General features: G+C 39.1%; 47 protein-coding genes and 2 tRNA genes (2 of these 49 only partly in view). 13 read left to right on the top strand and 36 right to left on the bottom strand.

Features of this window, described 5'->3' with window-relative positions; all coding sequences use genetic code 11:
- Both G564_RS0101310 and G564_RS0101305 read left to right on the top strand, forming a co-directional pair.
- Positions 1-2,156, top strand: the 3' portion of a protein-coding gene (locus G564_RS0101310) for a putative LPS assembly protein LptD (protein ID WP_029036060.1). 544 nt of this gene lie to the left of the window's left edge; the window shows 2,156 of its 2,700 coding nt (coding positions 545-2,700); the start codon falls outside the window, past its left edge; the stop codon is at positions 2,154-2,156.
- Positions 2,157-2,166: 10 nt separating this feature from the next.
- The gene (locus tag G564_RS0101305; protein ID WP_029036059.1) at positions 2,167-2,550 is read left to right on the top strand and encodes a Rid family detoxifying hydrolase; all 384 of its coding nucleotides are present in this window, start codon (positions 2,167-2,169) and stop codon (positions 2,548-2,550) included.
- A gap of 518 nt (positions 2,551-3,068) precedes the next feature.
- Here G564_RS0101305 and G564_RS0101290 read toward each other — a convergent pair.
- The gene (locus G564_RS0101290; protein ID WP_245583643.1) at positions 3,069-7,448 is read right to left on the bottom strand and encodes a translocation/assembly module TamB domain-containing protein; all 4,380 of its coding nucleotides are present in this window, start codon (positions 7,446-7,448) and stop codon (positions 3,069-3,071) included.
- A gap of 126 nt (positions 7,449-7,574) precedes the next feature.
- Here G564_RS0101290 and tsaD point away from each other — a divergent pair, with 126 nt between their 5' ends.
- The 6 genes from tsaD to G564_RS0101260 are packed head-to-tail and all read left to right on the top strand — an operon-like array spanning position 7,575 to position 12,780.
- Positions 7,575-8,597, top strand: coding sequence for a tRNA (adenosine(37)-N6)-threonylcarbamoyltransferase complex transferase subunit TsaD (tsaD, locus tag G564_RS0101285; RefSeq protein ID WP_029036057.1), 1,023 nt, complete (start codon positions 7,575-7,577; stop codon positions 8,595-8,597).
- 3 nt (positions 8,598-8,600) lie between these two features.
- A complete protein-coding gene (locus tag G564_RS0101280; RefSeq protein WP_029036056.1) occupies positions 8,601-9,314 on the top strand; it encodes a 16S rRNA (uracil(1498)-N(3))-methyltransferase in 714 nt (237 codons plus the stop codon).
- Between the two features lie 25 nt (positions 9,315-9,339).
- Positions 9,340-9,984 (top strand): DUF4159 domain-containing protein, encoded by a 645-nt coding sequence (locus G564_RS0101275; RefSeq protein ID WP_029036055.1) that lies wholly within the window; start codon positions 9,340-9,342, stop codon positions 9,982-9,984.
- Positions 9,984-10,496 (top strand): TrmH family RNA methyltransferase, encoded by a 513-nt coding sequence (locus G564_RS0101270; protein ID WP_029036054.1) that lies wholly within the window; start codon positions 9,984-9,986, stop codon positions 10,494-10,496. Before G564_RS0101275 ends, G564_RS0101270 begins: the two co-directional genes overlap by 1 nt.
- Positions 10,497-10,515: 19 nt before the next feature.
- A complete protein-coding gene (locus tag G564_RS0101265; RefSeq protein ID WP_029036053.1) occupies positions 10,516-11,604 on the top strand; it encodes an AI-2E family transporter in 1,089 nt (362 codons plus the stop codon).
- A complete protein-coding gene (locus tag G564_RS0101260) occupies positions 11,605-12,780 on the top strand; it encodes a THUMP-like domain-containing protein (RefSeq protein WP_029036052.1) in 1,176 nt (391 codons plus the stop codon).
- A 9-nt stretch (positions 12,781-12,789) separates the two neighbouring features.
- Here G564_RS0101260 and G564_RS18280 read toward each other — a convergent pair whose 3' ends face one another.
- From G564_RS18280 to G564_RS0101240, 3 genes are all read right to left on the bottom strand, one after another.
- A complete protein-coding gene (locus G564_RS18280; protein ID WP_084625559.1) occupies positions 12,790-13,614 on the bottom strand; it encodes a glycosyltransferase family 2 protein in 825 nt (274 codons plus the stop codon).
- 668 nt (positions 13,615-14,282) lie between these two features.
- A tRNA-Pro gene (locus G564_RS0101245) sits at positions 14,283-14,357 on the bottom strand.
- 247 nt (positions 14,358-14,604) lie between these two features.
- Positions 14,605-14,689, bottom strand: a tRNA-Ser gene (locus tag G564_RS0101240).
- Positions 14,690-15,013: 324 nt separating this feature from the next.
- Between G564_RS0101240 and G564_RS0101235 the strand changes: the two genes are divergently transcribed.
- Positions 15,014-16,660 carry an ABC1 kinase family protein gene (locus G564_RS0101235; protein WP_029036050.1) on the top strand — a complete coding sequence of 549 codons (1,647 nt, stop codon included), beginning with the start codon at positions 15,014-15,016 and terminating at the stop codon, positions 16,658-16,660.
- A 325-nt stretch (positions 16,661-16,985) separates the two neighbouring features.
- On the opposite strand, the gene G564_RS0101230 is transcribed toward G564_RS0101235, so the two are convergent.
- Positions 16,986-18,314 (bottom strand): capsule assembly Wzi family protein, encoded by a 1,329-nt coding sequence (locus G564_RS0101230; RefSeq protein WP_245583642.1) that lies wholly within the window; start codon positions 18,312-18,314, stop codon positions 16,986-16,988.
- 116 nt (positions 18,315-18,430) lie between these two features.
- Here G564_RS0101230 and G564_RS0101225 point away from each other — a divergent pair, with 116 nt between their 5' ends.
- A complete protein-coding gene (locus G564_RS0101225) occupies positions 18,431-19,177 on the top strand; it encodes a tyrosine-protein phosphatase (protein ID WP_029036048.1) in 747 nt (248 codons plus the stop codon).
- Between the two features lie 796 nt (positions 19,178-19,973).
- On the opposite strand, the gene G564_RS0101220 is transcribed toward G564_RS0101225, so the two are convergent.
- The 6 genes from G564_RS0101220 to G564_RS0101195 all read right to left on the bottom strand — a co-directional run bounded on the left by G564_RS0101220 (position 19,974) and on the right by G564_RS0101195 (position 27,607).
- Positions 19,974-22,361, bottom strand: coding sequence for a GumC family protein (locus G564_RS0101220; protein WP_029036047.1), 2,388 nt, complete (start codon positions 22,359-22,361; stop codon positions 19,974-19,976).
- A gap of 3 nt (positions 22,362-22,364) precedes the next feature.
- A complete protein-coding gene (locus tag G564_RS0101215; RefSeq protein WP_245583641.1) occupies positions 22,365-23,027 on the bottom strand; it encodes a polysaccharide biosynthesis/export family protein in 663 nt (220 codons plus the stop codon).
- A 147-nt stretch (positions 23,028-23,174) separates the two neighbouring features.
- On the bottom strand, positions 23,175-25,160 hold the full coding sequence (locus G564_RS0101210; RefSeq protein WP_029036045.1) for a polysaccharide biosynthesis protein: 1,986 nt from the start codon (positions 25,158-25,160) through the stop codon (positions 23,175-23,177).
- A 21-nt stretch (positions 25,161-25,181) separates the two neighbouring features.
- Entirely contained in the window at positions 25,182-26,396 is a 1,215-nt protein-coding gene (locus tag G564_RS0101205) for a DegT/DnrJ/EryC1/StrS family aminotransferase (protein WP_029036044.1), read from the bottom strand.
- Positions 26,389-27,000, bottom strand: a complete 612-nt coding sequence (locus tag G564_RS0101200) for an acetyltransferase (protein WP_029036043.1) — start codon at positions 26,998-27,000, stop codon at positions 26,389-26,391. The genes G564_RS0101205 and G564_RS0101200 overlap by 8 nt, the downstream gene beginning before the upstream one ends.
- A 1-nt stretch (position 27,001) precedes the next feature.
- On the bottom strand, positions 27,002-27,607 hold the full coding sequence (locus tag G564_RS0101195; protein ID WP_029036042.1) for a sugar transferase: 606 nt from the start codon (positions 27,605-27,607) through the stop codon (positions 27,002-27,004).
- A gap of 66 nt (positions 27,608-27,673) precedes the next feature.
- Between G564_RS0101195 and G564_RS20860 the strand changes: the two genes are divergently transcribed.
- Positions 27,674-27,775, top strand: a complete 102-nt coding sequence (locus tag G564_RS20860; protein ID WP_156879156.1) for a hypothetical protein — start codon at positions 27,674-27,676, stop codon at positions 27,773-27,775.
- A 585-nt stretch (positions 27,776-28,360) separates the two neighbouring features.
- On the opposite strand, the gene G564_RS0101190 is transcribed toward G564_RS20860, so the two are convergent.
- From G564_RS0101190 to G564_RS0101175, 3 genes are all read right to left on the bottom strand, one after another.
- Positions 28,361-29,524: a glycosyltransferase family 4 protein gene (locus G564_RS0101190; protein WP_029036041.1), complete on the bottom strand. Its 1,164-nt coding sequence runs from the start codon at positions 29,522-29,524 to the stop codon at positions 28,361-28,363.
- 264 nt (positions 29,525-29,788) lie between these two features.
- Complete coding sequence (locus G564_RS0101185; RefSeq protein ID WP_029036040.1) at positions 29,789-30,577, bottom strand: hypothetical protein; 789 nt, start codon at positions 30,575-30,577, stop codon at positions 29,789-29,791.
- Between the two features lie 355 nt (positions 30,578-30,932).
- Positions 30,933-32,159 carry a hypothetical protein gene (locus tag G564_RS0101175; RefSeq protein WP_029036039.1) on the bottom strand — a complete coding sequence of 409 codons (1,227 nt, stop codon included), beginning with the start codon at positions 32,157-32,159 and terminating at the stop codon, positions 30,933-30,935.
- A gap of 304 nt (positions 32,160-32,463) precedes the next feature.
- Here G564_RS0101175 and G564_RS0101170 point away from each other — a divergent pair, with 304 nt between their 5' ends.
- Positions 32,464-33,126 carry an acetyltransferase gene (locus G564_RS0101170; RefSeq protein ID WP_029036038.1) on the top strand — a complete coding sequence of 221 codons (663 nt, stop codon included), beginning with the start codon at positions 32,464-32,466 and terminating at the stop codon, positions 33,124-33,126.
- Positions 33,127-33,131: 5 nt separating this feature from the next.
- The gene (locus G564_RS0101165; RefSeq protein ID WP_029036037.1) at positions 33,132-34,079 is read left to right on the top strand and encodes a glycosyltransferase; all 948 of its coding nucleotides are present in this window, start codon (positions 33,132-33,134) and stop codon (positions 34,077-34,079) included.
- 70 nt (positions 34,080-34,149) lie between these two features.
- Here the strand turns inward: G564_RS0101165 and G564_RS0101160 are convergent, their stop codons facing one another.
- The 22 genes from G564_RS0101160 to G564_RS0101040 all read right to left on the bottom strand — a co-directional run.
- Positions 34,150-35,217, bottom strand: a complete 1,068-nt coding sequence (locus G564_RS0101160) for a glycosyltransferase (protein WP_169578104.1) — start codon at positions 35,215-35,217, stop codon at positions 34,150-34,152.
- Between the two features lie 71 nt (positions 35,218-35,288).
- Entirely contained in the window at positions 35,289-36,113 is an 825-nt protein-coding gene (locus G564_RS19735) for a glycosyltransferase family 2 protein (protein WP_169578103.1), read from the bottom strand.
- A 72-nt stretch (positions 36,114-36,185) separates the two neighbouring features.
- The gene (asnB, locus tag G564_RS0101150; protein ID WP_029036035.1) at positions 36,186-38,078 is read right to left on the bottom strand and encodes an asparagine synthase (glutamine-hydrolyzing); all 1,893 of its coding nucleotides are present in this window, start codon (positions 38,076-38,078) and stop codon (positions 36,186-36,188) included.
- Between the two features lie 55 nt (positions 38,079-38,133).
- Positions 38,134-39,111 carry a polysaccharide deacetylase family protein gene (locus tag G564_RS18270; protein ID WP_037373242.1) on the bottom strand — a complete coding sequence of 326 codons (978 nt, stop codon included), beginning with the start codon at positions 39,109-39,111 and terminating at the stop codon, positions 38,134-38,136.
- 203 nt (positions 39,112-39,314) lie between these two features.
- Positions 39,315-40,082, bottom strand: a complete 768-nt coding sequence (locus G564_RS20625; protein WP_245583640.1) for a hypothetical protein — start codon at positions 40,080-40,082, stop codon at positions 39,315-39,317.
- Positions 40,083-40,519: 437 nt separating this feature from the next.
- Positions 40,520-41,470, bottom strand: a complete 951-nt coding sequence (locus tag G564_RS19730; protein WP_051205228.1) for a GNAT family N-acetyltransferase — start codon at positions 41,468-41,470, stop codon at positions 40,520-40,522.
- Positions 41,471-41,675: 205 nt separating this feature from the next.
- Positions 41,676-42,791 carry a glycosyltransferase gene (locus G564_RS0101125; RefSeq protein WP_029036033.1) on the bottom strand — a complete coding sequence of 372 codons (1,116 nt, stop codon included), beginning with the start codon at positions 42,789-42,791 and terminating at the stop codon, positions 41,676-41,678.
- A 63-nt stretch (positions 42,792-42,854) separates the two neighbouring features.
- The gene (locus tag G564_RS18260) at positions 42,855-43,967 is read right to left on the bottom strand and encodes a glycosyltransferase (RefSeq protein WP_051205227.1); all 1,113 of its coding nucleotides are present in this window, start codon (positions 43,965-43,967) and stop codon (positions 42,855-42,857) included.
- Positions 43,968-44,164: 197 nt separating this feature from the next.
- Positions 44,165-44,899 carry an FkbM family methyltransferase gene (locus tag G564_RS18255; RefSeq protein WP_051205226.1) on the bottom strand — a complete coding sequence of 245 codons (735 nt, stop codon included), beginning with the start codon at positions 44,897-44,899 and terminating at the stop codon, positions 44,165-44,167.
- A 389-nt stretch (positions 44,900-45,288) separates the two neighbouring features.
- Positions 45,289-46,182 (bottom strand): GNAT family N-acetyltransferase, encoded by an 894-nt coding sequence (locus G564_RS0101100; RefSeq protein ID WP_029036031.1) that lies wholly within the window; start codon positions 46,180-46,182, stop codon positions 45,289-45,291.
- 100 nt (positions 46,183-46,282) lie between these two features.
- The gene (locus G564_RS0101095; protein ID WP_029036030.1) at positions 46,283-47,410 is read right to left on the bottom strand and encodes a glycosyltransferase family 4 protein; all 1,128 of its coding nucleotides are present in this window, start codon (positions 47,408-47,410) and stop codon (positions 46,283-46,285) included.
- Positions 47,407-48,261 carry a polysaccharide deacetylase family protein gene (locus G564_RS0101090; RefSeq protein WP_029036029.1) on the bottom strand — a complete coding sequence of 285 codons (855 nt, stop codon included), beginning with the start codon at positions 48,259-48,261 and terminating at the stop codon, positions 47,407-47,409. Before G564_RS0101090 ends, G564_RS0101095 begins: the two co-directional genes overlap by 4 nt.
- 73 nt (positions 48,262-48,334) lie before the next feature.
- Positions 48,335-49,240 (bottom strand): glycosyltransferase family 2 protein, encoded by a 906-nt coding sequence (locus G564_RS19725; RefSeq protein WP_051205225.1) that lies wholly within the window; start codon positions 49,238-49,240, stop codon positions 48,335-48,337.
- Entirely contained in the window at positions 49,237-50,079 is an 843-nt protein-coding gene (locus G564_RS19720) for a glycosyltransferase family 2 protein (RefSeq protein ID WP_029036028.1), read from the bottom strand. The genes G564_RS19725 and G564_RS19720 overlap by 4 nt, the downstream gene beginning before the upstream one ends.
- 53 nt (positions 50,080-50,132) lie before the next feature.
- On the bottom strand, positions 50,133-51,026 hold the full coding sequence (locus tag G564_RS19715; protein WP_051205223.1) for a glycosyltransferase family 2 protein: 894 nt from the start codon (positions 51,024-51,026) through the stop codon (positions 50,133-50,135).
- A gap of 68 nt (positions 51,027-51,094) precedes the next feature.
- Complete coding sequence (locus G564_RS0101070; protein WP_029036027.1) at positions 51,095-52,225, bottom strand: TDP-N-acetylfucosamine:lipid II N-acetylfucosaminyltransferase; 1,131 nt, start codon at positions 52,223-52,225, stop codon at positions 51,095-51,097.
- A gap of 101 nt (positions 52,226-52,326) precedes the next feature.
- Positions 52,327-53,340, bottom strand: coding sequence for an ATP-grasp domain-containing protein (locus G564_RS18235; RefSeq protein ID WP_037373241.1), 1,014 nt, complete (start codon positions 53,338-53,340; stop codon positions 52,327-52,329).
- A gap of 14 nt (positions 53,341-53,354) precedes the next feature.
- A complete protein-coding gene (locus G564_RS0101060; protein WP_211224603.1) occupies positions 53,355-53,780 on the bottom strand; it encodes a GNAT family N-acetyltransferase in 426 nt (141 codons plus the stop codon).
- A 43-nt stretch (positions 53,781-53,823) separates the two neighbouring features.
- Complete coding sequence (locus tag G564_RS0101055; RefSeq protein WP_029036025.1) at positions 53,824-54,900, bottom strand: DegT/DnrJ/EryC1/StrS family aminotransferase; 1,077 nt, start codon at positions 54,898-54,900, stop codon at positions 53,824-53,826.
- Complete coding sequence (locus G564_RS0101050; protein WP_029036024.1) at positions 54,897-56,333, bottom strand: lipopolysaccharide biosynthesis protein; 1,437 nt, start codon at positions 56,331-56,333, stop codon at positions 54,897-54,899. Before G564_RS0101050 ends, G564_RS0101055 begins: the two co-directional genes overlap by 4 nt.
- Positions 56,324-57,202, bottom strand: coding sequence for a glucose-1-phosphate thymidylyltransferase RfbA (gene rfbA, locus G564_RS0101045; RefSeq protein WP_029036023.1), 879 nt, complete (start codon positions 57,200-57,202; stop codon positions 56,324-56,326). Before rfbA ends, G564_RS0101050 begins: the two co-directional genes overlap by 10 nt.
- Before the next feature lie 233 nt (positions 57,203-57,435).
- Positions 57,436-57,671 carry the end of an NAD-dependent epimerase gene (locus tag G564_RS0101040; RefSeq protein WP_029036022.1) on the bottom strand. 796 nt of this gene lie beyond the right edge of the window, so the window shows 236 of its 1,032 coding nt (coding positions 797-1,032); the start codon falls outside the window, past its right edge; it ends in the stop codon at positions 57,436-57,438.

Here is a 57,671-nt window from a genome sequence, read left to right as displayed (position 1 = left end):
CCAAAAGAGAGAATGACAGTGTGTATTACATGAAAAATGTGAAATTCACCACCTCTCCCAACGAAGAAAATCCCGATTATTATTTTTATGCCCGACGCATCAAATTTGTGCCTGATAAAAAGATCGTTTCGGGACTTGTAAATATGTATATCGCCGATGTCCCCACACCATTAGGCCTGCCCTTTGGGTACTTTCCCATGACCGATGAACAAACCTCCGGATTTATCATTCCCTCTTTTGGAGATGATAACCGCAGAGGGTATTATTTGATGAACGGAGGATACTATTTCGCGATAAGTGATTATATGGATCTCACGGTCCTGGGAGACTACTATACTAATGGGAGCTATGGACTGCGAACGGAATCTTCTTACGCTGTGAGGTACAAATTTCGGGGGAACCTGAGCTTCCGGTATGAAAAGATCATTAACAGCGAACGCGGATTTCCAGATTTTTCGGAAGCATCGATCTACAACCTTCGCTGGAATCATACCCAGGATTCAAAGGCAAATCCCAGTTCCAGATTTTCGGCTTCAGTAAACCTGGGAAGTAGTGATTACTACCAGGCTTCTACCAACCAGATGAACGCCGGAAACAGGCTTACCAACACCTTAAGCTCCTCTGTTTCCTATTCAAAGACTTTCAACATTCAGCCGCAGGTCAATTTAAGTGTCGCTGCTACTCACAGTCAGAACACCAACACACAGCAAATTAATATGACCCTGCCAACCGTGCAGGCAAGTATGGCCCGTGTTTATCCTTTTGAACCTAAGATAGGTGCAAAAAAAGGTATTATTGAAAATATCAACTTCCAGTATAATTTTAGGGGGGAGAATCGTTTTCAAACTACAGATTCTCTCTTTTTCAAGCCCGAGATGTTCGAAAATGCCATTTTAGGAGCACAACACCAGGTGCCCTTAACAACAAACTTTAAGCTGTTCAATTATTTAAGCGTAAGTGCGGGTACAAATTATACCGAAGCCTGGGTTTTTAAGACCTTTGAAAGATCCTATGATGAAGACGCCCGTGTAGAGGTGATCGATACCGTGAGCGGATTTGATTCTTATCGCACCTATAATTTCAACACGAGTATAGGGACCACGATCTACGGAACAAAAAATTTCAGCGGGAATGGGAAATGGCAGGCGATCAGGCACGTAATGCGGCCTTCTGTGAGTTATAATATCAATCCCGGTTTCGATCATTATTACGACTCTTACCTCATTCCTGAAACTGAAGATGGCAGGGAAGCAAGAGTTGTAGAGTATTCGAGATTTCAGGGAACATTATATGGCCCTCCGGGGAAGCTTTTCTCAAGTTCCATTGGTTTGTCACTTAGTAACACCTTCGAAGCTAAAGTCAAGGATTCAGTAGATGCGACTCCGCGTAAAGTTAAGTTGCTCAACAACCTCAATATTAGTACCTCCTATAATCTGGCAGGAGATTCTTTAAAACTTTCTCCAATCAGTGTGAGAGGAAGTATACCTATAGTTCAGAATAAACTGGATATCAACTTTGGAACCAACCTGGATATCTATGCGCTGAACAACAATAACCGCCGCATCGACCGACTAAATATTCAGAATGGAGGAAGTTTATTCAGGCTTACAAATGCCAATGTAAGTTTTGGTTACTCCTTCTCCAGCAGGGATTTTTCCGGAGGAAAGGAGAACACAGACCGATACGAAAATGAGACTTTCAGGAGTGGTGGGCGGCCCGACGATCTCTTTGGTAAGGATATGGACATGGACGGCACCTTTTATGAAGAACAGGAGGAAGACATGACCGAGGATGAACCGGAAGATAACAGCTGGTATAATTTCGATATTCCATGGGATCTAAGGCTGGCTTATACACTGAATTATTCTAATAATGCCCGACAAAGTGATATTTCTTCTCACTCACTTATGTTTTCGGGAGATATAGAAATTTCTCCGCGTTGGAACATTGGAGCTTCTTCGGGTTATGACTTTGTAAATAATGGATTTACACATACACAACTACGTTTTGCACGGGATCTGGAAAGTTGGCGAATGACCTTTAGCTGGACACCTTTCGGACTATATAAGCAATGGAATTTCTTTATAGGAATAAAATCTTCTATCTTAAGTGATATTAAATACGAGAAGCGAAGAGAAAGAGACAGACGACTATAAAACGAGAAATATGAAAAAGATCATTCAAACCAAAGATGCTCCCGCGCCTATAGGTGCCTATAATCAGGCTGTATTAAGCGGCGATACACTTTACATTTCGGGCCAGATAGCCCTTAACCCGGTAAGCGGAGAATTACAGCAGGAGAACATTGAAGAGGAAACAGAACAGGTAATGAGAAACCTGAAGGCTATACTTCAGGCTGCAGATATGAACTTTGAAAATGTGGTTAAAAGTTCCATCTTCATAAGCGACATGAACAATTTCACGAGAATTAACTCCGTCTACTCCAAATATTTTGACGAGGCTACCGCTCCTGCCAGGGAGACCGTAGAAGTTGCCAATCTTCCAAAATTTGTGAACGTGGAGATAAGTATGATTGCTGTGAAATTTTAGTGATCAGTGGTCAGTGATCAGTGATCAGGTGGATTTGTCATTTCGACAGAGCCTTTTCTTTTGGGAAAAAGAAGAGGCGACGAGAAAGCGCAGCTTCGAAATAGTCAAATCTCATTTTTGAAGGGAAAGTGGAAAAGCAAAATATCAGTACAAACGAGAGATTCTTCACTTTGCTGCGCTCCGTTCAGAATGACAGGATTTCAAACGACAATCCGGAACCTGGAACCCGGAACCTTAAACTTTGAACCTTCAAGTCGGCAGTTGATAGTGACCAAGGATCAGATAATTTGTCATTTCAACAGAGTCTTTTTTTTTTGAGAAAAAGAAGAGGCGACGAGAAAGCGCAGCTTCGAAATAGTCAAATCTCATTTTTGAAAGGAAAGTGGAAAAGCAAAATATCAGTACAAACCAGAGATTCTTCACTTTGCTGCGCTCCGTTCAGAATGACAGGATTTCAAACGACAATCCGGAACCCGGAACCTTAAACTTTGAACCTTGAATTTTGAACCTTGAACCTCTTAGTTGTCTTCTGAACCGGGAAAACGAATATAAGCCGGGGCCAGACTTTTCCTTTCCTGTGGTTCCTCGCCCTGCTGCTCCCGTCCTACTACAGGAGTTGATATCTCCCTGTCCACAATTTTTCTAAGAAGCTCCTTAAAGGTGTCGAAATCCACCTGGTAAGACAACCCAATGCCCTGAGTGAAGCCTAACTCCTCCCCGAGGTACTGAATATTATTTTCTCTGTTAAAGATCTTAGCGCGTAGATTCCCTTCCTCATTCAGTAGAAATTCGATCTCCAGATTTCCAACGATAACAGTTTCTGTAACTCCGCCTACAGGTACTCCCACCTGCCCGTTAATAAGCACCCTTTCACTTATCTGTGTAGAAAGAGTAACTCCAAACCTATCTGCCATAGATTGTTCTGGCGTACGCAATCCCTGTTCATAGTTAAGTCCTACCTGGAAAGTTCCGGAATCATCAGAAAGCAGGTTGTTGAAGAAGCCGGAGGCACTTTCAAAAAGGTTTCCGGCCCAAAGGCTTCCGGGGCTGCCTACCAACACATTTTCAGTGTAAAATTGTCCCAGTGTGATAAGAGAGAAAGCCTGGATCTCGGTATTGGTTCCCGTTTCGATCTTGTACTCGAGCTCAGATCTCACAGCTGAAGCCACATTAGGATATTCCAGGTCGAAGGATATATCGGGCTGCAATAATCCGCCCTCAAGATTGATCACCACATCCACAGGGATCCTTCGGCTTATTCCCGGATTATCCAGTATGATGGCAGGATTGGCCTGTGCTTCATAAACAGCACTAATGTTTAAATCTGCAAGCGCCGGGTTTCCATTCCAGTTGATGCTTCCCCCCGGCCTCACTTCAAAGCGTTTCTGCAGTGCACCATAATTAAATATATATTCTCCGGTGTTGGCAATAAAATCTCCCCACATATTGAATTTCCCAAGGGTATTGATCTCGATCAATAAAGTACCCGCTCCCCTTCCGCGGAGAATACTACCATCAATGTCCAGTTCCACAAGGGCATCATTGGTGACATCCAGATCAAAATTAAGTTCCAGCCCCTTGACCTCCTGGAATTCAATTTCCTCTCCTGCCAGTCGGGCCGCTTTTTCCTCGGGACTTAAAAAATGTATGAAGGAATTGTCACCTATACTTTCTGAATCCCTGATAGGAATTTTAAATACCGTACCCCTTCTGGTAATGGCATTTACGTCAATCACAAGTTCTGAAGTTGGTCCGTAAATAGAAGCACTTCCCCCAATAAACGCGGTACCGTAGTAAAGAGCTTCATCGTCATATTGTGTATCAAGAACAAGTAATCTGTCTGTAGAGACGTTCAGTCCCAGCACCCAGTCGCTGAAGTTTCTGTGAGAGATCGTACCATCGAGTACTCCGGTAGTGTTATACCGGGTATCGGTTATATTGATCTCATCAAAGTTAAATTGCTGCTGAGTGAGATTGACCACTGCCCCTTCTTCAAATTTTAGATCCACATTGAGGTATGGAATTTTAAGACCTGCCCGGTTGAGAAAAAGTCGGCCATTAATATCAGGATTCCGGTAATCTCCGGTCACATCTGCTTCTCCCGAGACAAAGCCCCGGATATTACTTATCACATCCCGCCCCAGGGGACTAAAGGCTGCCATATTGAAATTGCGCAGGGAAACTTCCAGATCAATTTCGGGGTTATCTCCGTCGATCACTATTTCACCAATAGCCGAAAGGGACTCCAGCCCGGAATTCCTTAAAGTAGTATTTACGTTGTAAAAGCTCAGATCCCTGTTTCCCATCACATCGAGGTTAAGGTTTCCAAGCATTTGATTATTGATGGTAAGGTCCCTTACAGTAAGAGAAGTATTTGGAAAATAAGCGCCTTCCTTTTGCAACAGATTAAGCGTACCGTTGACGATCCCTCCCATATCGAGGCTGTTAATCTCCGGAGTGATCTTGTAAAGGTCAACATTATCGAACTCCATTTGAAAATCCTTGTAGGTACTGTCGCGCATTTGGCCTGTGAGCCTTATTTCCTCGTCCTGATGACTCAATACTAAAGAATCTACTCTTAGATTGGAAAAACCTTCAGAAAAGATGACCCTGTTTGACCGGTTTCCTTCAGCATTTAATTGCCAGGTACTTTCCTTAAAAACAATATCTGAGCGCTGCATACCCACCACAGAGTTATTGTTTTCATTTATGGTGTGGTACATATTCAGGTTGAAAATATCATCACTCCTTGGGCCGCCCCGGAATTCTGATCTTATAAAGAGCGTATCGTTAAGGGTAACATTGATAAGATTAAAATCCTTGATATTGTAAATTCCCGTCGCAACGCTGTCAATCTCTATAAAAGTATTAAAGAGCGGATTCGAATTATCCACCTGAATATTCACCTTTTCAAACAGGTTGTTGTACGCATTAATTTGGGGTGAGCGAAAAGCAAGCCGGAACTCAGATTCGTCAGACTCCACACTTCCGCGGATAAAAGTATTTGGAGCCAGAGTGATCTCCGGGAAAAATACTTCTACGATTTTATTGTAAATATCAAAATCGAAAGTGAGATATTGATTGGTGGTGATCTTGTTAGGCCTATAGTTCGCATACAGGCTTCCTATCGCGTTTTCCACAAGAGCAGGTACTTCGGATATGTCGAAAACTCCTTCCACCTTCCCGTTGATCACATCGGGAGAATGTACTTCAATGGTACGCACTTCCCCATCGAAGCTTGATGTAATATCAAGGTCTCTAAAAGAGTAAATATCGTTCTCGTTTTTATAGGAAGTATTAAGAAGATAGATCTGTCCTTCGAAATTATTCAGATTGGTTCCGCGCATATTCATAATGACATCTCCCTGGAAAACAGAAACGCTATCTCTTTGTACCAGGTTCATTGCAGCGAGATCGGCATGAGCAACGGCAGCCTCAAAGTCGTAAACGTTGGTTTTTTCAGAAAAATCGGCGAGGCCATTGAATTCCATCTGCAGGTTTGGATCAAGAGAAATAAAATTTCCGTTGAAGAGCGGCGCTCTTAAAGTTCCGCGAATCTTTAAATTATTATAGTTATAACCTCGGTAAACAAGACTTGATACCGCTCCCCTGATCTGAGAATTCAAGGTTTCTGCTGTGAATCCGCGACCATCAAAAGTGACATTAAAAGACGTCGTACCCAGATCTTTCACATTGGCAAGTCGGCCAATATTAAAATTCCTGGCACGAAGCTGGCCTTCATAAGAAGGAATCACATCCCCCGATAAACCATTCATTTTAAGGTCAACATCTGCAGTGCCCAATTGGGACAAAAGCCTGGAATTAGTCCGTAATGAGTTTTCGGAAACAAAGATCTTTCCATCCATTTGCACATTACCAAATTCCCGTAATTCCACCGGCAGCTGATCTTTTAACAGGCCGGGTAGAAGGTTTATAAGGTCGTAATAATTTGTGGAAAGATGGGAAACCCTCCCGTCCAGTGAGAATTCCTCTTCTTCTGTAGACAGGGAATTTTGAATCCTCAACTCTCCTTCCAGCCGGGTGCGGTCAAGGCCATTCATTCGCAGATCGGACAGCACAAAATCATTCAGAATTCCTTCCAGGGTAGTCGAAAAATTTATTTTCTGATCGGGACCAAATTTGTCGTAAAAAACAATCAGATCATTAGTTGAAATTGTGGATGGTCTGAATTCTGCCCTTACAGGCACTTTATTGATGAATCCGGCGAAACCGTTGGTGATATCAAACCTGATATCTGAATCTATAGAAGAGCCGGGAGTCTCGATCTGCAGGTCCTGCAGACTCATCTCTTCGGAAGTATAGGTAAAACGGGTATTTAAATTTCTCAAATCTATCCCCCGGCGCTCGTATCCCGAAAATTTCCTGATATCAACATAAACGTCTGAATCTTCAAGTAAAAAGTCGACAGCGTTAATATTAAGATCATCGATGACTACAACTTCCGGATAATTGAGATTATAATTGATGTATCTGAATTTACCGTCGAGCACCTCCAGCCGGTCGATCTCCATCAAAAAAGGCGTAGGTTCCTTCTGTTTCTGGGACTTCAGCTTGTTCAGAAAAATATTGAGATTATCCCTTTCTTCCCCTTCATATACCTTAATGTAGAAGAAAAGCTGCCTTGCGGTGGTACTTCCAAGGGTAGGATTGTTATTATATAAACTCCTGAGACTGCTAACCGAAGTACGAACGTTCTGCGAATAGATCAGCGTATCCTGATGGTGATCCCGGATTAACACCTCCTCCAGGTTCAACTTCCCGCTGTAAGTGATCCCTACACGTCCTATGTTAATGTCAACATCTTTAGATTCTTTGAGGGAATCTGTGATCTTTCCGGCAACAAAAGTCTGAACAGAGGGAATAGAAAATACGATCAACAAAATGATGAAAAGCAGCAGCAGGGCGAGCAGCGTTTTACCCAGTATTTTCCAGAATTTTCTGATAGATTTTTATGTTATAACTTTGCGAACAATATTAACAATTTTCAGGCCTAAATGCTAAAGATGGCTTCACAAAATATTTATATACTCGGCATCGAATCTTCCTGTGATGATACGGCCGCAGCGGTACTTCATAACGGAAAGATACTTTCCAATGTAGTTGCCACCCAGGAAATCCATCAAAAGTACGGCGGCGTAGTGCCCGAATTGGCTTCAAGAGCCCACCAGCAGAACATCGTTCCGGTGATACATGAGGCGCTTTCCCGCGCCGGAATTACAAAGAATGATCTTTCGGCAGTTGCTTTTACCCGTGGCCCCGGATTAATGGGTTCTCTGCTGGTAGGAACTTCCTTTGCCAAGTCCCTTTCCATGGGATTAAATATTCCGCTGCTAGATGTGAATCACATGCAGGCACACATCCTGGCGCACTTTATTGAGGAAAAAGAGTTTCAGAAGCCGGAATTTCCATTTTTAGCTCTTACCATTAGTGGAGGTCATACCCAGATCGTGAAGGTGAGTGATTACTTCAAAATGGAAGTGATCGGGGAAACTTTGGATGACGCAGTCGGAGAAGCTTTTGACAAAAGCGCAAAGATCCTTGGTCTGCCGTACCCCGGTGGCCCACTGGTCGATAAATATGCTCAAAAAGGAAATCCGGAAGCATTTCCTTTCCCAAAACCGAAAGTCGACGGGCTCAATTTTAGCTTTAGCGGATTGAAAACTTCGATCCTGTATTTTATTCAGAAACAGATTAAGGAAGATCCGAAATTTATTGAGGAGAATATAGAAGACATCTGTGCTTCCATTCAGCATACGATCATAGGAATTTTAATGGATAAACTGAAGAAGGCTGTAAAGCAGACCGGCATCAGGCAGATCGCAATTGCCGGTGGAGTTTCAGCCAATAGCGGAATTAGACAAACACTAAAAGAAGCCGAAGCAAAATACCGCTGGAAAACCTATATTCCCAAATTCGAATACACTACAGATAATGCTGCGATGATAGCGATAGCAGGACATTATAAATTTATTTCTGAAGATTTTGCCGATATGGGAATCACTGCAAAAGCACGGATCAAATTTTAAGGCATGCAGTTATTTTACCATCCCGAAGTTTCAGCAAATGATAAGGAAGTCCGCTTTTCCAGGGAGGAAAGCCGGCATATTGTAAAAGTGCTTCGGAAAAAAGAGGGGGATTCCCTGCAGCTCACTAATGGCAAAGGCTGGATCTTTGAAACGGAGATCACAATGGCGGATGCTAATAACTGTAGCGCCCGAATTTTGAAGGCTGAAAAGGAACCCGCACCACCATACTATCTGCACCTCGCTGTGGCCCCTACAAAAATGAATGACCGTTATGAATGGTTTCTAGAAAAGGCCACAGAGATTGGCGTACAGGAGATCACTCCGGTGATTTGCGACCATAGTGAACGAAAAGTAGTGAAAACGGAAAGATTTAAAAGAGTGATCCAGAGTGCACTCAAACAATCTTTGCATGCAAGAATGCCGATTCTCAATGAGCCTATAAGTTTTTCAGAGTTTATGAAGAAGGAGATGAACGGAACAAAATTTATTGCGCATTGTGAGGAAGATCAGCCTAGAAAGCTACTCTCGGGGGGTATCAAAAAAGGCGTTTCTACTACCATTTTAATTGGTCCCGAAGGTGATTTCTCATCTGAAGAAATTGAAATTGCAACAAGAAATGGCTGGGAAGCTGTGAGCCTTGGAAACAGCAGACTTCGCACAGAGACTGCCGGAGTGGTTGCCTGTCATACTGTGGCTTTAATCAACGAACAAGAATGAGCTGGTTTTTTGCTATTTTAGGAACATGAGAAAACTTCTTTCTTTTATCTTCTTACTATTCTTTACGCTTAACCTTTTTGGCCAGCAAATCGCTGTTTTAAAATATAAAGGTGGAGGCGACTGGTACGGTAATCCTACTGCCCTGCCTAATCTTATTGAGTTCTGCAACCAAAACATCAATACTTCTATTGAGGCTAAGCCCCAAACCGTCGAGCCCGGAAGTGCAGATATCTTTCAATATCCCTTTATTCACATGACCGGCCACGGAAATGTATTTTTCAGTGATGAAGAAGTCCAGAACCTTAGGACTTACCTTTTAGGCGGCGGATTCCTGCACATGGATGACAACTACGGCATGAATGAATACATTCGCCGGGAGCTGAAAAAACTCTTTCCGGAGAAAGAACTGGAAGAGCTATCTTCCTCCCATCCCATTTTTTCTGCAGCTTACAATTTTCCCGATGGGCTTCCAAAGATCCATGAACACGATGGTCTACGGCCCCAGGCCTTTGGAATTTTTGAAAATGACCGACTGCTCTGCCTTTTCACATATGAAAGTGATCTTGGCGATGGCTGGGAAGATCCTCAGGTGCATAATGATCCCGAAGAAGTGCGGCTTAAGGCTTTACGAATGGGTGCAAATATCATTAAATACGCCTTCAGCAACTAATGCAGAAAACCCACGAAACCACAGATTTTGAGGTGAAAAAATTTCCATTGATATTGGTACTCGATGGGGTATCGGGATTGGCAAATATGGGCAGCCTGTTTCGGCTGGCAGACGCTTTCAACATTGAAAAGATCATTTTTTGTGGAACTGAAGTCAATCTCCAAAGCAACCGGCTAAGAAGAACTGCCAGAGCGACTGTCAAAAATGTCATTTTTGAGGAGCATGAAAATTCCGAAGTAGTGTGCAGGAGCCTGAAAGATGAGGATTATTCACTAGTGGCACTGGAGATTGCAGAAGAAAGTGTGCCGGTGGAAAGTCTGGATTATAAGCAGTTTAATAAAATTGCACTGATACTGGGGAATGAAAATTCAGGAATAAATTCCGGAATTTTAAAAATGTCCGATAAACTACTTCACATCAATATGTTTGGCAGGAATAGCAGCATGAATGTTACTCATGCCGCAGGGATTGCTCTTTTTGAAATTACAAAAAGCCTGCAGCCAGTTCGATGAGAAATAATATATTTACTTCGTGAACGAGAAAGAGCTTTCCTACGGAATTTTACGGGCTATTGCCATCGTGTTGGGAATAGCTATTCTGCTTTACTTCCTTTACCAAATACAGTCAGTACTGGTTTATATAGCTATAGCAGGAGTAATTTCGCTGGTAGGAAGACCTGTAGTGATCTTTCTTCGCAACCACCTGAGGATCCCGAACAAGATTGCCGTGGTGATGGTTCTACTGCTGGTATTAAGCAGTTTCATTGGTCTCATCACTATTTTCATTCCAATCGTGGTGGAACAAAGTAAGAACCTCGGGCAGATAGATATGGATGCATTTACCCGCGACCTGAATGAACTTAATATGCAGATCAATAATTATCTCGGCGTAGAGGAGATCGATATTATTGAAGGAATTAAGCAAACAGAATTTATAAGGAATTTTGATCTGGCTACCATTCCGCAGTACCTCAATAATTTCTTCGGAATTCTTGGTGCAGGCATTATTGCTGTTTTTTCGGTGATATTCATTTCCTTTTTCTTTTTAAAGGACAGCAAATTAATGCTCAACAGTATTTTAGTTTTTGCAAATAAAGGTCATGAAGATAAATTCCAGAGGGTCTTTAATAAAATTAAGGTGCTGCTATCCCGATATTTCGTGGGTCTTACCATGCAGATCACAGTTTTATTCATCTTATATAGCATTCTCCTGTCGATCTTTGAGATCAACAACCCTATAGCAATTGCTTTTATCTGTGCTTTTTTAAACATAGTTCCCTATCTGGGACCGATCATTGCAGGAATTTTAATCTCTCTCTTTGTGATTTCGAGTAACCTGGGAGCCGATTTCCAGACCATTATTCTGCCACAACTTATTTACGTAATGGCAGGATATTTATTTTGTCAGTTGATCGACAATTTTATTAATCAGCCGCTTATTTTTGGAGCAAGTGTTCGTTCACATCCACTTGAAATTTTTTTGGTGATCCTGGTAGCAGGCTTGACCATGGGAATTATGGGAATGGTGGTCGCAGTTCCTTTTTATACTGCAATGAAAGTGATCGCCAAAGAATCTTTAAGCGAATATAAAATTGTAAAACGGCTAACCCGCGACCTTTAATTGAATAAAGACCTTCTAAATAAAGAAGTTCAGGATTTCCTTGAGAGCCATTTTAAAGAAGAGACTTCAAAAATGGCATTTCAGGGCAGTCCTTTTATAGAGGTTTCTACCCGCGAACTTCTGGAACAACTTTCGGGTAAGAAAAAAGCCGAAAAGAAACTTCCCACCTGGTTCAAACACCGCGGCATAATCTATCCGCCCAATATAAATCTCGAGCAAACCTCTTCAGAAATTACTGCGGAATATAAAGCTTCGCTGGTTTCAGGAAAAACCCTGGTGGATCTTACCGGCGGCTTCGGAATTGATTCCTACTTCTTTTCAAAGCAGGTGGAGAAAGTTTATCATTTAGAGCTGAATGTGGATCTGCAGGAGATTGCCGCCCACAACTTCGGAATTTTAGGTGCCAAAAATGTCATTTCTGAAGCAGGAGACGGAATGGCTTTTCTGAAAAACACATCTGAAACTTTTGACTGGATCTATGTGGATCCTTCCCGTCGCGATGACGCAGGAGGCAGGGTGTTCTTGCTTTCAGATTGCCTTCCGAACGTACCTGAAACATTGGATCTACTTCAGGAGAAAGCCGGAAACCTTATGATCAAAACCTCTCCCCTTCTCGACATTCAGGCCGGACTGAGGGAACTTGAAAATGTTCGGGAGATCCATATAGTGGCGGTTGATAATGATGTAAAAGAGCTGTTGTGGATCCTGGACTGTGAAACTTCAGCAGAAATTAAGATCAAAACGATCAATTTTCAGAAGCAGAAAAAGCAGGTATTCGAAAGTTCTTTTTCTCAGCAGGTTGAAGAAGAATATGGGGAACCACAGGAATATCTGTATGAACCTAATGCCGCTATAATGAAAAGCGGATCATTCGCCGCCCTTGGTGAGCAGTACGGGCTTGAAAAATTGCATCCAAACACACAGCTGTTTACCGGAGGATTTGTGGAAGATTTTCCCGGCAGGAGTTTCAGGATTGAAAAGATCCTGCCTTACCGGAAAAAGGATTTGAAAAAAGCCTTTGGATCGGGCAAAGCAAATATAACGGTCAGAAATTTTCCTGAAAGTGTAGAAAACCTGCGAAAGATCTTTAAAATCAAAGATGGCGGAGCTGATTATCTCTTTTTCACTACTCTTCTTTCTGAAGAAAAGGTGGTGCTGATGTGTCAAAAATGCTAAAATCGGCTGCTATTCCAGGGGCAGTTTTTCTTCGGTAAAGCCGGTTTCGGTTACAGGTTCATCTCTTTGAACTTTCAGCTTCCGAAGTAAATTCCGCGGCGCAATGTAAAAAGCCCCAATAAATACGAAGAAAATGTTTAGAATGGTAATTCGGGCCACATCCTGCCACGGTCTGAAGTGTGTTACCCGCTCCTCGGGATCATAGAGCACCTTTACCGGCAAATTGATCACCTTTACTCCTTCCCAGGCAGCTTTTACGATGACTTCGATCTCAAGCTCAAAGCGGGAAGTATAAAGATTCAATTCATTTACAGCACGTAAAGGATATAATCTATACCCGCACTGAGTATCCTGAAGTTTTATCCCTGTCTCCAGCCAGTAAGTCAGCGTAGAAAAACGGTTTCCTATACTGCTTTTATCGGGCACACTGGGATCATCCATTTTTCGGGAACCAATGACAAGCAGAGGTTCTTCTGCCGTATGAGTTTCAAGAGCACTAAGAAAAACGTCAAGGTCGTCCGGGAAGTGCTGCCCGTCTGAATCCATGGCAATAGCATATTCATAGCCGTTTTCCTGAGCGACTGCAAAGCCTGTCCTTAAAGCATTGCCCTTTCCCTTATTCACCGGGATATCGATGATATGAAGTTCTTCAAAAGTAGATAAAATGGTCGCTGTAGCATCTGTCGAGCCATCGTTTACCACGATGATATTTGTGGTAAAGCTGAGCACATCATCTATAACTCTTTTTAATGTAGCGTGATTGTTATATGTAGGTATGAGGACACAACACTGAAGCGCGTCAAATCTCGACTGATATAAAGGTTCCTGATCCAAAAATACTGTTTGCCTTAAAATTATGAAAATCTGCAGGAAATGCCTCCCTGAGCGGGGTTAAAAATAGGAAGAAAAGGGTTAAATGGGGCTTAAAATTTTTGGGGTTGGTTTTTGATCTTGCCCCCAGCCTGCAGGCTGGCGCCTGCGCGGGCTTTTTTGTTGGCCTTTCGGACTTTCCACTTCCCATTTCGTAAATCTACCTTCGTCCTTCTACCTATAGGATTACCTCCCTGCGGTCGGTGATCCTGTAGGGGTGGAATTAAAACAAAGCCTGCAGGCTAGCGCCTGCGCGGGCTTTTTTGTTGGCCTTTCGGACTTTCCACTTCCCATTTCGTAAATCTACCTTCGTCCTTCTACCTATAGGATTACCTCCCTGCGGTCGGTGATCCTGTAGGGGTGGAATTAAAACAAAGCCTGCAGGCTAGCGCCTGCGCGGGCTTTTTTGTTGGCCTTTCGGACTTTCCACTACCCACTTCGTAAATCTACCTTCGTACTTCTACCTTCAGGATTACCTCCCTGCGGTCGGTGCTCCTGAAGGGGTGGAACTAAAACAAAGCCTGCAGGCTATCGCCTGCGCGGGCTTTTTTGTTTTTTCCTTCAAGCTCAAGCAAGCTTGGCTTTCGGTCAAAACAAAAAAGCCCTGCACTTTCGTGCAAGGCTTTGTTTTGTCGGGGTGGCAGGATTCGAACCTGCGGCCTCCTGCTCCCAAAGCAGGCGCGATAACCGGGCTACGCTACACCCCGAAATCAGCCGACGCTGATAAATTTCAATAAACAAATTTCAAATTCCAATCATCTACCCAAAGCAGGCGCGATAACCGGGCGGAGTTTATCCTGAGCAAATTTCATGAGAAATTTGACGAAGGGCTACACCCCGAGTAAGAGCTACGCTCTTAATTCAATGTTTAAAGTTTAAAGTTCCAGGTTGTTTAATCTAAAGATTGATAATACAAACCTTGAACTTTAAACCATGAACCTTGAACCTTTCTAGCGGAGAGTGTGAGATTCGAACTCACGCGACAATTGCTCGTCGACAGTTTAGCAAACTGCTCCATTAACCACTCTGGCAACTCTCCTTTATTTAAATGAACTTGCAAATATTTTGCGGTTGCAAATGTATGTCTTCAGATACATTTGTGCAAACCTTTTTTAGCTTTTTTAGCCTCTCAAAAATGAGAAATTTATAAGACATTTTCTCTCAAGGCTTTAAAATGTTTTCATGATGCCTTAAAAACCTTCGGCTTTAGGCATTCCCCTCTCCTCTCACAGTTAAAATATTGAAAAACCGGCTGCGAGCGGCTGATAAAATTATATTTTTAATTACAAAATAAAGCAGGAGTAATTATTACAACATGAGATAGTCGAGTTTAACTATCTCCCCCTGCCAACTAAATCAACCTATGTCTATTCTGCCCGAGAATCTTGCACGCTATCAAAAGTTTCTAACTTTTATGCTCAAATACTGGAATAGTGATCTCCTCAACCAAACCGCTTCCAATGCCATGGAAGAAGAAACAGCACGAGGCTTTGAGGATTATGAGCAATCCCCTGAAGAACTCGTGGAAGACCTTAAGGAAATGGGGCCGACATACGTGAAACTCGGTCAGTTGCTCTCTACGCGTCCCGACCTGCTTCCTGACCGATATCTTGAAGCCCTTGCTTCCCTGCAGGATGATCTGCCTCCGATTCCTTATGAGGAAGTGAGAGAGATCGTGGAACACGAATTAGGTTCAAAAATTTCCAAAGCTTTTAATTACTTTGAAGAAGAACCTCTTGCGAGTGCCTCTATTGGTCAGGTCCATAAGGCCGAACTGCGCTCAGGTAAAACCGTAGCTGTGAAAGTGCAAAGACCGGGAATAAGGAAGAAATTTCTGGAAGACCTGGACACCCTGGAGGAAATGGCAGCGCTGGCGGTGAAACACACTGAAACTGGTAAGAAATATGGGTTCAGCGATGTACTGGGAGAATTAAGAAGGATCATGTTACATGAACTGGATTACCTGCGAGAAGCTACCAACCTGGTAACTTTAGGTACTAACCTTAAGGACTACCGCCGGCTGATCGTTCCCCAACCCATTCCGGATTACACGACCTCCCGGGTCCTGACCATGGAATATGTAAAAGGTAAAAAGATCACCAGTGTTTCTCCGCTGAAAAAAACCGAAAACGATTACACTCCTCTGGTTGATGAATTTATTGAGGCTTATTTAAAGCAAATAGTTTCTGATGGCTTTGTTCATGCCGATCCACATCCGGGAAACATCCACCTTCTCGAAAATGAAAAGATCGCATTGATAGACCTGGGAATGGTCGCACAGTTTTCTAAAAAGATGAAGGATTACCTGCTCAGACTCCTCCTGGGGCTCAGCAAAAACGACGGTGAAGAGATTGCCGACATTCTGCTACGGATGAGCGAGATGACAGAAGAGGCTACAGAAAAAGAATTCCGGAGGCAGATCAGCATCATGGTACAGGAGAGTAGCAACAGTACCGCGCAGGAAATGCAGACGGGTAAATTACTGATCCAGATGAACAGGAGTGCAGCACTAAACGGAATACATCTTCCGGTGGATGTAAATATCCTCGGAAAGATCCTCCTGAACATGGACCAGATCATTGCATTTTTGGCACCTGAATATGACCTGCGGGAAGCTGTAAGACGGTATATGAATAAACTGCTTCAGAATAAAATGCTGAATGAACTGAAGCCGGAAGAGATCTTTTCAGTTCTATTGGATTCCAAGAAGCTGGTGGAAAATCTTCCCGATCGTATTGATAAGATCACTGAAAATCTTGCCCGGAATGAATTCCGCTTTAAGATAGATGCCATTGACGAAAAAAGATTTACCGACGGATTTCAGAAAGTGGCCAACCGTATAACCCTGGGACTTATTATCGCTGCCATGATAATAGGTGCTGCGATGTTGATGAGCGTCCCCTCCCCTTTTATGATCTTTGGATACCCCGGACTGGCAATATTATTTTTCCTGCTGGCAGCGGTGGCAGCCATCTATCTGAGTTATACGATTTTGTTTAAGGATGAGTAAATATTAGTGTTCAGTGTTCAGTGGTCAGTGCTCAGTTTATAGAAGATGGACTAAAGCCTAAATTATATTTAATTTTCATTCTCCGGCTAAAGCCAGAGGCAATTCATGCCTTACGAAAATTCTGTTTCCCACTAAGCCCTTAAAATTCAAAGGAACACAATATAGTCATTTTACGATACAAGCTTGGATGATAGAATTACTGTATGAATTGCCACCACCTTTAGGTGGTGGTTTTTGAATTTAAAGAGAGAGGGCTTTAGCCCAAACTTTAAATCCTACAGTCAAGCTCAACAATTCGTGAATTCGTGGCTAAAAAATACCCCTCTTAAAAAAAGCTTTTTTCAAGCCTTAATCCGATGCCGACGTTTGAAGATTCTGTTGAAGTTGAATGAAGATCGGCACCTATTTGCAGATTCACATTGATGAATTCCTGCCATAGATTCATATCCAGGTAGGTTGAAATGATCCTTTCCAAAGGTTTTGAGGTTCCTGCTTTGGCTCCATAATTCCCTCTGTAACTGGCAAGAAATTTATAGGGATACTGATAAAAGGCGGTTCCGCTGATGCCGATATGATGTGCAACAATGTTATTGTGAGCTACACGAAATCTGTCCTCATCAAGCATCATAAAAGGTAGTCCGATTATTCGGTTCTCATAGGTCCATCCTGAACGGTAAAGATGATTGTTGAAGTAATTGTCCTTTCCGTCGGTTGTGGGATAGTTTTTACTTTGATTACGGGTAAAATAGAATTCGTACATAAAAGCCTGCACCCACTTTTCAATCTGTTGATCCTTTATGTATATTCCATAGCGACCATCGGGGGTGTTACGAAGTTTTATTCCGGAGAAATCCTCGAAAAGGGTGTTATAAACGAGGGAAATATCGTAGTGAGAAAGACTGGTGTTTAACTGCACCTCATAGCCTCCAAGATGATTTCCAAGACCATTGACCTCCTGCTCTCCCACAAGTCCGTCACCACCAATAATACTACCTCCGGTGATCACTCTTAGATAATCTTCAAACCCGGCAGGCAATTCCCCATACTCCGGAGATTTTCCACCCCATTGAACGTAGTGATGCACTCCGGCCACTAATTCGACATTTCTTAGACCACTATAAATAAAGTGTAGACTTTTATGATGGATCCTGATATTCTGAATATATCTCTCATGTTCATCAGAAAAGAATTCCTCCCAGGAAGCCTTTACTCGTATTCCGGCGCGTTCAGAAAGTGTAAGGGGTTTAACTTTAAGGCTTAATCCAGGTACAGGTCTGGAATTGAGCGACCACAGCATATTTTCATTAGTAGCACTGATCCCGCTGAAGTATTCCTCTCTTTGTTTGCTTCCCGCATAAACCTCGATCCGGTCATCTTCATAGCCAACGTAAAATTCATCAAGTTTGGCCTCATTTGTATATCCATCGTGGTAGAGCACACCCATGCCTGCTGTTATCTTGCCACCGTACCAGAAATCGTAAATTCCGGTGCCCGTAATCCAGGAACTGTAATTTGTAGCCTCATCAATACGACCCCGCTGATTGGAATGCATCCAGAACGGACTCTCTTCTCCGGAATAAACCAGACCCTGAGCATTGGCTGAAACTGAATATTCTATTTCCTGCGAAAAGGCTGCCGAAATTACCAGCAACAATATGAGGGGGAGCTTTTTAATAACGTGATGATTTTGTGTCGTAAAAGTAGCATACTTCCGCTAAAGCTCAATATACTCTGGAATAAAAACAGTAATTTTATCTATATTTTTGCATCATGTTCAATTTTTTTCAGAAGAAATACTTTCTCAGAGACCAGCTCGAGGATTTTACAGACATTCACAACCATATCTTACCGGGAATAGATGACGGAGCAGCAGATGTAAAAGCATCCATGGAACTTATTGAATCATTTAAAAAAATAGGGATCAGCAGCTTTATCGCGACTCCTCACGTCATGAATGATTATTATGCCAATACTCCTGAAAGTATAGGAAATGCTCTAAACCTTTTAAAGGCAGAATTGAATTCTGCGGATAAAACCAAAGTAAAAATCAAGGCCGCTGCAGAATATATGATGGACCAGGCTTTTCTAGAGCTGATGGAAAAAGAAGATCTGCTATGCTTAAAAGAAAAAATGGTCCTGGTGGAAATGTCTTATTTCCAGCCACCAATTAACCTAAATGAGATCCTCTTTCAGCTTCAAACACGGCAGTACAGACCTGTACTCGCACATCCCGAGCGCTACGCCTTTTTTCATTCCAAATCTTTGAACAGGTATTCAGACCTAAAAGGCAGAGGCTGCCTGTTTCAGCTTAACGCATTGAGTTTGGTTGGACATTATGGTAAGAACATGCAGGAAATTGCTTATCGCCTTCTGGAAGAAGATATGATCGATTTTTTAGGTACAGATACTCACCAAATGCGGCATCTGGAAAAACTTTCCGGGGCACAATTGTCCAAAAAACAACTGGAGCTTGTTCTACCGGTTATTCAGCGAACCAGAGAAACATTTTCTTTTTAATTGTTTTTGGAAAGAGCAAAAATCGGAAATCAAGAATTATAAATTACTTCATTACTAAAAATAGATCTCACAGGTGGTCTCCGGGACTTGAGGTTTTTATTTTTTGATGATATGCCGCACCTCTGGCGCTCATTAGAATCAGGTAAAATATTTCTCTAAACATGTCGCTCCGGAGCGGCATATAAGGCTTATTCCAAATTAACCTGCAAAATTTATCCTCTATCCAGATCCTGTACCAGCCCTTCAGGCTGGTAATGGATAATCTCCATTATTTATCCCGGAGCGTTGCCCCGGGCTGATTTGTCTGAGCCCTTCAGGCTCGAGGCAGGGACATTTCATTTTTAACCTATTTGATATGCCGCACCTCTGGCGCTCATTAGAATCATGTGAAACATTTCTATAAACATGTCGCTCCCCCGGAGCTTAATTCTTTACAAATCAGCTCCGGAGTGGAATATTTATGGCAAGTTCGGAGGTATTATGATAAGAGCTCCGGCGGAGCGGCATAGGAAAGCTCGTTCAAAATTAACCTACTAAATTTATCTTCTATTCCGATCCTGTTCCAGCCCTTCAGGCTGGTAATGGATAATCTCCATTATTTATCCCGGGACGTTGCCCCGGGCTGATTTGTCTGAGCCCTTCAGGCTCGAGGCAGGGACGCTTCTTTCTTAATCTACCAGGTATCCGGGATATTGAGGTCTGATAAGAACAATGGTTGTTCATCGAAAATGTTGAACTGGTCTGCAACCCTGTCAGGGCGTCAAGCCGCTGACAGCGTTAATTTTGGTATAAAATATTAACTTCTACTAAAAGGCTTTTTAATAAAATTCCAGAATCCCTTTTTGTCTTCGTCTGCTGCGTACCCGTAGCCATAACCATAGGAATAACCATATTTGGCTCCATAGGAAAATTTGGAATAATCCACATCATTAAGTACAATGGCCAGGCCTTTTAGTTTCCCCTGTTGTTTCAATTCTTTAGGAAACTCCAGCAACTTTTTCTCAGTGTAGCCTGCTCTAACTACGTAAAGGGTAGTATCTGCGAGTTGGCTGATCAAGAGGGTATCAGTAACGATCATGGTAGGCGCGGTATCCACGATGATAAAGTCATAACTGGTCTTCTGACTATTAATAAGCTCCTCCATCCTGTCATTCATGAGGAGTTCTGCCGGGTTAGGTGGAATAGCTCCTGAGAAAACAACATCTACAGGAATGTTATCCTGGTTCATTGGCTGAATAACGTACTGTGGCAGAATATCCCGGTCATAAAGATAATCTGACAAACCTTTTGTTTCCAAAGTGTTGCCTGCAAATTTGTGCAGTTTTGGGTTGCGCACATCTGCACCAATCAGTAGGATCTTTTTTCCTGTACTGGAAAGGGTTCGTGCCAGGTTAAAGGAAACAAAGGTTTTTCCTTCTCCCTTTATAGTAGAAGTCACATAAATAACTTCAGCTCTATCTTTGTTCCTCGATTGAACGAGGTAAGCCAGATTAGTTCTTAAGATCCTGAAGGATTCAGCTAAAGGTGAACGATCGTTTAACTGGATCATTTCAGACTCTTCCTTACTTACACCTGGGATCTCACCTAAAAAGGGGAGATGTCTTGTAAGAGGCTGAAGGTCTCCTTTATGATGCACCTTTGTATCAAGAAAGTTTATAACAAATATTACGATCAACGGAATCAATAAACCTATTAGTCCTCCTCCGGTAAGAATTAGCCAGGGCTTAGGATCTACAGGTCTACTGAAAGTGAAGGCGGGGTCGATCACTTTTGCTACTGGGGAAGTAGCGGCAAAAGAAATAGCAGATTCTTCCCTCCTTTGCAACAGAAATAAATAAAGTTGTTCTTTAATTTCCTGTTGGCGCTCTATACTGCGAATCCCTTTCTCAAGTCCAGGGAAGGTACTGAATTGCCCTTCTGCTGTCTGCTCCAACTGGTAAAGTTCCCGTAGCTCAATGTCTATAGACCTTCTTGTTTGTTGAATATTTTTAAGAATATTTTCCCGCAGGGCATCCAGTTGTTCTGTCAACGTTTCAACCACCGGGTTTTCTGTTGTTCCTGTTTTTAAATAAATATTTCTCTGTAATACGAGCTCATTATATTTTCCTACAGAACTACCTAATCCACCCTTCTCTAGACCCATGCCCTCAGGAAGAAGTTGATAAGGTTTGGCAGAAGATAACGTATTTTCTATTCCCTCCAGGATCATGAGCTGAGTTTCCAGAGTGAAGATCTCCTGCTCCGCACGTGTGGATTTTGCCATGTACTGTCCGGCACTACTTTCCACACTCATGAACCGGTTCTCACTCTTAAAATCAGCAATTCCCCCCTCTACCGAATCCAGTTCCTGGGTGATTAATTCCAGTCTTTCCTGAATAAATTTAGCTGTATTTTCAGCAACCTGCCTCTTATCAGCAACCCCATCAGCATTAAAGTGAACCATCAGAGTGTTTAAAAAATCCCGGGATTTTTCAGGTACTTCTCCTATTATAGACAAAGAGAGAATGTCCTTAGCCTTTCCCTGCGGAGCCACAGTCATATTAGTGATATATTCATTAGCTACAGTGCGCAGAGGTCTAAGCGTAACATTTACAGTAGTCCTGGAATCAAAAGATGATTTATTGGGAGCCACTGCGAACTGAAGATTATCAATTATTATAGGTTCTCCAAACTCATAGCTTTTGGAAGAACCATCTTCCTGTTCTAATAAGAAATGACTGGCAGACTTGGGAGTAACCCAAATATTTAAGCTGGATGTATGGACAATATCTTTATCAGTTAAGAATTCGACAATAATGGGACTGTTCCTATATGCTTCAACAGCGATTACTTTTCCTTCCAGGAAATAAGCAATGTTTAGGTTCAATTCATCAATAACACCTTCAACCAGCTGTTTAGATTTAAGAGTAACAATTTGATTGTCAAGAGAATTATCATTTATGGCTAACACCGAAGATCCTCCGGAAGGCAAAGCTCCCACCATATTTTTATCCTCATTCAGGATCATCATTGTTGCCTGGGTTGCGTAGGCTGGAAGAGTGTATCGGTTATAAAGGTAGGCAATAAACAGACCCAGAAGACAGCCAAACAGCAGCCATTTCCAATATTTGAGGTATTTAAAGATCTCTGCCTTGAGATCAAAATTCGATTCTTCCTTTTCTGAAAACTCTTCGAGTTCTTCCATTTATTATCTGCTAAAAAGTATGAATAAACTAAAGGCGGTGGTCACAATAGAAACAAGTCCCTGCCAGCTGGTAATGAATCCCGCGGACTTCACCTTTCTATAAGTTGGTTCCACATAAACTATATCATTCTGCTTTAGGTAGTAGAACGGATTTTGAAAAATATCCACACTGGTAAGATCAAGGATCTCATACTTCAGTTGTTCGTCCACCTGTCTTATCACCAGGATCTTATCCCTCTTCCCATCATAAGTAATATCTCCGGACATAGCGATCGCCTGTGGAACCGATATTCTTTCATCTACAACATCGATAACACTACTTCCTGTTTCTCCCATTACTGTTACCTTAAAATTCACAATACGGACTCTTACCACTGCGTCTCTTAAATACTTCTCCCGAAGAACGGAAGTGAGTTCTTCCTCCAGCTCCTCCCGGCTCTTTCCTTCAACATATATTTCCCCGAGTACCGGAAAGTTTACATTCCCTTTAGAATTTACCAGATAGCCGGTCATTGCGGCATTCTGATTACCTCCACCTCCTCCCGCACCCTGGGTATTCAGGTTAAGCTGAAATGGAGCTGCCAATTCTTCATCCATAGAAGAAACATCTATTCGGATCACATCGTTAATCTCGATCTTAGCTTCAAAATCTTTTGGTGCTGCCATGTTTGGCAATCTCTCATAATCCTGGAAATAAACAATCTCCTTTCTTGTAGAACAGGAGGAAATAAGAATTATTCCGAAAAGAAAAAGAACTGATTTCAGAAAAAATTTGCGGACGGAAAAAAAATTCGGGGGATCAAATGTTCTCATTTAACTAATTTTCTTCTGGGTAGGATGAATTACCGGATCTTTATCTAACTTTTCAAAAGTGGAATTATTGCTTTTAAATTCAGGTACCAGGAGTTTCAACCTTGCCACAACTTTATGGCTTTTTAATTTACTGGCTGTTTTAATGATCTTTTCAATAGCAGTATTTATTTCTTCATAATTTCCGGGCTGGTCAACAGCGATCATGATCTTCTTATGATGTGTGGGCAAAGTTTTGCTCTTCTCACTCAGCAATTCCTCGTACAGTTTTTCACCCGGGCGAAGGCCTGTTATTTTTATAGCGATCTGTTTATTCGGAATAAATCCGGCAAGTTTGATCATCTTGATCGCGAGATCCATGATCTTCACGGGCTCTCCCATATCAAATATAAAGATCTCCCCGCCTTTCCCCATGGCTCCTGCCTCCAATACCAACTGACAGGCTTCCGGGATGGTCATGAAGTACCTTATAATATCGGGATGTGTAATGGTCACTGGCCCTCCTTTTTCAATTTGTTTCCTGAACAACGGTACCACTGAACCATTAGAACCTAAAACATTTCCAAAACGCGTGGTAATAAATTTGGTCCTTGGAGATTCTCCGGCACAGGCGGAATGATAAAGCGACTGCACATACATCTCAGCAGCCCTTTTAGAGGCACCCATGACATTGGTTGGGTTCACAGCCTTGTCTGTAGAAACCATAACAAAATGCCCTACGTTATTCTCGACAGCAAGATCGGCCAGGTTTTTGGTTCCCTGAATGTTCACAAATACAGCCTCATGAGGATTTGCCTCCATTAAGGGCACATGCTTGTAGGCCGCGGCATGGTATATCACGTCCACAGGTGATTTCTGAAGAAGTAATTCTAACCTGTTCCTGTTCGCAACATCGCAAATAATGCACCGGTATTTGAGATCGGGGAATTTTGTCTCCAGTTCCAGCTGCATATTATGCAGCGGAGTTTCTGCCTGATCCAGCACTAAAAGAAGCTTTGGATTATATTCCGCTACCTGTCGCACGATCTCACTTCCAATCGATCCGGCACCCCCGGTAACCAAAATTGTTTTTCCGGTTAGCTGCTGCTTTTTGTTCTCCTTATTGAGCAGAATAGGTTCTCTGTCCAGCAAATCTTCAATCTGCAGGGATTTTACCTTATGAGAAACCGATTGTTCATCTTCATAATTAGAGACAATAGGGGCATTAAAGACTTTAATATCATTTTCCAGGCAGTCCTCAACAACTGCAAATTTCTCCTCGGCTGTCAGTGTATTTTCAGAAAGGATAAGCGCTGTTGCTCCAAGAGCTTTGGCCTCCTCACTAACTTTCAACCCATTGTATACCACAGGCTTACCAAGTATCCTGATATTCCTGCGGGTGTTGTCATGAGTAATGAAGCCACGGATATCAAAACGCTTGGGATGTTCTATTTCCAGGGCTCCTGCAATAGAAATTGCATTTTCATCTGCACCAAAAATGATTGCCTTCTGCAAATTTTGATTGCGCTGTGTTCTTTTAAAGTATTCGTAGACCTGCTTCACCGAAAGCCGGAACAGGAAAAGAAGAGAGAAAGAAACCAGGAAATAAAAGATCAGCCCCGCAACCAGATATATTTTCTCACCAATGAGAATATAAGTGGCATAATTAATAAATAGCAGGGTAACGAAAGTACTGAAGCAGGCTAACATGATCTTTAGCGCATCAACATAGGAAGAATGCCTTATAAGACCCGCATAGGTCCTGAAAATAAAAAAGTAAAAAATATTTACTCCCAGTACCAGGAACATACGCTCATAAATCGTAAGAAAATCATAGAAATGAGAGGTAAGGTCCCTTAAAGCCAATACAGTCAGAAGATCGGCAACAATAATAATAGCAGTATCAATACCTAAGATAGCCCAGCGTGGCAGGTATTTAATATTCCTTATATCCAGGCGGTTCTCGGAGGACAATATTTGCTGAAGGGCATAATTTAGCTTCTTACCCATAGTGTTGCATTTAGGATTTTTTTACTGCAGAAAATTTTTAATTGCAGTACTTATCCTGTTTTTTTCTTCTTCTCCCAGGTTGGAACCTGAAGGAAGACATAATCCATTTTCAAAAGCCTTCTCTGCTACACCGTTTCCATAAAAAGGCGCATCTTTGAAAACCGGCTGCATATGCATCGGCTTCCACAGAGGTCTGCTTTCAATATTCTCTTTTTCAAGATGCATCCGCAGAGCATCTGTATCAAAGGCTCTATTGTCTTCTGCTTTTATCACCGTGAGCCAGTGGTTACAAAAGTATGTATTTTCAGGTTCATTTAATACTTTTACTTCTTTAACTCTGCCAAACAGCTCCCGGTAAAACATGTTCATCTCCCTTCTTTTCGCCACATGCGTATCGAGCACCTGCATTTGACCTCTGCCAATACCTGCAGCTATATTGCTGAGCCTATAATTATAGCCTATTTCACTGTGCTGGTAATGCGGAGCCTGATCTCTGGCCTGAGTAGCAAGAAAAACAGCTTTCTCCTTAAGTCCAATGCTGCGGGTTATTAATGCCCCGCCACCGGAAGTAGTGATGATCTTATTTCCGTTGAAAGAAAGTATAGCGAAATCGCCAAAAGTTCCACATTTTTGTCCCTTATAAGAACTTCCCAAAGCTTCTGCGCTGTCTTCTATTACCGTAACGTCATATCTGGAAGCTATTTCCTGTACTTCTTCAACTTTATAAGGCATACCGTACAAATGTACGGCTATTATGGCTTTCGGCTTTTTACCTTTTTGAATACGGTCTTTAATGGCCTCTTCAAGGTAGAAAGGGGAAATATTAAGGGTATCCTCCTCGCTATCCACAAACACCGGGGTCGCACCCAAATAAACAATAGGGTTTGCCGATGCAGCAAAGGTGAGGCTCTGACAAAGCACCTCATCACCTCTTTCCACACCTGCAAGAATAAGTGCAAGATGCAGGGCTGCAGTTCCTGAACTGAGAACAGCGACCTCCCCTGCCTCCGTTTTCACCTCCCCCTGCCCCCTCCTAAAGGAGGGGGTTCCAGAGTGCTTATCCTCCTTCCCAAAGGAAGGAGAGTCGGAAAATAAATAGTCCTTAAGATCCTGCTCGAACCCATTGACATTAGGTCCTAAAGGCGCAATCCAGTTTTGCTCGAAGGCCTCATGAATATATTTAAGCTCATTTCCTCCCATATGTGGGGAAGAAAGCCATATTTTTTCTTTATTCATTCTCTTTATCTAAGATTTTGATGATCTTCCCAGGATTACCCACAACGGTAGAATGGTCGGGCACATCTTCAATGATCACTGCCCCTGCGCCAATGGTGCACCATTTACCTATTTTTTTACCCGGAATTACTAAAGCGCCAATCCCAATATGTGATCCTTCTCCCACTTTTACTCCCCCTGCGAGTACAGCACCGGGAGAAATATGGGCAAAATTTCCTAGTACACAATCGTGTTCCACAATACATCCGGTATTCAGAATACAATGTGAACCGATGATGGTATCTGCATTGACGGCAGCATTGGCCATGATCACCGTACCCTCCCCTATTTCTACCGTCCGGTCTACAACAGCAGTTGCATGACTTACTCCGCGGTAGAATGTACCGGGAAAATTGTCTACCACTTTTTTCCTGGTTTTATTATCGCCAATAGCAACAATGGTTTTCCGTCGTAATACCTCGGGAGTATATTCGTGTACTACAGGATAATCATAAATTCCCGTTATGACCGGGTTGTCATCCAGGACCTGATGAATCTCCAGCATACGGGAATGCAACAGATCAATGATCACTTTTCCATGTCCGCTGGCGCCGTATATATTCATATTAATTACTTCCGTTGAAAGGCTCTGTAGTAGCCATATTAGCAGTATTTATACCTTCAGATCTTAAAACTTTTAAAAAGGTCAGCCAGACAATTTTCACATCCAGCCAAAATGAAATATGCTCGACATACCAGACATCCAGCTCCAACTTTTTGCTCCAGGAAATCGCATTTCTGCCATTCACCTGCGCCCATCCGGTTATACCCGGTCTTACATTGTGCCGCTTTTGCTGATGAGGAGTATAGAGTTTTAAATATTCCGGAAGAAGAGGTCTCGGACCAATAAGACTCATATCACCCTTTAAAACATTGATCAATTGCGGGATTTCATCAAGAGAGGTCTTTCTAACGATCCTGCCTATGGCAGTAAGACGTTCGGCGTCCGGAAGTAATTCTCCGCTGCTGTCCCTCCTGTCATTCATAGTTTTAAACTTAATGATCCTGAATAACTTTCCGTTTTTACCCGGCCGCAACTGGAGAAAAAAAGGATTATCTCTATTTGCTATAAATAATAAAAGAGCTATTAACAGGAATACCGGCAAAAGAAAAAAATAAGCCAGCAGCGCTATCAAAAAATCAATAAGAGGTTTCAAATATCTTCTGTACACAAAGCTGATTTTTCAGGAGCAAACTAAAGGATTTATAGCTTTAATTAGTTACAAAGGTATGTTAAATTGGTTAATTCGGGAATCGTTAATTCGGGAATCGTTAATTCGGGATTGGTTAATTGGGGATTGGTTAATTGGGGATTGGTTAATTGGTTAATCGGGGATTAGTTAATTGGAGAAACAGTCTCCTGATTACTGAATCATTCTCTCCCCCGCCCCCGCCACGGCGGACAGGCTCTCCTAAGGAGAGGGAGCCTATCGTGAAATTCCATTAAAAATAGATCTGCCAACTTCAGGTTTTCCTACTCCCAGCTTTTCTGATCACTGACCACTGAGCACTGAACACTTTTTTAAGTCTCCTGTTCTCCTCTTCCCCTAGTCTCCTGTTCACCCGTCCCCCACTCCCCAAGTCACCTTGTCCCCAGTATATATTTGAAATTTGGTGCTTGGCCCTCCTCCGCTAAAAAGCTTCGGTGGGTAAAAATTGGTGCTTGGAATTTAAGACGGTATCGTCACGGATAACAAATCCGCGCCATCGGGTCCGGATCATCCTCTCCCCCCGCCCTCTCCGAAAGAGAGGGAGCCTATCTTGAATTACATTAAATTGAGCTGCCAACTTCAGTTTGCCTATTCCCAGCTTTTCTGATCACTGATCACTGAGCACTGAACACTTTTTTAAGTCTCCTGTTCTCCTCTTCCCCTAGTCTCCTGTTCACCCGTCCCCCACTCCCCAAGTCACCTTGTCTCCAAGTCCTAAAGCCCCGCTTCCTTCATCTGTAATCTATATTCCTTCAAAAGCAAATCCCAGAAAACTCTTCGTTCATACTTAGCAGTTATTACAGAACGGGAATTTGCGGCGAGTTTTTGGCGTAATTCGGTATTGCTTGCCAGTTTCTTCATAGCAAGTAGAAGAGCCTCCTGATCTTTGACCGGGATAATTAGTCCGTTCTCTTCATCCCGCACAATCTCATTACAGCCATTAATGTCTGTCACAATAGACGGCAATCCCATTGCTCCCGCCTGCATCACCACATTAGGAAAGCCTTCCCTGTAACTTGGAAACACAAGCACATCTGCAACGGCAAAATAAGGACGGACATCGATCTGGTAGCCGGTAGTAAAGATCTTTGGATGCGTCTTTACTTCTTGAAAATTCTCTTCTGTAATCGGATCCAGTTCCTGTTCAAAAGGTCCGACCAGGAGTAGGCTGATATTTGGAGTTTCTGCAGCTAGTTTTTTAAAGGCCTGCACCAGTTCGTTGATCCCTTTATCTTTGACCAGTCTGCCGACAAAAATAAAAACCAGATCATCTGAGGGAATGTTCATAGATTGCCGGATTTCCTTCTTCTGTTCTGCGGTGAAATGTGCCGGGTTGAAATAGTGGGTATCTATACCATTGGAGCTCCCCTCTCCTAACACTTTCAGTTTTTCGGGTTTTGTGAAATTGTTATCCAAAATGATCTTTTTAAGGCCTTCGGAATTCGGATATACTTTGGTAGCCAGAGTATACGTCAGCCGCTCTACCTGCTCCAGAATTTTTCTTTTAGTTCCGGTGGTTTCCATTAAGGGCATACCTGCGACCGTGTGTAAACGGACAGGCACTCCGGCCATTTTAGCCGCCATCATTCCAACAATTCCAGCCTTGGGAGTATGGGTATGGACAATTTCAGGTTTGGTTCTCTTAAAATATCGGTAGAGTTTAAATAAAGCCTTTAGATCCTGCCCTGGAGTAATCTCCCTTGTCATTTCCAGATGAAAGGTTTTAACGCCATTATCGCGACCGTACTGTTCAAGACGTTCTTGTTCTGCAGCAATTGCAGTCACCTCAAAATAGCCATTCATGAAGGTTAGCTGACCTTCGAGAAGTTTCTCTAAAGAAAGGGGAACGGTGGTGATACGTATGAGTTTGGGAGGCATGGAATTTTTGGCAAATATACGTATCCATTTAAAAAAGTGGGATCCTAGAGTCTAGAATCTAGATCCTAGACTCTTAAATGTTTAATATGTCTGAGGATAAAAATTTAATATTTCACCGAAGTAGGTGCAGAGGTAATTCAAAAGACGATCTTTAGCCTTACAACATTACTTCCTCAATTAATGAGGTTTTTAACCTCACCAAATATTAAATCAGGCTGTCCGAGGACAGCCTGATTTAAAAAAGTTTAATCTTAATAATTTCTTCTAATCCGGTACGACAATGATACTGAGTTCAACAGAATCTGAACATTCTCCATCAGTAATGGTGTAGGTTGTTGTGTATGTGCCAACACCTCTCTCATTAAAATCATTAATAATGTCCCAGATGGAAGGATCGAAGCTACCATTGCGACTAACACCTGGCTCCAGCAGACTTAGATAAAGTTTCCTGACTTCATCCCAACTGGGAAGTGCTGCTGCTTCGGAATAAGTTATTGTTTTCGAGTTATCCGGACCGGCATCTAAATCGCAGGGTGGATCCTGAGGTTCGCATACCTGAATACAATACTCGAAATAAGCCCAGTTTCCGCTTGCCCCGGCAATATCACCCGCCCAATAAGTTCCCGAACCTGCACCGTTTGAAAATACAGATTGGGAAGCTATAAAAATGCAGCCCTCATAATCTGAAAGCGGAAATTTGAAAGTGTAAGACTCTACAGCCGGCTCAAAGCTTTCTTTGTATTCCATTTTTCCGGGAGGCAGGTTTCCCTTTCCTACAGTAGGAAAATCCGCTTCAGAATCAGCAACGTGCAGCTTCGTATGGTTCAGCGCATACATATCATTTGCAACTATACTTACATATAAAAAGTCGGAATCATTTATTACTTCAATAGCACCTGCATTCGCAAAGGAGTAGGATTCAGACTCACATCCGTCAATTTCCACTACTGCATTTAAAGTCTCCAGGGTCCCGGCTTCAGAAATAATTTCTTCATTATCCACTGAACAGGATGCCAGTGCAAAAATTACGATCAACAAATATATTCTTTTCATAACTGTTTGATTTGGTTAGTACTAACCTAAATTTAATTTTTCCTGCGTGTAGAACAAGATGCCCCGGCTATTTTTCGATGAGTATATGATTTTATTGGTTTAACTACATGTTATTCAAGGAAGCAGTGGATATTTCACCTGACTTGAGAGAAAAGGATTCCAAAATATTCCTGACTTTTCTAAAATCTGTGTAAAGATTGTGTTAAGATCTTTTGAGATTGGGAATTTTCCTTCCGGAATAGAATTTTCTCGTTTATTCTATAACTCTGCATAACCAACAGAAAGGATTTTCATAACCATAAGAAAGGCTGTCTAAGAAGTAACTTAAACAGCCTTTAATTCATGTGAATCTTCCTTAGGAATTATCGGGAACCACAATTATACTCAGTTCAACTGAATCGGAACAATCTCCCTCGGTAATTGTATATGTGGTAGTGTATGTTCCGGCACCTCTCTGGTTAAAGTCATTTATAATATCCCAGATAGAAGGATCAAAAGAGCCGTTTCTGCTTACTCCCTGTGGCAGCAGGCTCAGGTAAAGCTTTCTTACTTCATCCCAACTTGGAATTGCAGCAGCTTCTGAATAGGTAATGGTTTTTGAATTATCCGGTCCTGCATCCAGATCACAGGTTGGATCTTGCGAAGCATCGGCAACAACATTAATAGTTAATTCGACCGAGTCTGAACAATCGCCTTCTGTGATAGTATAGGTTGTTGTATACGCCCCCGGCCCGGTGTAGGAATTGATAATATCCCAAATGGAAGGATCAAATTCCCCGTTGCGGGAAACTCCCTGCTCTAAAAGACTCAGATATAATTTTCTCACCTCATCCCAACTTGGAATAGCATTGGCTTCAGACTGAGTAATGGTTTTTGAAGCATCGGAACCTGCACTTAATTCACAGGTCGGGTCCTGAGATTGATCGGAAATTACATTAATAGTTAACACTACTGAGTCTGAGCAATCACCTTCGGTAATGGTATAGGTTGTGGTATAAGCTCCAGGTCCTGTGTAAGAATTGATAATATCCCAAATGGAAGGATCAAATTCGCCATCTCTTGCCACTCCTGATTCCAGAAGGCTTAAATATAGCTTTCTCACTTCATCCCAGCTTGGAATGGCGTCAGCTTCAGATTGTGTTATTGTTTTAGAAGCATCTGCACCGGCACTTAAATCACATGTGGGGTCTGAAGGCAAACTTTCGACCACATTAACAGTAAGTATAACAGAATCCGAACAATCACCTTCTGTAATGGTATAGGTGGTGGTATAAGCGCCGGGACCTGTATAGGAGTTGATAATATCCCAAATAGATGGATCAAATTCGCCGTCTCTTGGCACGCCATCTTCTAAAAGACTGAGATAAAGCTTTCTAACTTCATCCCAGCTTGGTATTGCATCAGCTTCAGACTGAGTAATTGTTTTGGAAGCATCTGCGCCAGCACTGACTCCTGCACAGGCATCATCTTGTTGCGCAGTAACATTGAGCGATTTCATGTTGTAATCTTCAAGATAAGAATCGTCTTCAACTGAACAGGATATTACAACAAGGGCCAACAACAATAAGTAAATTTTTTTCATAACAATTTGATTTGGTTTCTATTATGATAAATTTACAGCTTAGTTTTACTGGTAATTTAAAGGAAAATCTAATTTCGATTAAAGGATCATTTAACCGACAGGTTCTGGTTTTTTAATATATTTTAGCAGGAATTCACAAGTCTTTTACACGAAAAAGATGTCTAAAATTTTAAGCAATTCTGATAATTTTATGGAAAGTATTGTTAAGGAAAATCCGACAACCTCCAGCTGCTGCTTACTATCCAAAAATTGTAGTGTTAAGCAGCCATTCTTTAGGTATATTTGGTCAATAAGAATTTTAGAAATGGAGAAAAAGAAACTTATTATTTACGGAGTAGGCAGGTACGCAGAGTATGTACGGTATGTTTTCGACAATGACAGTTCTTTTACAGTCATTGCTTATTGCATAGAAAAAACTCTTTTAAAAGAAAATGAATTTGACAAGCTTCCTCTTTATGCCTTTGAAGATTTAAAAAGCCATTTTTCACCGGATTGCTGCTCTCTGTTTATTGCAGTTGGACAAAATGAGATTCGAAAAAGAATATTCCAGGATGCTCAAAAAACGGGTTTTGGCCTGGTCAATTATATTTCTTCTAAAGCTAATACATGGAAGAATCTCAGCCTGGGAAAGAATTGCTTTATTGGAGAGGGATCCACCCTCCAACCCTTTGTGGAAATAGCCGATAATTGTATCCTATTTGCTGCCAATATTGGACATCACACCAAAATTGGTAAAAATGTTCTTGTAAGTGCCATGACGCTTGGGGGAAACGTAGAAGTTGGCGATAATTGTTTTCTGGGTATGAATTCCACGGTAGCCCAGAACGTAAAACTGGGCGAAAATACCATCATAGGAATGGGTTGTACAATAAGCAGGGATACAGAACCTAATTCAGTTTACTCCGCTAAAGGCACTTCCAAAAGAAAAGTTTCCTATACTGAGGTTTCTCAGAGGTTCCTTAGCTGACCTTTATGAATTTTTCAGATTTTAAAAATAGATATCAGAAGCAGGAGGTTGAAGAGTACTCTAACCAGGTTACTGCATCCCCGGTGGTAAGTATTATGGTGCAGACCTATCAGCACAAGAACTATATACGCGAGTGCATAGAGGGAATTCTAAATCAGAAAACGGATTTTGACTTTGAGATCCTGCTGGGAGAAGATGGATCTACAGATGGTACCAGGGAAATTTGTATTGAATACGCAGAAATATACCCCGAAAAGATCCGATTATTTCTTCATCATCCTGATAACAAAATAGAAGTTTTGGGAATTCCAACAGGGAACTTTAATGCGCTGTATAATTTTTATTCTACCAGGGGAGAATTTGTTGCTTTTTGTGAGGGGGATGATCTTTGGACCGATCCCTTAAAACTTCAAAAACAGGTAGAGCACTTACAGGGTCAATCCTCCCTCGCCATTACTTATCACTCATATCTCGAAGTGAATGAAAAACTGGAATCCTTGCCAGAAGAAAAGTGCCTGGAGCAGCCGAAACAAATCATTTGTAAGGAAGATCTTCAGAGATTGAATTTTCATCCGCTTCTTTCAACCATCTGTTTCAAAAACTCTATTAAAGATAATTTACCTGAGGAAATGGTTGGAGTTATTAATGTAGATAGTTTCCTGATTAGCTTATTGGGAAATTTCGGAGAAGCCGGATTTTTGGAAGGCATTAAATCTTCTTTTTACAGAAGGCACGAAGGCGGGATCTGGAGAAGAAAGAGAAAAAAAGCTCAATTGGATTCAAAACTCCTGACTTATCAGAAATTAAAAGATTTTTATTTGGGGTTGGGGAAAAAAGATCTTGGTACTTTTTTTCACCGGAGAATTATAAGTACACATAAGATGCAAGTCCTTTACTGTTTAAGAAGCGGAGATCCTATAAAAGCAGCAGAACATCTACGGAAATTATTGTAAAAGTTCAAGTTGTGCTACTTCAGTGAGATCTTCTCTCCGTAACCGTTTTCATTTCTAGCCATTGATGTTTCTAAATATTCTTTTGGCGAAAAATTTTTTGATAAAAATTTTCGTAATCTTTAGAAATCCGTTGAATATTAAATTTCTCACTTGCATTAGTGGCCGCCTTGTCTGTCCTTGATTCCCAATCGTCCATTTCCAACGCCTGCTTCATTTGACGGCTTAGTTTATTTATATCGCCCGGAGGAAAGAAAAGTGCCTCATCACCGGGAAAGCACTCCCGGTTTTCAGGTATATCAGAAACAATTGCCGGCGTTTTTGAAATTATAGCCTCGACCAGTGATCCCGGTAGCCCCTCGAAATAGGTAGGAAAAACAAAAAAATCAGCTAGCGCAAGAAGAGAGGGAATATCTTCCCTATATCCCATTAAAAACACCTTTTTTTGAAGCTGTAATTCACGTATTAACTTTTCTAACTCCCTCCTTAAGCTACCTTCTCCGGCAATGACCAGAAGAGTATTAGGATTTTCCTTATTGATAACTGAAAAAGCCTTCAACAAATCAATTTGTCCTTTGCCTTTATTCAGCCTTCCCACATTAAGAAATATCTTTTGACCTATCCAATCCAATTCTCTGAGAAGAGAGGGTTGAGCTTCTATTGAGGTATTAAAGTCTTCGAGACACCTACCGCGATAGATGACTTGCACCTTATTCCCGTCAACATTTAAAGCTTTAACATTTGTTTTCTTTATAGCATTGGAGTTGCATAGAAAAAAATCAACTTTTCCTGCTGTCAACCGATCTTTTAGCTGTGTTGAAAAAAGTTTTAATTTAGACAATGTTGAAAGGTGTCTATAGCGATTTAGACCGTAGGAGTTACTAACGAAACTTCCCACCAGAATAATATCGGGAAATATACTTTTTAGCTTTCTGGCTATTAAGTCTGCGCGATACAAAGTGGAATGGATGATCTCCGGTTTTTCCTTCTCAATAATAGGTACAATCTGACTGACTGCCTCGTTAAATCCGTAGGTTTTTGCAATGTTGAGTGAATAAACCGAGACCCCCTTATTTTCTAGTTTTGAGGTTAAATTCCCTGCCCCATAAAGATTAATAAACACCGGAATTACATGCTGCATCCGTAAAGCTATTTCAACGATACTTTTTTCTGCCCCATATCCTTCCAGGGAGTCAATAACGAAGATCACCTTCATGATAAAAATTTTAAATAAAGGATTTTCAAAAGCGGTTTTGGATTTCGGGGGTTGTCGAACCAGGATTTTTTAAATCTTTCAATTGCAGCTTTCTTGCGCTTTGTTTTTTCCAGAACAAAACCTAAAAGATAATTCATTTCTGCACTGTCTTTAGGATTTTTATCATATTCAGTTCGATGCTTTTTATACAGGTAAATATAAGAACTTAATCTATTTTCTATACTGTTGCTTTTTCTCGTAGATATATTAAGAACATAATAAAGCAAAGGCTTATTTATAATTGTAATTTTGAGATCCTTTTTGGCACTTATTCTCTGTCCCAGTTCATAATTTTCTCCAAAATTCAGGGCAGTATCATATCTCCCAACCTCATTAAAGAGGCTGCGTCTGTAACAAATACTTCCGGCAAGAAAGATGGCAGTTATGTGATTATAAATTCCACTCAATTCTTTAGGTTTCTGGATCTTTTTCCTGCCTTCGATAAATCTAGTAACCTCCCAACAAACGAGATCAGGTTTGTTTGAAAGGGCCTGATTGACATTTTTCAAAACCTCCTTATCGAAATAATCGTCTGAATCAAGAAAAATAATAAATTCACCAATTGCCATTTGTATCCCTTTATTTCTGGCTGCAGAAACTCCCTTATTGTCCTGGAAGTAGTAAGTTAATTTTTTATTTTTAAGGTAAGGCTCAACCACCTCTCTGCTGTTATCAGTGGATCCATCATCAATTACAAGTAACTCCCAGTTATCCTGGGTCTGATTGATCACACTTTCGATGGCAACAGGAAGGATATTCGCACGGTTGTATGTTGGAATCACAATTGAAATTAATATTCCACCTCCCCGAGTTTTTTTTCTACTTTTTTTCATCTGTCAACTCCAAAAAAAAAGCTAGAGGTTAAGATAAATGCTCCTATACCACTTTTGAAAACAGAAAAATGTCCAGACTCTGAATGTATTGTCTTCCTTGCCTTCAATATGTCTGTTAACAAGATGGCTTATCTCCTCATTATTGAAAATTTCCTGTCTTAACAAAAAGTCCTTCTCAATATAAGACAAAAGCTCAGGCTTTAAATATCCTCTAAGCCAGTCCCCTACAGGCACTCCAAAGCCCTGCTTGGATTTATTCAAAAAATCTTTCGAAAAATACTGTTTAAAGGATTCTTTTAGCACATACTTTTTATTCCAGCCTTTCATTAAATAATTTTCAGGAAGCCCCGATGTGAAATTCCATATTTTCTTATTGAGGAAGGGAGCCCTGCTTTCAAGGGAAGTGAGCATGCTGGTCCGGTCAACCTTTACCAACATATCACCTTCAAGACTTAATAATTTGTCGATATTCCGAAAATCTGTCAGGGACTTGTTTTTGTCTCCAACCTGTTCTTTATAATACTTAAGGGAATCTTCTTCAAAATGATTTTGTTTCAGAACTTTCCATAACTCCTCTTCCTGAAAACCGAGAGATATTATATTATAATAGAAATCTCCATCATAATTCACTGCCTTTAGCAGCCGTTTCATCCTGAACCTGAAGCCCCTGTTGTCATCCCCTGTAGAAAGAATGGAGGAAGCCAGTTTTTCCACTGTGTTATGTACAGCATTAGGCATAACAGCTGTATACTTCCGGTTCAACTTGCCCATATAATATTTGTTGTAGCCTCCAAAAACTTCATCTCCCCCATCTCCTGTAAGTGCTACCTTTACGTGCTGTCGGGTTTTATTCGCCACGAGATAAGTTGCCAGGGAAGAAGAATCTGCAAAGGGTTCATCAAAGTTCAGCAAAATGTCATCCAAGTTATCCTTAAGATCTCCTTCAGACACAATAAACTCATGGTGATTACTATTGATCAACTTTGCAACAGCTCTTGATTTACCTGTTTCATCAAAGGATTTCTTTTCGAAACCTATAGAAAAAGTGTCAATCCTGGTGTCCGACTGCTGTGCCAGGCACAAAGAAACAATGGAAGAATCAACTCCTCCGGAAAGAAAAGTACCTAACGGCACATCGGCAATAGATCTCGATTGAACGCTTTCCTGAACCAGGTTATGTGTTCTTTCCTTTGCCTGCTCAAAAGAAAGATCGGTCTTCTCCTTGCTAATGTTTTGCCTGATTTCTTTTTCCAGATATTTATGGGTTGTACAATCATACTCCAGGTAATGATTGGCTTTAAGCTTGAAAATATTTTCATAAATAGTAAAGGGAGCTGGAATATAAGTCAGCTGAAAATACAAATTTAATCCCTTCCTGGAAATTGGGGGTTTTACCTTTTTTTGGGCAATAATGGATTTTAATTCTGATGCCCAAAAGAAGCTTTTTTCGTCTCCGGTATAGTAAAGCGGCTTTTCCCCAAAAAAATCTCTGGCAATAAAAAGCTTTTTAAGGTGGTCGTCATAGATACTAAAAGCAAACATCCCATCTAACATAGAGAAGGCAGCTGTTCCATGCACTTCATAAAGCTTTAGTATCACCTCTGTGTCTGAAGTAGTTTTAAAAACAACTCCTTTAGATTTAAGATCCTGTTTTAGTTCCAGGTAGTTGTAAATCTCTCCATTAAAGACAATAGATATCTTTTGATCATTAGAATAAATAGGTTGTTTCCCGGTAGAAAGATCGATAATCGACAGTCGGCGCATTCCCATTCCGACACTATATTCATCTTTTTTCTTTACAAAATTTCCATCCTGGTCGGGCCCCCGGTGGAATATCTCCCCGTTCATCTTATTTAGAATCTGAGTTATATCATCTGAATCTGAAGTGGAGATCAATCCATTTATTCCACACATACTTATTTGAATTTTCGAGGCAAAGTTAAAAAAGGATTAGAGAGAGCTTATGGTTTTAAACATTATTTAGAAACGAGTTGTTTATTCCATGCATATTTGCTGATTGAAAGCCATAGGTCCTTTGAAGCTTTTTAAAGTGATTAATAATTGTACGCAGATCATTCAGGCTTTCCAGGGGGAAATCTCCGAAATTGTGCGGATGCCACCATAAGTGATAGATCTCCCCGTTTTTTGCTGCACAAGTCATCTCCTGATGTATCTTTTTCATCTTCAGACCATGAAGAATAGAGTTAGATTCATAAGGGCGGAGAAAACGGCTGGACGGTTGCTCTAAGGGCAGATCATTTTCTTTTTTAAGATTTGCAATAGTGTAACTTTTAGAAGCAGAAAAAGGATTATAAGCATCTCCGGTTCTAAAAATTTTTGTTTTTAGATCATTTGCAGCAGGATCTTTCCAGTACCAGTTATAGGGATTTGAGCGAACAGAGGTGATTCCAAGATCAGTGCACACCTTCAAATAATCCTTTCTAATCTGGTTTCTAGGAAAAACGAGGGACCTAAGAGAGATTCCGACTTTCTCAGCTACATTCACTGCACTCTCCAAGTCAGCTCTGAATTCATTCAAAGTCTGCCCTGCTTCCGTACAGTAATAATGAGAGTAGGTATGACTTGCAATTTCCTGTCCCGTCACCTCTGCAATTTCCCGGATCAGTTCCGGAGCAAAGCAAAACTCTTCAGTCTCCAAATCTTTAATTGAATTTCCGAATTTATAGGAAGACAACTTTCCATTTTTATAATGCGGTTCGCATGTCGGATCATTCTCTTTCCATTCTTTCCAGTCTTTATTAAATAACATCCCAACCGTCGCCCAGGTACAATGAATTCCATTAGCTGCAAAAAGCTTAAGGATCTCCGGAATAACCCTTCGGGTATTTTGAAAATAATTTATACGCTCCCTATAGTCCACCATATCAAACACGCCCCAGAGGAGTTCAAAATCTAGAGATATTACTAAGGCTCCGGTATTCTTCATAGTAATCGTTTATTCGAGATTCGTTAATTCGTTAATTCGGGATTCATGAATTCGAAAGCCGGGGGGAGCTTCCACTAATACACAAATGTTTTTATCTTACTCCCTAAGTTCTTTTTTCCAGTCTCTCCTTAGCCTTGCCTCCAAATGACCTGGTCTCCTGTTCCCCAAGTCTCCAGGTATCCATATCTCCCCCTCCCACAGTCCTAAACAACCACTTCCATTCGTTTAATCTTTTGTTGTCTCAACTTTCGACGCCTTATTATTTTATTGTACTTCTTTTGGGCCAGGTAATAATAGATCACAAAGAACAGGAAATACATTACCATAGATTTTTGTCGCATGATTATTCCCAAATTTGACATTACAAAAGTCATAGCAAAGGATGACAAAAGGAAAATCGTGATGCTCATTTTAACCATAGAAGGTGACTTTCTGATAAAATTAATAAAGTCTTTCTTCAGAATCTTCACGAACAGGATTAGATAGATCAAATTTTCGAAAGAGGTAATTATCCCCAAAATATTCGGGGCATCAATAAAAAGTGGCCTAAACCAAAATGTAAAAAGCTTTAAAGTCAAGGGATATGATGACATATCCACCCCTGAACCGGCCCTTCCCAAATCTTCCGAGCGCTTTTCGGAAGTAGCTTCAAATTCCTCAATAAGATTATCAGATCCCTGAAGTCCCATCACACCCAGGATCTGATCCTGGAGAAGAAAGAGACTACCAATCATCGTCACGGAAATTAATGCCTTTTTCCAGAAAGCAATTTTTTCTTTTCCACTCATGTAGCCAGTTACTGCGCCAACGGCGACAAACATGAAAACATGGGGACGTATATGAAATATTATAATAGAGCCTAAAATTAGAAGGTATATCCTTCCTTTCGGATTCCCAATGGCATAGGTAAACATCATCAAACCCAAAAAAATGGGTGCTCCCTTGCCCAATGAGGCTGTCCAAAAATGCATGTTAGGGAAAAAGAGAATCAAAGTCAGTAAATCTATTTTTTTGAAGACTTTAATTTTGAGGGGAATTTTTTCCCTAAAAAAAAGATAGGCATAGAGAAATCCTAAATAGCCAGACCACGCAAATGTTAGCATCAACATGTCATAGTTGAAACCCAGCTTATAAAAGGGGTAGGACAAAAAATTAATAAAAGTAGTATCTGTTCCAAAAAGCTCAAACCAGGAACCGGAAAAAAAATTTAGATCATTCCAATATCTTATAGAATCTGAAGGATTGTTATAAGCATACCAGGAATAAACTCCATAAAAAATTAGATGGTAGAAATATAAAAAATTCATTTTCTTCCTAGAGAACCAGGTATGCTTCTTTTGGAAAACATTTATGATTGCCTGATTGAGCAAAAAGAAAATTATAATCAAAAATAAGATTCCTATCATCGTTAGAACAGTTCAAGGTCGCCAATACTATTGTTCCAGCTCTCCATTTTAAAAATTACATGGTTCACTTCTTTTTCCAGATTGAGGGAATTAATAGTTAGTATCGGGCCAAAATTGCCGGAGATGGATGGAACACCTGGAGACATTAAAGATGGAGAAAAACTTATAAATTGAGCATTAAAAATTTGGCTAAACCTGTTGAGTTCTTTCCTGACATTTTTTTCTCCCTCTTTCCCTTTACCATGAATACAGTCTGCAATTCTCAATTCTTTTATTCCTTTTCTATTTTTTACGTAAAACGCAATATAAAAATCATCAGAAGCAAACACTTCATATTGTTGCAAGGGATTAATTTCATATCTCCACCTTAAAAACTCCCGGGATTTGGGAGTGAAAATTTTTTCTCTGTCTTTTTGACTTCTATTCCAAAAAGTACACAACGACTGAATTTTATTATCTGTTGACCTTAAGGAGATACTGTAACTGACTCTTTTTTGGGTAATCTTCCAAAAAGAATTCAGGGGTACTTTAAGGCCTATTTTGATCTTATTTACCTCAGACCAACCCATTTTCAGATAGCCCGGTCTGCTCTTATCATTGGGAGTATTAAAAATAAAGTGAACTCCTTCTTTTTTAGCTATTTCCACAGCCTGTAAAGTTAGCTTTTTAAAAATTCCCTTTCCCTGATGCTCCGGATGAGTTGCAGTGTCAACAGCCCTGAGGGCCGAAAAAACTTTTTCCTCTTTTTGCCACTGCCACCTCATAAGAGCTCTTACTCCAATAATCTTTTTATTTTCTTCCGCTAATAATACTATAGATTTTCCAAAAGGATTATTTATATGCTTATATCTCCAGACCTCTTCGGAAAGCTCTAATTGATCCTCTCCAAGGCTGGCTTTTAGCACCTCCACAATTTCTGGAATATCTTTTTCTGTTGCTTCTCTTATAATCATTATTTATACGAATTTCACGGATTTTGGATTTCACGGATTTTGTGAAGCTACACCAAAAATATAATTCCTAATTCATCAACCTCTTCCAACTTCCTCAACACCGACCATTGAGTACTGATCACTTTTTACTTCCGTCTTCAAGTCTCCAAGTCCCCAGGTCCCCTCGTCTCCTCTTCCCCAAGTCTCCATGTCCCCCAGTCCTACTTTACTTCTTCAGAACCTCACAGTAAATCTCCTCCAGCTCATCTACCATTCCTCTCAAGCTAAAACCTTCGACAACGCGTTCTCTCGCTGCACTTTGCATCTTCTCTCTTTGAGCATAATCTTGTACCAGAACTAATACCTGGTCCGCAAGACACCTTTTATCTCCCACTTCACAAAGCATTCCATCTATACCATCCCGTACAACCTCCACTACACCACCGGCTTTGGTGGAAACTACTGCACATTGCATACTCATGGCTTCCAGGAGGGCTACAGGCAAGCCTTCAAAGTCTGAGCTCATCATAAAGATGTCCATGGCTGAAAAATATGCCACAGTATCTGTCTGAAGCCCCGGTAAGACTACATGTTTTTCGAGACCCAATTCCCTGATCATACTTTTTATTTTCTCCTCCTCCGGACCCGCTCCCACTAATATTCCAAAAACATTTTCTGAATTTTGAGCTATTTCGCTAAAAGCCTTCAACCACAATGGAATATTCTTTTGTTCCCGGAATACTGCAATATTTCCTACTACAATTGCGTCCTGAGGAATAGCGAATTGATCCCGAATTTCTACCCTTCGCTTATCATTCCTTTTAAATTTCGCAGTATTCACCCCGTTCAGAAGCGTTCTAACCGGAATGGTCGGTTCAATATTATTTCTAATAGAAGTCGATACATCCTCAGAGACTCCTAAAACCATGTTTTGGGAGTTGAAACTCATTTTGTTGAGAGATCTGGTTGCAAAGTGATATCGCTCCTGGATATTATGTTCCGTATATAACAGAGGAATCTGGGTCTTTAAATGTACTAACCGTCCTAAAAAACCTGACCAGGGCAAATGGCAATGGATTACATCGATCTTTTCCTTCCTGCAATAGTGAGAAACTTTAGAAGTTTGCAACAGTAGGCTCAAATTGTTCTTAACAGGAAAACAGGTAACTTTGCCGCCATGCCTTTTAATTGTCTGCACCATCTGATCCTTCCAGGGCAAGAAATAAATATAATGAAATTCAAATTGGCTGTTGTTGTGGAGAGATAAAGTTTCGGGTAGGAGCATTTCGGCACCTCCCCTACCAAGGGATTTTATAATGTGAAGAATCTTAATTTTGGACATTGCTTCTTATTGCTCCGACAAATTTAGCTCAAAGTCAGAAGGTCGCAAGGAATTAGGAATATTTTAATCTTTACAGACAGCTTTTTTAGACCCCATAGGGGCTCGATCTTCCAAAACCTTTTCGTAGGCTTCAATAAATTTCTTGGCTATCGTTTCATTCATGAAGCTTTTTCTAACCATATTATAAGCCTGCTCGATCTTCTCGTCGTTGTTACCTTCCAGGATTTTCATAATTGCGGTAGCAAAAGCCTCTTCATCGCCTGCCGGAACTAAAATACCTGTTTGCTCTGTAATTATTTCCGAAATTCCTCCGACGTTGTAGGCTACCACCGGAGTTTTGCAATACATGGCCTCCAGAAGTACCCCGGGAAGTCCTTCGATTATACTGGGGAGGATAAGGACATCTGCAGACTTAATATATGAAAGAGGATTATTTACAAAACCATGAAAAGTAATGTTATCCAAGTTTTTTTCCTCCTCACCGATTTCAATTTTTCGTCTTAAAGGTCCATCTCCTACCAGGTGCAGGTGAATATTAGTGTTTAGATTTAAAATTTTTCTAAATATTCTTAGAAGCCCAGGATGATTTTTTTCAAAAGTAAAGCCTCCCACGTGAACTATGTGCAGGCTTTTTTCAGGCTTATAATTAATTTCTTTAATTGCTGATACAGCTTCTAATCCGATCGGAATTACCTTCGTTTTTCCATGTAAAAATGGAAAATGATTTAAAATATCTATTTTGGAAGCCCTGGAAACCGAAATAACAAAATCTACATTTTTATAAAAAAGAGAATTTAATCTTTTTTGAAGTGGCGATGTTAAATATCTCCCAACCTCACTGGCATTTCTTGAAATAAGAGGTGTTTTCCACCCGAAGATTTTTTTTGAGAATACTGCGTATTTCAGTGTGTCTCCGGCATTAGCTTGAATGATATCAGGATTGAAGTCTTTTACAATACAGGCTAATTTTTTCCATGCAGGAATATCAAAAAATCGATTTTTTGAAGATGCTTTTAAAGAAATAATCTCTCCATCAAATGGCAAAATAGCTTCTCCCTCAAAAAGAGTTACAATTTTTACCTCGTGACAAGATGAAATCAAGTGAGTTGAAAGCTGACAAGTAAAAATCTCGGCCCCGCGGTTTTGGGGCTTTTGAATGAGATGGAGAATTTTCATTTGGTATTAAAGTTTAAATCCAAGTCTATTATAAAAGGTGGATTATCATAAACAATTCTATAGGACTTTTAATTTTTCTATTTTTTAATTTTTGGTTCCCACTTTATAAACCTTCCAAAATCAATTCACAGTTCTTTATTAAAGCTGGCCAATTCGAGCAATTATCCACAATTGTTTTAAACTATCTCTAAAAGAAATTACAATGAGTTTACAGTACGTGTATTAATAAACAAGATATTCCCGAAATTGTTTCCTTCAGTTATACGTTTGTTATAAACCTCGTATAAACCATAAAATTGAAAATCATTCTGACGTGCGAAGTCAAATAGCTCATTAATGTATGTATTCCTTTTATTTAATGGAGAAAAACCTACTTCGCAATAGATTGCCTTTATTTTTGATTCACTTATCATTCTTGAAAATCCCTCTAGAACTTTTATTTCATAGCCCTCTGTATCAATTTTCAATAAATCTATTTCAGAAATATTATTCTCCTCACAAAAAATATCTCCAGTAGTTACCTTAATAGTTTCTTTTAAATGATCATTTGTACTCATAACTTCCTTTTTAAGGGAATTAAGGTTAGAACTTCCACCTTCATAAAGATTGATTTCAATGGATTCTTTCCTATCTCCAAAAGCTAGGTTATTACAAACAATCCTCTTATTATTCTTGGTATTCTTTACCAATTCTAGAAAAGTCTTTCTCACAGGTTCAAATGAATAGATCGTTGCTTCCGGAAATTTTTCATTATAAATTACCGCAGTTTGTCCCGTATTTGCTCCAACATCAAATACTGTTTTCAATGGCAGACAAATCTTGTACTTCAAATCGTTAAAACGATCACAACCAACCGGAAGGTGGTCTTTTTTATATATCCAGTATCCTGTTGTTCGGATAATCCATTCTCTTACTTTCGTCTTAACCCTCATGATTTTCTATTTAAAATTTCTGCTTAGAATTGGCAAAAACCTAGTTAAAGCTTTCGTAGAAAGTCGTTCAAAATTTTAAAATAAAATTTTCCTGTCTTTCCTATTAAAAAACTGAAATTCCGGAAAGATATCTTTTTCTGAAGCTCCAGAAACTGAAGCCACTGAGTTTATTTTTTATAAAAAAGGAGAATACCTTTTTTGAAAAGTCGACTTATTATAGCCTCCACCTTTCACTGGCATTATGGAACAGAATAGGAGCTTTTCAGCTAAAAATGAGCTTACCAATACCAGTTGGTTACCTTGCTTCTGCAAATGTTTTTTTGATTGCGAAGAAAACATCTCTGCACCCCGTAATTGGGACTTTTGGATCAGTTGAAGGATTTTCATTGTCAAAGTATATCTTCAAGATCACCCAACGAAAGATCCCATTTATCCAGAGCTAGTTTTGGCTGATAATATACAAAACGATAGTTATTTGTCTTTAATGAAATAGACAATGTTTTTCCTAATTTATTCGAATGTTCTAGGTCCACCACAAAAAACACTTTTTCATGGGCTAAAATACCCTTTATCAAAGTATTCCTTTCTTCTACCCTCCCGCTTTTCTCTAGTACCACCAAGGACCGAAGACCTTTAATAGTTTTCACCTTGTAAATACAATGATTATTTTCTGTTGAGTTTTTAAGAAAGGCTATTTTATAATCTCTTTTTGTTTTTACACTAAAACGCCATTTAAAATATTCCTGACTCTTTAATACAGAAACATTGTCATAACCGGATTGAGGACTTTCATTAATTGATGAATCGAAATTATCAAAACCAAATTTTAAATCAATTTTTTTGCTAAATAGAACAGGCTTGATATTATAATTTATTGGTTGGATTTCTTTCCATCCCTTTTTTAAAAACCCATTTACACTATTTTCATTAGGAGTACCAAAAATCAGAGAATATTCATTATTATCAACTTTTTCATGAGCCATGGAAATTAGCTTAGAAAATATCCCCTTTCTCCTTCCCCTTGGCATTACTGCTGATTCACATGACCTCAAGGCTTTAACGGGCCCTCCGTTTATCATCAATGTGTAGATCATGAAAAAATTACATCCAACAATTCCCTCATCATCCCTGGCTATAAATCCTAAAGATTTACCAAACACATTGTCCTCATGTTTCCAATCAAAAATCGTTTGATCAATACCTTCCTCCATACATTCATTTAAAACAGATATTACTTCCGTTTTATGCTCTTTATTGTAGGCTTCATATATTATTTCATTCATAAGTCTTTACATTTAATTTAGTAAAATTTTAAACAACCAGGTCTGAATTCTCTTATGTAACTCAACAACTCCTGTAGTATCTTACTTATAATCAATTTTCCTAATTTTCATTCTCCTTTCTATAACCGGTACATATCTTCTTATAAAAATTCGCCATCCCATCAACCATAGCTTCCTCAGTGAACTTTTTTTGAAATATCTCGAAGGAATAACTTCCAAATTTTTTCCTTAACGAGGGATCATTTTGAAAAACCTGTATTTTTTCTGAAAGATCCTCAGATTTTTTGGTTTCAAAAAATAAAGCATTCTTATTTCCTTGTGCTACCTCTTTGTGTTCTTCAATATCACTTAATAACAAGGGTAATTTCACAGACATAGCCTCAATTACACTCCCCGGCAAGCCTTCATATAATGAAGCAGAGACATAGACATCAGCCTTCCGTAAAATGGTAAAAACATCACTTAAATATCCGCAAAATTCCACTGTGTTCTTCAAATCATGCTCATGAATAAAATTTTTTATTGCTTCTGTGGCAGCTCCTTCCCGTCCAATGATTTGTAACTTTAATTGTTTTTTATGAGGAACAATTGCTTTCAGGAGATAAATAAGTCCTTTTTGATATTCTTGTCTAGCCAATGTAACCAAATACAGCTTTTCATTATTTTTCAAATCCCTCTGGTCATTACTGGGAGGATATGGTCTTCCCCTTTCTACCACGGTATAGGCAATTTCTCTACCATACACATTAATATAATGTTTGGCAACTGCATGACCTACAGTATGGAAATGATCCACCATCCTTGAGGTAATTTTATCCAAATACTTAATGCCATAGCTCTTAAGCCTCAAAGACCGACTTTTAAAGTCCCGATCTTCGGAATAAGTTTTGTTTACCAGACTCTCTACAAGCAGTGTTTTTTTTCCAACAGATGCGAACCGGCCGATCATATTAGATTCAAATAAAATGGTATGAACTATATTGGGTTTATAAATAGATATTAATTTACTAAAGTTCTTTACCCGGGATAGAAAATTTTGCCCAGGTAATTTGGTGACTTCAATGCCGTTCTCAGCTAATTCTTCATAACATCCCGGCATATACTTTTCCAGATAAACACATTTGAAATTAATATCCTTATATTTCTGATTAACCCCTAATATAAATTTGGCAGTTGAATTTTCTGCTCCTCCTCTTCCAAAGGAATTTATAAGAATTAAAATTTTCATTTTTTTACTTTTCTAAAGAAACCCGATACTCTTTTTATTACAGGTAAAAACTTCCCATGCCAACCACTCAGTATAAATCGCAGCTTCCACATAGAAGTACTGTCATTAACTATTAAGCGGGAAATTCTTAAAGGACTGACATTTACTTTATTTACTTTATGATCAAATAAGAAAGCAAGCTTCACTCCATTTTTCTTTAAAATTTCTTCAGAAATTTCTGAATAATTTCCATTGGGATAGGCAAAAGTGTCAGCAGCTAAACCTAGGTGGGTTAAATTTTTTTTTGATTCTACCATTTCATTCTCTAACTCTTCAACCGTGCATTGATCAAACATAGGATGAGTGTGAGAATGATTTGCAATGTCCACCCCTCCAAATTGCAATTCTGTTAATTGGACAGAAGTTAATTGTGGATAGACAGGAGAAGATTTTTTTGATTTTTCGCGAAGTGACTTCAAAAAGTCAAGTCTCCTTCTATTTGTCCAATTTTTTACTTCCCATACCTTTTGATTTCCTTTCTCCGTTCCGATATAGTATTCTATTTCATCCCACCAGAATGGAATTGCTGTATCTATTAAATCGGTGATAATAAAAATAACTGCAGGTATATTATATTTTTTTAAAATGGGAAAAGCATTCTCATAAACAGTCACATCACCATCGTCGAAAGTGATCAACAAGGCATTTTTTGGTAAATCCTGTTTATCCAACAGGTATCCCCTCAAAGCTTTTAAGTTTATGAGTTGATATCGCCTTTTGAGAAAATCCAATTGCCTTTCAAATCTCTTCTGATCATTGACCTTATGATAAGCTAAAACTCTAAGATTTTTATTTCGGAATATGTTGGTCAACGGTCTTATTTTAGAAGTTTGAGGCAAAACTGGTATGAACAATGTCCATGAACTAAGTCTTGTATTTTTTATTTCAGGAAGATAATTTTTGATGCATATAAGAAGCAGTTTTTAACGGCAAGAATTCATATGCTAATCTAACAATTTTGATTTTAGCATTCCTCATTGATTTGGGAATCTTATTATAATAAAATCTCGCTGCTGTTATATCTGAAAGATGATAATTTAACCACATCATTTTGTAGTAATAACGTTGTTTCAATTGCATGTTATTGTCAATTACTGAAAAGTGCTGTTTCAGAAAAATATTATACGCCTCCCCAATCTTCTTATAATTTTTAGATAGTCGATCACTTCCGGCCTTTCGAATATTTATTAAAATTTCTTTGGAATAAGTGTAATCAAATTCCTGAACAGTCCTCAGAAAAAATTCAGTATCCTCTGCAGCAGGTAATTTTTCATTAAAATAGCCGCAGGTATCAAATACTTCTCTCTTAAATGATATTCCAGAATTCGTTCCTATATGAAGTGAATTTAAAAAGGTAAGATAGGGAGTCTCAAGCCTTTGGGGCACCCAGGAAAATTCTTTGTTGGAGTTTTCGTCAATATATCGAACTCCTGTCCACATAAAACCAACTTCTTTAGAACTGTTCCTCAATAAATTATAACTGTTTTCTAAAAATTCAGGTTCATAAAAATCATCACTATCCAGTAAAGAAATGTATTCACCTTCACTTTTTTTAATTCCGTAGTTTCTTGCAACGGCAGGACCAGAATTTTTTGATAATTTAAAACATTTAATCCTGGGATCATTAAAATTTTGAATTACGTCCCAGGAATTATCTGTAGAACAATCATCTATCAAGAGGAGTTCAAACGAGGTAAAAGTTTGAGACATCACACTTTGAACTGCATTATATATAGAGCTTTCCCTATTATAAACCGGTACTACTACAGAAATTAAACCTGTTTTTGTCATTTAATTGTTGTTAAATAAATCATTTTAATAAGTGCCTTTACATTTAGAGGTCTGGATATCCAGGATTTCAAATAGAACCTGGAAGATATTTTATACCTCGACATTTTCTCTAGCAAGTAACCAAAAAAATAAAAAACCTTTGATAATTCTTTAGGGTTATCTTTATAAAGTTCATTATGTTTCCTATAGGAATAGACAAGTGACTTAAATTGATTTTCTAAGGTATTGCTTTTTCTTTTCTTTGTGCCTTGGAGGTAAGTTGATAGAACTTCAGGTATTATTTTTATTTTCAGATCCTCTATTTGACAAATTCTCAACCCCAGTTCATAATTTTCTCCAAAAGTAATATTCGTATCATACATTCCTACCTGTTCTACTAAGCTCTTCTTATAACAAATACTTCCGGCTAAAAAATTCGAAGTGCGATGTTTGTATAATGAATTTTGCCTTATTGGTTTAGAAATATGTTCATTACCATCAACAACTGTTTTCATCGACCAGGTTAATATGTCATATTCGCTAAAAGCATTGCTAATTAGTTTTTTCAATAAGTTAGCATGTAGTATATCATCTCCATCCAAAAAGATAATAAATTCAGCCCTGGATTTTAAAATACCTGTATTGCGCGCATGACCAACTCCGGAATTATTCTGGTAATAATATCTTATTCTGTCATCACTTAGAAATGGAAGAATGAAACTCTCTGTATCATCTGTAGAGCCATCGTTAATTACAATTAATTCCCAACACCCGGCGCTTTGGTTTACAACACTTTCAATAGATCTCTGAATCTTTTCTCCAGAATTGTAAGTAGGAATTATGATTGAAAATTGAGTCATCAAACAATTTAATTTACAGAGACATTTTTTTTATTAATCATGTGATCTTAGGACTATTTAAGATATACCAGGTATAATGACTTAAGCCAAATTTTTATATTGAAAAAAAATGCCGGAAATTCCTTCTTTTTAATAGGATAAAAAAAGTAGTAAGTTATGGATTTTAATAGGTAAGTATAAGTGACCTGGCTGCCGGTTTTGTTTAGCTTTAATTCCTTAATTGCCATATATCTTGCTAAACACTGGTGTTTACTAAAGGTTGCATAATTCCTCTTGAAAAACATTTGATCATCGTGTTTTCTCACAAGTACTAAAACCCTGTTTACAAGACCCACTTTGACGTTTTTAGATAAGTGTTTGATGATCATAAGAAATTCTTGAGAATTTCTTAATTTATCAAGATAAGGCTGTGCGTCTAAAATATCCCGCCGCCACAATCCATCATTGTTGCAAAACCTTATCTTACCTACAACAAAATTCTCAAGAAAATTTGGCTGACCGGGAAAAGTGTGATGCCAGTAATCTCCAAGAATTTTTCTACCGGTTCTTTCGTCTTCTTTAAAGAATCTGGACCGGCAAAAAACCACGTCATATTTGTCACTAACTATTTCATTAAGTTGGATCTCCAAACATTCTGGTTCTAATATGTCATCAGAATCCAGCCATTTAATGAATTTACCATTAGACATTTCAAAACCGTAATTTCGTGCATCATTTCCACCTTTAAGCATGTCATGAGGTCTTTTATAATATTTTATTCGTTCATCTTCTAAAAAAGGAGCTACAACTTCTCGGGTATTATCCGTTGAACCATCGTCAACAATAATTAACTCCCAGTTGGTAAAAGTTTGGTGAATTACAGATTGTAAGGTTTCTGCTATTAAACAGCCTCTATTATAACTGGGAATTACAATACTTACTAAGGAAGAGTCTTTACTTTTATTCACAGTAACTTAATATTCTAAATTAACTTTTTTCTTAACTGAAGAGTTCTTAACAGCACACTACAAGAATTTTATTTAAATAAATTTTTATAAATTTTATTAAAAGATTCTGGAGAGAATTCTTTCATAATGATGTCTCTATTATTCTTTTGTTCAGAAAGTGTCAGAGGCTCAAGATCTTTCTCATTATTAAAATCTGTTTCCCAACTAAATAAAATGAGACCTAAATCACGATAATATCTAAGCAGATTATTTTGTTCTCTTAAAAAGATTTTTGACCCCAAAGCTAGTAGATATGTTATATTGCCCGCTCCTTCCTGTCGTAAATGACCAAAAAAAACGACATCTACGGTTTTCATTTTTTGAAAGTATAATGTTTGATCCATAAAAAGTTTTAAAGGCTCATATTTGTCTTTAAAATTTTTTAAGCAGAAATTATTTACTTCCTGTATTGTTTGTGGTGATCCATAACTTAGGGGAACAATTAAATCGGAAAATGAGTTTTTAATCTGTTCATCATTTAATTTACGCAATATTGTTAGATGATTACCTGAAGTAGAACCGGAATTATTTACCATAATTACTTTACTTCTAGTCTTGAAACCATCAAAATTAGACGTAAAATCGTGGGTAGATCCGTAACCAAACTTCCTATATTCCGCTTTTGTATCGAAATTATTTTTAAGCAACAGGTAATCATAATAATTCCAAAAACAGAAAAAATCCAAATTCTTGATAAATGTTTTTAATTTTCTGTTTTTTTTAAATTCTAGTATATTAAAATAAAAACCCCGCAGTAAGCGCTTAATTTTTGCCTGAAAAATATTGACCTCTTTATCATAAAGTTGATATCTTCCTGTTCTGTGTAAAAAGTTATATATATCAGCTCCATAAAAGATCCAAAAGACTCTAAATTTAATCTTCTTCTTTAATTCGATAATGAGATTAAGCTTGTAATTATCTAAAAAATGTACAAGAAGGTTTACCGCTTTTTCACCTTTTGTTTCTGATATAATAAATTTTTCAACCTCCTTATTGTTAAAGTCAAAGGTGAAAATATTATGGGCGGGATGCACATACTTCAAACTTTTTTTGTGTGGATTGTTAACTATAAAAATATTGCAGTTTGGGTAATGGTTTTCAAACCTTTCCCTAGCAATATTTATAAATTTTTCATCATTGCAGAGATGAATATTTAACATTTTAATTTTTTATTATAATGAAATTCTATTTTGGAATATTTTCGAAAATAAATTATCAGGTTCACCCTTTCAAGAATTATAAATTATCCGGTTACACGATTTTATTTTTCTACAATTTTCAGAGGCCTTATAGTCTTCATCATTTTTAAACCATCCTCAAAATTGAGGTCTTCTTGCTCATAGCTGTTGAAATTTAATAGGTCAACAAGTACTTTTGGTAAATTGGCTCCAGCTAAGTGAGTGAAAGGATATCCCCCGCCAAAGCGACAATTCATTTCCAAGATGTAAATTTTATCTTCTGTTAAAAACCAATCAGAATCCATATTCCCAATATGTTTCATCTTTTCGGATAATTTTTTTCCTAAATTCTGAAGTTCAGTGTGGTTCTCTGTTATGGCACTATCAGTTTCACCAGATCTCATGGCCGTTTTTATCTTCACAAAGGTTTTTAAATGCCTGCCTTCCAAATCATTAAATATATCCAGACCGTATTCCTGCCCATTCACCCATTCTTGAACAAGTACTGCCTGTTCTAATTCGGCACGGGACTCAAATTGTAAGTATGAATCTTCAATTTCTTTTTTTACTTTTTGGTAAAAAACTTCTAACTCCAGAAGATTATCTGCTTTATATATTCCGATTGATCCCATTCCCCATCTCGGCTTTACAACCACGGGAAAATCTAAAAACCCTTTTTCTACTGCATTTTTAGCTTTCTTTAAATCTACATAAGTTGAGGGGGTATTAAATCCATTTTGCACCAGGAAATTATAGGACTTCCATTTATCATTACAAATCTGAGTAACCTCATAATCGGAAACTATGACAATTACTCCGTTTTTTTTAAACAGATCCTTTGACTTAGCAAGTATCGGCAGGTCTATATCAAAAAGTGGAATTATGGCATGGATGTCTTTTTTTTTGACATATTCTAGTAAAAAAGATATATAATTTTCGTCATATATTAGTGGAGTAATTACATAATCATCGGCCACATTCAGAGCAGGTGAAAAATGGGAATTAGCGGCAAATACTTTTCCATTACCATTTAAGGCTTTTTTAAAATAGTCTACCATGTAGGTTCTTCTTCCTGCCGAGGTTAATAGTATATTCATAATCTTAATTAAAGCTATAAGCTGATTTCCAATAATATATCTTTTTCCTGTCTGCTTATTTCCATAAAGCCCATTTTTTTGTAAAGTAGAATAGCCCTTTCATTATTTTCCCAGGTTTTAATTTGAACTTTTTTCATTCCTTTTTTTTTAATAACCCCCAATGCTTCGGAAAGTAAATATTTTCCTACACCTTGTCCCTGATAATCTTTCTTAATACCAACCAGAGGGATGTACGAAATATAATTTTGTATATCATTTGCATAAAACATTAGAAAACCAAGAATTTCGCTTCCTTGGTGAGCCACCAAAACAACACCATACTTCATTACCTTATTTAAATATTCCTCAAAGGTATTGAGGTTGCTTTTCTCCAGTATTCTTCTTCTTAGGCTGGGATCAAAAGCTGTATCCATTTCCTCGAGAATTTCAATAACTTTCAATTTTGAAGAATTAGTCATTGAGATTTCACACACCGCTGTCATTTCACTCTCCATAGGAATTAATAATTTCGGTTATAGTTTTCATATCTTCTACATCAAGACCTTGATAAATGGGTAGACACATTATTTTTCCGGCAATGTTTTCAGATAAAGGCATGCGAGAGTTATTGAGGTATTCTAAGGTATTTAAAGATGGATAAAAGTATCTTCTTGGAAAAATTCCATTTTTATTTAATACTTCTTGAATTTCCAAAAGACTTTTTTCACTCTCAAAGATAACTGGATAATAACTGTAATTCCACTTTGAGTTCTTTCTGAGCTTTAATTTTTGCACCTTACTTGAGTCCAGATGAGCATCATAATAACTGCAAACTGCCTTGCGGTCCTGTGTAATCCTTTTTATATAAGATAAAACTGTAAGTCCCATTGCAGCCTGTAATTCGCTCATTTTTGCATTAATACCAACTCCATAAAACTTTTCAGGACCATTATGGCCAAAATTATGACTATAATTTAGCTTATGATTGAGTTCTTCATTTTTACAGAAGATCGCCCCCCCTTCCCCGGTATGGAATAATTTTGTTGCATGAAAACTACAGGTGCTTATATCCCCATATTCAAAAATGGATTTTCCCTTGTATTTTACTCCAAAGCAATGTGCAGCATCGTAAATAACCTTCAAATCATGCCGTCTCGCTATGTTCTCTATTTCTTCAACATTACAGGGATTTCCAAAAACATGTGTGGCCAGGATTGCTGTTGTCCTTGGGGTAATAGCGGCCTCTATCTTTGTTTCATCTATAGTAAGATATTCCGGATGGATATCTACAAAGATTGGTTTGCAATTTTCCCAGACTATGGCAGAGGTGGTGGCAACGTAGCTAAATGGTGTAGTAATGATCTCGCCCTTACCTCCTAATACTTTAAGTGCAATCTGTAACGGTAACGTACCATTGGTCATCAAGGTGATATTGGTAACCTCAAGATGCTTCTTAAGTTTCAGTTCAAGTTCTTTGACCAGCTCCCCCCGGTTTGTCAACCATTCATTCTCCCATATTCGTTTTAGTTGGGCCTGATAATCCTCTATAGGAGGAAAAAATGTTTTTGTTACAGGGATCATCTGCTAGTAATTAAATTTTTTAAATCTGTTAGACTGCTCAGTTTAAAAATCATTGCACTGGATAAATAAACGCTTAAACCTATAACCCCTCCCAGGAGTAGTCTGAAAAGATCAGAAAAGAGGAAAAATTGGAATATGTCAAATAGAAGTACCGTAGCACCCGCCAAAGACGCTAATAGAATTGCAGGTAATATATCCTTAAGTTGTTCCAGTGCTGAGTAATCCAAAAATTTACCGGTGTAATGTGTGTTTATAACAAGTGAAATTAAGGATGTACAGACCTGTGCCCATAAAAGTGCTATAATTCCATATTGTATGGCAATAATTATAGCAACTACAATTATTAATTTTTTCATCACTTCTAATTTCAAAAAAAGATCACTTCTACCCTTAACCTTTAAAATGTTTAGATTATAAGCGTGAATTGGATATAATATTCCTGTAATACATAAAATTTGAAAATAAGGAACCGCAGGTAACCACTTTGCTGTAAAAAGGAAGCGAAACAAAGGTTCTGCCAGAACTCCAAGAAATACCAAGGTGGGAGTAATTATGAACACAACCATTTGCATTAATTGTTTGTAGACTCTCTTTAGTCTAATATTATCATTCTGCATTTTTGCAAATAAGGGAAAGGTAACTTTATTTAAAGCGTTAGAAATGTTAACAACAGGTAGCTGTTTCATTGTTTGTGCGCGGGTATAAAATCCAACTTGTCCCGCAGAGAAATATTTTCCAATTACAACAATATAAATATTATTAAATGTTGTATTTAATAATTCTGAAAAGGTTAATTTATACCCGTAATTGAAATGCCTTTTGAATTTATTAATATTAAAAATAAAATCGGGAGTCCAACCGGAAAAAATCCACAACTGAATGGTACTAACTATTACTCCCACTACAGTGCTCCATACCAGACTCCATACACCGTAATCCATATAAGCCATGGTAATGCCAACCAAACCTCCTATAATAGTGGCAGGTAGAGAAATTAATGCCTGTATTTTAAAATTCATTTCTTTAGTCAACCTCGCATTTTGAACTGCAGAAAAAGCTGAAAAAATGAATGTGAGACACAGTACCCTTATCATTCCGGTTAAAATTTCTCTTTCATAAAATTTTGCTATAAATGGTGCGGCAAAATATATTAATAGGTAGATAAAACAACTTGCGATAACATTAAAGAAAAATACGGTCGAGAAATCTTCCTGATCCATATCCTCCCCTCTAACGAGCGACTGGCCAAGTCCTGCATCCATTAAAGTTTTTCCTATAGCCATAAATATAGCAATCATACCTACCAAACCAAATTCTTCGGGCAAAAGAATCCTGGCTAAAATAAGGGAAACAATAAAGCCAATGATTTGATTCCCAAATTGCTGGGCAAAAGTCCACACCAGACCTGAAGTGGCTTGTTTTCTTAACGACATTCTGTTCTTTCTCTAATTACCTCCTTTAAATATTCACCATATTTGGATTTAGCATACTGTTCCATTGCGGTATTCAATTCTTCAATTCCTATAAATTTTCTTTCTAGGGCAACCTCTTCAATACAACCAATCATTCTGCTCTGTCTGTTTTGAATTACTCTTATGAATTCGGTAGCATCATCAAGGGACTCCACCGTACCCGTATCAAACCAACTCATTCCTCGAGTCATTACCCCCACTTCCATTTTTCCTGCATCCAGGTACATTTGATTTATCGTAGAGATTTCTTTTTCCCCTCTTGCCGAAGGCTCAACTTTTTCAGCATATTTCACCACACTATTATCAAAAAAATATAAACCGGGAACAGCATACTTCGATTTTGGCTTTAGTGGTTTTTCTTCTATACTGATCGCTTTATTATTTCCATCAAATTCTACCACCCCATATCTTTCGGGATCCTTAACAGGATAAGCAAAAATTGCAGCTCCATCTACCTCTGTTTTACTTCTAAGAAGGGAGCCTAAGCCATTCCCGTAAAAAATATTATCTCCCAGAATGAGAGCGACTTTATCTTCTCCAATAAACTCCTTTCCTATGATAAAAGCCTCTGCCAAGCCATTAGGAGTTTGCTGGACCTTATATTCAAATGTACAGCCGAGTTGAGACCCGTCTCCTAATAGTTTTTGGAATAGCTCCTGATCCTCGGGTGTAGTTATAAAAAGAATTTCTCTAATTCCAGCCAGCATCAGTACAGACAATGGATAGTAGATCATAGGTTTGTCGTAAACCGGTAACAACTGTTTACAAACTGCTATGGTTATCGGATAAAGTCTGGTGCCTGAACCCCCTGCCAATATTATTCCTTTCATTATGGATTCTTAAATTTTTCTAGGGTTTTACCTATCTATTGTGGTTATTGGGTAATACTTTTTTACAGAAGAACAATTCATCTCTCCAACTTCTTTGGTAAAAACAGCTTTTCAAAACTTCTCTGATGCAAAAAAAGTCCAATTAAGCTTTCAAAAAAGTGTGTGCCAAAATCATATTTCCATGCCTTTAAGCTAAAGACCCTTTAAAGTTTAACATTTTTTCAATATGAGAGTTAAAGTGCGTAATAAGATTTATACCATTCAACAAATTTCTGAACACCTTTTGAAATTGGAGTGGATGGAGAATATTCATAATCCTTCTTTAATTTACCCACATCAGCCCAGGTTCTATTTACGTCCCCTTTTTGCATAGGCAGCATATTTTTTTTGGCGGTAATACCTAATTGATGTTCTATTTCTTCGATAAATTCCATTAACTTGACTGGCTTACTATTTCCTATGTTGTATA

Source organism: Salinimicrobium xinjiangense DSM 19287 (assembly GCF_000423585.1).
Lineage (GTDB): Bacteria > Bacteroidota > Bacteroidia > Flavobacteriales > Flavobacteriaceae > Salinimicrobium > Salinimicrobium xinjiangense.
This window is presented reverse-complemented; position numbering and strand designations above follow the sequence as displayed.

Coding starts and splice junctions, on each gene's coding strand:
- G564_RS0101100 (WP_029036031.1), bottom strand. CDS start 46,182: ATGAATGAAATAATATATGAAGCCTACAATAAAGAGCATAAAACGGAA.
- G564_RS18235 (WP_037373241.1), bottom strand. CDS start 53,340: ATGAATATACTATTAACCTCGGCAGGAAGAAGAACCTACATGGTAGAC.
- G564_RS0101235 (WP_029036050.1), top strand. CDS start 15,014: ATGTCTATTCTGCCCGAGAATCTTGCACGCTATCAAAAGTTTCTAACT.
- G564_RS19730 (WP_051205228.1), bottom strand. CDS start 41,470: ATGATTATAAGAGAAGCAACAGAAAAAGATATTCCAGAAATTGTGGAG.
- G564_RS0101160 (WP_169578104.1), bottom strand. CDS start 35,217: ATGCAGCATGTAATTCCGGTGTTTATTAATCTTTATGGGGCAGGGAAT.
- G564_RS0101165 (WP_029036037.1), top strand. CDS start 33,132: ATGAATTTTTCAGATTTTAAAAATAGATATCAGAAGCAGGAGGTTGAA.
- G564_RS0101175 (WP_029036039.1), bottom strand. CDS start 32,159: ATGAAAAAAATTTACTTATTGTTGTTGGCCCTTGTTGTAATATCCTGT.
- G564_RS0101280 (WP_029036056.1), top strand. CDS start 8,601: ATGCAGTTATTTTACCATCCCGAAGTTTCAGCAAATGATAAGGAAGTC.
- G564_RS19720 (WP_029036028.1), bottom strand. CDS start 50,079: ATGACTCAATTTTCAATCATAATTCCTACTTACAATTCTGGAGAAAAG.
- G564_RS0101305 (WP_029036059.1), top strand. CDS start 2,167: ATGAAAAAGATCATTCAAACCAAAGATGCTCCCGCGCCTATAGGTGCC.
- G564_RS0101190 (WP_029036041.1), bottom strand. CDS start 29,524: ATGCCTCCCAAACTCATACGTATCACCACCGTTCCCCTTTCTTTAGAG.
- G564_RS18260 (WP_051205227.1), bottom strand. CDS start 43,967: ATGAAAATTCTCCATCTCATTCAAAAGCCCCAAAACCGCGGGGCCGAG.
- G564_RS0101205 (WP_029036044.1), bottom strand. CDS start 26,396: ATGAATAAAGAAAAAATATGGCTTTCTTCCCCACATATGGGAGGAAAT.
- G564_RS0101125 (WP_029036033.1), bottom strand. CDS start 42,791: ATGTCCAAAATTAAGATTCTTCACATTATAAAATCCCTTGGTAGGGGA.
- G564_RS0101270 (WP_029036054.1), top strand. CDS start 9,984: ATGCAGAAAACCCACGAAACCACAGATTTTGAGGTGAAAAAATTTCCA.
- G564_RS0101200 (WP_029036043.1), bottom strand. CDS start 27,000: ATGAATATATACGGCGCCAGCGGACATGGAAAAGTGATCATTGATCTG.
- G564_RS0101210 (WP_029036045.1), bottom strand. CDS start 25,160: ATGGGTAAGAAGCTAAATTATGCCCTTCAGCAAATATTGTCCTCCGAG.
- G564_RS18270 (WP_037373242.1), bottom strand. CDS start 39,111: ATGAAGAATACCGGAGCCTTAGTAATATCTCTAGATTTTGAACTCCTC.
- G564_RS18255 (WP_051205226.1), bottom strand. CDS start 44,899: ATGAGGGTTAAGACGAAAGTAAGAGAATGGATTATCCGAACAACAGGA.
- asnB (WP_029036035.1), bottom strand. CDS start 38,078: ATGTGTGGAATAAATGGATTGATCTCCACTTCAGATTCAGATGATATA.
- G564_RS0101170 (WP_029036038.1), top strand. CDS start 32,464: ATGGAGAAAAAGAAACTTATTATTTACGGAGTAGGCAGGTACGCAGAG.
- G564_RS19725 (WP_051205225.1), bottom strand. CDS start 49,240: ATGACAAAAACAGGTTTAATTTCTGTAGTAGTACCGGTTTATAATAGG.
- tsaD (WP_029036057.1), top strand. CDS start 7,575: ATGGCTTCACAAAATATTTATATACTCGGCATCGAATCTTCCTGTGAT.
- G564_RS0101220 (WP_029036047.1), bottom strand. CDS start 22,361: ATGGAAGAACTCGAAGAGTTTTCAGAAAAGGAAGAATCGAATTTTGAT.
- G564_RS0101055 (WP_029036025.1), bottom strand. CDS start 54,900: ATGATCCCTGTAACAAAAACATTTTTTCCTCCTATAGAGGATTATCAG.
- G564_RS0101215 (WP_245583641.1), bottom strand. CDS start 23,027: ATGGCAGCACCAAAAGATTTTGAAGCTAAGATCGAGATTAACGATGTG.
- G564_RS0101050 (WP_029036024.1), bottom strand. CDS start 56,333: ATGTCGTTAAGAAAACAAGCCACTTCAGGTCTGGTGTGGACTTTTGCC.
- G564_RS0101185 (WP_029036040.1), bottom strand. CDS start 30,577: ATGAAAAGAATATATTTGTTGATCGTAATTTTTGCACTGGCATCCTGT.
- G564_RS0101275 (WP_029036055.1), top strand. CDS start 9,340: ATGAGAAAACTTCTTTCTTTTATCTTCTTACTATTCTTTACGCTTAAC.
- rfbA (WP_029036023.1), bottom strand. CDS start 57,202: ATGAAAGGAATAATATTGGCAGGGGGTTCAGGCACCAGACTTTATCCG.
- G564_RS0101225 (WP_029036048.1), top strand. CDS start 18,431: ATGTTCAATTTTTTTCAGAAGAAATACTTTCTCAGAGACCAGCTCGAG.
- G564_RS20625 (WP_245583640.1), bottom strand. CDS start 40,082: ATGCATTTTTGGACAGCCTCATTGGGCAAGGGAGCACCCATTTTTTTG.
- G564_RS0101095 (WP_029036030.1), bottom strand. CDS start 47,410: ATGAAAATTTTAATTCTTATAAATTCCTTTGGAAGAGGAGGAGCAGAA.
- G564_RS0101070 (WP_029036027.1), bottom strand. CDS start 52,225: ATGTTAAATATTCATCTCTGCAATGATGAAAAATTTATAAATATTGCT.